General features: G+C 72.1%; 51 protein-coding genes. 30 read left to right on the forward strand and 21 right to left on the reverse strand.

Annotated elements, in window-relative coordinates; translation table 11 throughout:
• Positions 1–107: 107 nt before the first annotated feature.
• Complete coding sequence (locus FXF65_RS36015) at positions 108–1259, reverse strand: acyl-CoA dehydrogenase family protein (protein ID WP_148354553.1); 1152 nt, start codon at positions 1257–1259, stop codon at positions 108–110.
• Positions 1260–1335: 76 nt separating this feature from the next.
• Here FXF65_RS36015 and FXF65_RS36020 point away from each other — a divergent pair, with 76 nt between their 5' ends.
• On the forward strand, positions 1336–2484 hold the full coding sequence (locus FXF65_RS36020; protein WP_148354554.1) for a thiolase family protein: 1149 nt from the start codon (positions 1336–1338) through the stop codon (positions 2482–2484).
• Between the two features lie 49 nt (positions 2485–2533).
• On the forward strand, positions 2534–3286 hold the full coding sequence (locus FXF65_RS36025) for an SDR family oxidoreductase (protein WP_148354555.1): 753 nt from the start codon (positions 2534–2536) through the stop codon (positions 3284–3286).
• A gap of 64 nt (positions 3287–3350) precedes the next feature.
• Here the strand turns inward: FXF65_RS36025 and FXF65_RS36030 are convergent, their stop codons facing one another.
• The 7 genes from FXF65_RS36030 to FXF65_RS36060 all read right to left on the reverse strand — a co-directional run bounded on the left by FXF65_RS36030 (position 3351) and on the right by FXF65_RS36060 (position 11036).
• Positions 3351–4289 carry an acyl-CoA dehydrogenase family protein gene (locus tag FXF65_RS36030; protein WP_148354556.1) on the reverse strand — a complete coding sequence of 313 codons (939 nt, stop codon included), beginning with the start codon at positions 4287–4289 and terminating at the stop codon, positions 3351–3353.
• The gene (locus FXF65_RS36035) at positions 4279–5736 is read right to left on the reverse strand and encodes a class I adenylate-forming enzyme family protein (protein ID WP_148354557.1); all 1458 of its coding nucleotides are present in this window, start codon (positions 5734–5736) and stop codon (positions 4279–4281) included. The genes FXF65_RS36030 and FXF65_RS36035 overlap by 11 nt, the downstream gene beginning before the upstream one ends.
• Positions 5733–6848, reverse strand: coding sequence for an acyl-CoA dehydrogenase family protein (locus FXF65_RS36040; protein ID WP_148354558.1), 1116 nt, complete (start codon positions 6846–6848; stop codon positions 5733–5735). The genes FXF65_RS36035 and FXF65_RS36040 overlap by 4 nt, the downstream gene beginning before the upstream one ends.
• Entirely contained in the window at positions 6838–7668 is an 831-nt protein-coding gene (locus FXF65_RS36045) for an enoyl-CoA hydratase/isomerase family protein (RefSeq protein WP_148354559.1), read from the reverse strand. The genes FXF65_RS36040 and FXF65_RS36045 overlap by 11 nt, the downstream gene beginning before the upstream one ends.
• 64 nt (positions 7669–7732) lie before the next feature.
• Positions 7733–8911 (reverse strand): CaiB/BaiF CoA transferase family protein, encoded by a 1179-nt coding sequence (locus FXF65_RS36050; protein WP_281288986.1) that lies wholly within the window; start codon positions 8909–8911, stop codon positions 7733–7735.
• Between the two features lie 8 nt (positions 8912–8919).
• Positions 8920–9699 carry an IclR family transcriptional regulator gene (locus FXF65_RS36055; protein ID WP_148354560.1) on the reverse strand — a complete coding sequence of 260 codons (780 nt, stop codon included), beginning with the start codon at positions 9697–9699 and terminating at the stop codon, positions 8920–8922.
• Positions 9700–9803: 104 nt separating this feature from the next.
• A complete protein-coding gene (locus FXF65_RS36060) occupies positions 9804–11036 on the reverse strand; it encodes an acyl-CoA dehydrogenase family protein (RefSeq protein WP_148354561.1) in 1233 nt (410 codons plus the stop codon).
• A 75-nt stretch (positions 11037–11111) separates the two neighbouring features.
• Between FXF65_RS36060 and FXF65_RS36065 the strand changes: the two genes are divergently transcribed.
• Positions 11112–11888, forward strand: coding sequence for a crotonase/enoyl-CoA hydratase family protein (locus FXF65_RS36065; RefSeq protein ID WP_148354562.1), 777 nt, complete (start codon positions 11112–11114; stop codon positions 11886–11888).
• A gap of 139 nt (positions 11889–12027) precedes the next feature.
• Positions 12028–12864, forward strand: coding sequence for a DNA-directed RNA polymerase subunit alpha C-terminal domain-containing protein (locus FXF65_RS36070; RefSeq protein ID WP_148354563.1), 837 nt, complete (start codon positions 12028–12030; stop codon positions 12862–12864).
• 93 nt (positions 12865–12957) lie between these two features.
• Here the strand turns inward: FXF65_RS36070 and FXF65_RS36075 are convergent, their stop codons facing one another.
• The 4 genes from FXF65_RS36075 to FXF65_RS36090 all read right to left on the reverse strand — a co-directional run bounded on the left by FXF65_RS36075 (position 12958) and on the right by FXF65_RS36090 (position 18184).
• Positions 12958–15393, reverse strand: coding sequence for a M28 family peptidase (locus tag FXF65_RS36075; RefSeq protein WP_222868913.1), 2436 nt, complete (start codon positions 15391–15393; stop codon positions 12958–12960).
• A gap of 370 nt (positions 15394–15763) precedes the next feature.
• Positions 15764–16546 (reverse strand): oxidoreductase, encoded by a 783-nt coding sequence (locus FXF65_RS36080; protein ID WP_148354564.1) that lies wholly within the window; start codon positions 16544–16546, stop codon positions 15764–15766.
• 106 nt (positions 16547–16652) lie between these two features.
• Positions 16653–17231 (reverse strand): TetR/AcrR family transcriptional regulator, encoded by a 579-nt coding sequence (locus tag FXF65_RS36085; protein ID WP_148354565.1) that lies wholly within the window; start codon positions 17229–17231, stop codon positions 16653–16655.
• Positions 17232–17257: 26 nt separating this feature from the next.
• A complete protein-coding gene (locus tag FXF65_RS36090; protein ID WP_342787748.1) occupies positions 17258–18184 on the reverse strand; it encodes a phosphotriesterase family protein in 927 nt (308 codons plus the stop codon).
• 130 nt (positions 18185–18314) lie between these two features.
• Between FXF65_RS36090 and FXF65_RS36095 the strand changes: the two genes are divergently transcribed.
• Positions 18315–18896: a CGNR zinc finger domain-containing protein gene (locus FXF65_RS36095; RefSeq protein WP_148354566.1), complete on the forward strand. Its 582-nt coding sequence runs from the start codon at positions 18315–18317 to the stop codon at positions 18894–18896.
• 265 nt (positions 18897–19161) lie between these two features.
• Positions 19162–21849 (forward strand): type 1 periplasmic-binding domain-containing protein, encoded by a 2688-nt coding sequence (locus FXF65_RS36100; protein ID WP_148354567.1) that lies wholly within the window; start codon positions 19162–19164, stop codon positions 21847–21849.
• A 9-nt stretch (positions 21850–21858) separates the two neighbouring features.
• On the opposite strand, the gene FXF65_RS36105 is transcribed toward FXF65_RS36100, so the two are convergent.
• A complete protein-coding gene (locus FXF65_RS36105) occupies positions 21859–22707 on the reverse strand; it encodes an alpha/beta fold hydrolase (RefSeq protein WP_148354568.1) in 849 nt (282 codons plus the stop codon).
• Positions 22708–22892: 185 nt separating this feature from the next.
• Here FXF65_RS36105 and FXF65_RS44150 point away from each other — a divergent pair, with 185 nt between their 5' ends.
• Genes FXF65_RS44150 through FXF65_RS36115 form a run of 3 tightly spaced genes read left to right on the forward strand, consistent with a single transcriptional unit; the run spans position 22893 to position 25424 of the window.
• Positions 22893–23882 (forward strand): SRPBCC family protein, encoded by a 990-nt coding sequence (locus FXF65_RS44150; RefSeq protein ID WP_222868915.1) that lies wholly within the window; start codon positions 22893–22895, stop codon positions 23880–23882.
• 8 nt (positions 23883–23890) lie between these two features.
• Positions 23891–25159: a putative sodium/potassium/calcium exchanger gene (locus FXF65_RS44915; RefSeq protein ID WP_222868916.1), complete on the forward strand. Its 1269-nt coding sequence runs from the start codon at positions 23891–23893 to the stop codon at positions 25157–25159.
• Complete coding sequence (locus FXF65_RS36115; RefSeq protein WP_148354569.1) at positions 25149–25424, forward strand: hypothetical protein; 276 nt, start codon at positions 25149–25151, stop codon at positions 25422–25424. Before FXF65_RS44915 ends, FXF65_RS36115 begins: the two co-directional genes overlap by 11 nt.
• Before the next feature lie 12 nt (positions 25425–25436).
• On the opposite strand, the gene FXF65_RS36120 is transcribed toward FXF65_RS36115, so the two are convergent.
• Entirely contained in the window at positions 25437–27236 is a 1800-nt protein-coding gene (locus FXF65_RS36120; protein ID WP_148354570.1) for a thiamine pyrophosphate-requiring protein, read from the reverse strand.
• Positions 27237–27445: 209 nt separating this feature from the next.
• On the opposite strand from FXF65_RS36120, the gene FXF65_RS36125 reads away from it, so the two are divergent.
• Positions 27446–28834, forward strand: a complete 1389-nt coding sequence (locus tag FXF65_RS36125) for a pyridoxal phosphate-dependent decarboxylase family protein (RefSeq protein WP_187412694.1) — start codon at positions 27446–27448, stop codon at positions 28832–28834.
• Here FXF65_RS36125 and FXF65_RS36130 read toward each other — a convergent pair.
• On the reverse strand, positions 28819–29607 hold the full coding sequence (locus FXF65_RS36130) for an AraC family transcriptional regulator (protein ID WP_148354572.1): 789 nt from the start codon (positions 29605–29607) through the stop codon (positions 28819–28821). The genes FXF65_RS36125 and FXF65_RS36130 overlap by 16 nt on opposite strands.
• A 161-nt stretch (positions 29608–29768) precedes the next feature.
• Here FXF65_RS36130 and FXF65_RS36135 point away from each other — a divergent pair, with 161 nt between their 5' ends.
• Positions 29769–30290, forward strand: coding sequence for a DoxX family membrane protein (locus FXF65_RS36135; protein WP_148354573.1), 522 nt, complete (start codon positions 29769–29771; stop codon positions 30288–30290).
• Between the two features lie 82 nt (positions 30291–30372).
• Here the strand turns inward: FXF65_RS36135 and FXF65_RS36140 are convergent, their stop codons facing one another.
• Positions 30373–31209, reverse strand: a complete 837-nt coding sequence (locus FXF65_RS36140; RefSeq protein ID WP_148354574.1) for an oxidoreductase — start codon at positions 31207–31209, stop codon at positions 30373–30375.
• A gap of 114 nt (positions 31210–31323) precedes the next feature.
• Here FXF65_RS36140 and FXF65_RS36145 point away from each other — a divergent pair, with 114 nt between their 5' ends.
• A complete protein-coding gene (locus FXF65_RS36145; protein ID WP_246199349.1) occupies positions 31324–32220 on the forward strand; it encodes a LysR family transcriptional regulator in 897 nt (298 codons plus the stop codon).
• 74 nt (positions 32221–32294) lie between these two features.
• A complete protein-coding gene (locus FXF65_RS36150) occupies positions 32295–32504 on the forward strand; it encodes a hypothetical protein (RefSeq protein ID WP_148354576.1) in 210 nt (69 codons plus the stop codon).
• Between the two features lie 32 nt (positions 32505–32536).
• Here FXF65_RS36150 and map read toward each other — a convergent pair whose 3' ends face one another.
• Positions 32537–33307, reverse strand: a complete 771-nt coding sequence (gene map / locus FXF65_RS36155; RefSeq protein WP_148354577.1) for a type I methionyl aminopeptidase — start codon at positions 33305–33307, stop codon at positions 32537–32539.
• An 88-nt stretch (positions 33308–33395) separates the two neighbouring features.
• Here map and FXF65_RS36160 point away from each other — a divergent pair, with 88 nt between their 5' ends.
• The 3 genes from FXF65_RS36160 (at position 33396) to FXF65_RS36170 (ending at position 34983) form a co-directional block, all read left to right on the forward strand.
• Positions 33396–33665, forward strand: coding sequence for a helix-turn-helix transcriptional regulator (locus tag FXF65_RS36160; RefSeq protein ID WP_148354578.1), 270 nt, complete (start codon positions 33396–33398; stop codon positions 33663–33665).
• 38 nt (positions 33666–33703) lie between these two features.
• Positions 33704–34300, forward strand: a complete 597-nt coding sequence (locus tag FXF65_RS36165) for a hypothetical protein (protein WP_222868917.1) — start codon at positions 33704–33706, stop codon at positions 34298–34300.
• 122 nt (positions 34301–34422) lie between these two features.
• Entirely contained in the window at positions 34423–34983 is a 561-nt protein-coding gene (locus tag FXF65_RS36170; protein ID WP_187412695.1) for a class IV adenylate cyclase, read from the forward strand.
• A 37-nt stretch (positions 34984–35020) separates the two neighbouring features.
• Here the strand turns inward: FXF65_RS36170 and FXF65_RS36175 are convergent, their stop codons facing one another.
• Entirely contained in the window at positions 35021–36088 is a 1068-nt protein-coding gene (locus FXF65_RS36175) for a maleylacetate reductase (RefSeq protein WP_148354580.1), read from the reverse strand.
• A 68-nt stretch (positions 36089–36156) separates the two neighbouring features.
• On the opposite strand from FXF65_RS36175, the gene FXF65_RS36180 reads away from it, so the two are divergent.
• The 5 genes from FXF65_RS36180 to FXF65_RS36200 all read left to right on the forward strand — a co-directional run bounded on the left by FXF65_RS36180 (position 36157) and on the right by FXF65_RS36200 (position 40480).
• Positions 36157–36588 carry a hypothetical protein gene (locus FXF65_RS36180; RefSeq protein ID WP_222868918.1) on the forward strand — a complete coding sequence of 144 codons (432 nt, stop codon included), beginning with the start codon at positions 36157–36159 and terminating at the stop codon, positions 36586–36588.
• Between the two features lie 103 nt (positions 36589–36691).
• The gene (gene ppk2, locus FXF65_RS36185; protein WP_148354581.1) at positions 36692–37492 is read left to right on the forward strand and encodes a polyphosphate kinase 2; all 801 of its coding nucleotides are present in this window, start codon (positions 36692–36694) and stop codon (positions 37490–37492) included.
• Positions 37493–37539: 47 nt separating this feature from the next.
• Positions 37540–38676, forward strand: coding sequence for a sensor histidine kinase (locus FXF65_RS36190; protein WP_148354582.1), 1137 nt, complete (start codon positions 37540–37542; stop codon positions 38674–38676).
• Positions 38673–39344: a response regulator gene (locus FXF65_RS36195; protein WP_148354583.1), complete on the forward strand. Its 672-nt coding sequence runs from the start codon at positions 38673–38675 to the stop codon at positions 39342–39344. The genes FXF65_RS36190 and FXF65_RS36195 overlap by 4 nt, the downstream gene beginning before the upstream one ends.
• 65 nt (positions 39345–39409) lie before the next feature.
• Positions 39410–40480: an NAD(P)-dependent alcohol dehydrogenase gene (locus tag FXF65_RS36200; protein ID WP_246199342.1), complete on the forward strand. Its 1071-nt coding sequence runs from the start codon at positions 39410–39412 to the stop codon at positions 40478–40480.
• Positions 40481–40909: 429 nt separating this feature from the next.
• On the opposite strand, the gene FXF65_RS36205 is transcribed toward FXF65_RS36200, so the two are convergent.
• Positions 40910–41473 (reverse strand): hypothetical protein, encoded by a 564-nt coding sequence (locus FXF65_RS36205; RefSeq protein ID WP_148354584.1) that lies wholly within the window; start codon positions 41471–41473, stop codon positions 40910–40912.
• Positions 41474–41681: 208 nt separating this feature from the next.
• Between FXF65_RS36205 and FXF65_RS36210 the strand changes: the two genes are divergently transcribed.
• A complete protein-coding gene (locus tag FXF65_RS36210; RefSeq protein WP_148354585.1) occupies positions 41682–42725 on the forward strand; it encodes a glycoside hydrolase family 113 in 1044 nt (347 codons plus the stop codon).
• A 30-nt stretch (positions 42726–42755) separates the two neighbouring features.
• On the opposite strand, the gene FXF65_RS36215 is transcribed toward FXF65_RS36210, so the two are convergent.
• The gene (locus tag FXF65_RS36215; RefSeq protein WP_148354586.1) at positions 42756–44582 is read right to left on the reverse strand and encodes a DUF2334 domain-containing protein; all 1827 of its coding nucleotides are present in this window, start codon (positions 44580–44582) and stop codon (positions 42756–42758) included.
• A gap of 505 nt (positions 44583–45087) precedes the next feature.
• Between FXF65_RS36215 and FXF65_RS36220 the strand changes: the two genes are divergently transcribed.
• The 7 genes from FXF65_RS36220 to FXF65_RS36250 all read left to right on the forward strand — a co-directional run bounded on the left by FXF65_RS36220 (position 45088) and on the right by FXF65_RS36250 (position 51932).
• A complete protein-coding gene (locus FXF65_RS36220) occupies positions 45088–46335 on the forward strand; it encodes a glycosyltransferase family 2 protein (RefSeq protein ID WP_148354587.1) in 1248 nt (415 codons plus the stop codon).
• 132 nt (positions 46336–46467) lie between these two features.
• Positions 46468–47655: a non-hydrolyzing UDP-N-acetylglucosamine 2-epimerase gene (wecB, locus tag FXF65_RS36225; RefSeq protein ID WP_222868919.1), complete on the forward strand. Its 1188-nt coding sequence runs from the start codon at positions 46468–46470 to the stop codon at positions 47653–47655.
• Between the two features lie 22 nt (positions 47656–47677).
• The gene (locus tag FXF65_RS36230; RefSeq protein WP_187412696.1) at positions 47678–48352 is read left to right on the forward strand and encodes a 3-keto-alpha-glucoside-1,2-lyase-like domain-containing protein; all 675 of its coding nucleotides are present in this window, start codon (positions 47678–47680) and stop codon (positions 48350–48352) included.
• A 408-nt stretch (positions 48353–48760) separates the two neighbouring features.
• Positions 48761–49258: a bacterioferritin gene (bfr, locus tag FXF65_RS36235; RefSeq protein ID WP_148354589.1), complete on the forward strand. Its 498-nt coding sequence runs from the start codon at positions 48761–48763 to the stop codon at positions 49256–49258.
• 227 nt (positions 49259–49485) lie between these two features.
• Entirely contained in the window at positions 49486–50118 is a 633-nt protein-coding gene (locus tag FXF65_RS36240) for a 2OG-Fe(II) oxygenase family protein (protein ID WP_148354590.1), read from the forward strand.
• A complete protein-coding gene (locus FXF65_RS36245) occupies positions 50115–50726 on the forward strand; it encodes a hypothetical protein (protein ID WP_148354591.1) in 612 nt (203 codons plus the stop codon). Before FXF65_RS36240 ends, FXF65_RS36245 begins: the two co-directional genes overlap by 4 nt.
• Before the next feature lie 33 nt (positions 50727–50759).
• Positions 50760–51932 (forward strand): epoxide hydrolase family protein, encoded by a 1173-nt coding sequence (locus FXF65_RS36250; RefSeq protein ID WP_148354592.1) that lies wholly within the window; start codon positions 50760–50762, stop codon positions 51930–51932.
• 30 nt (positions 51933–51962) lie between these two features.
• Here FXF65_RS36250 and FXF65_RS36255 read toward each other — a convergent pair whose 3' ends face one another.
• Complete coding sequence (locus FXF65_RS36255) at positions 51963–54008, reverse strand: glycoside hydrolase family 31 protein (protein WP_222868920.1); 2046 nt, start codon at positions 54006–54008, stop codon at positions 51963–51965.
• 169 nt (positions 54009–54177) lie between these two features.
• Here FXF65_RS36255 and FXF65_RS36260 point away from each other — a divergent pair, with 169 nt between their 5' ends.
• Positions 54178–56481, forward strand: coding sequence for a hypothetical protein (locus tag FXF65_RS36260; protein ID WP_148354594.1), 2304 nt, complete (start codon positions 54178–54180; stop codon positions 56479–56481).
• The last annotated feature ends 72 nt before the right edge of the window (positions 56482–56553 follow it).

The following is a 56553-nucleotide window of genomic DNA, read 5'->3' on the forward strand; positions in this document are numbered from 1 at the left end:
GGGGGCGTCGGCGCGCGCCGCCGAGCGCCCCGAAACGGGCGATGAGCTGGGAAAAGTAGCCCACGCGCCCGGGTCCGGCGATCTCGGCGGTCCGCTCAGCGCAACGCTCAGCGCAACGCGGACCGGCCGAGCAGGTGCTTGCCCATCTGCAGGACCTGGATCTGCGAGGTGCCCTCGGGGATCGTCGCCTCGCGGGCGTCCCGGAAGTACCGCTCGACCGGGAACTCCTCCATCAGCCCCGCACCGCCGTGGACCTGCAGCGCCAGCGTCGCGCTGCGTCCGGCGGTCTCGCCGCAGTAGTACTTCGCCATCGAGCACTCGTAGCGGCCGTCCCCGCCCGCGTCGAGCACGCGGGCGGCGTCGTACCCGAGGAGCCTGGCGGTCTGCGTACCGACCGCGATGTCGACCACCATCTGCTGGACGAGCTGGAACTCCGCCAGGCTCTTGCCGAACTGCCTGCGCTCCCGGCTGAACCTGACCGCCGCCTCCAGGCACGCCTGCGACAGGCCGACCGCGCCCATCGCCATGTTCAGCCGCCCCTGGTTGACCGCGGCCATCGCGAGCCCGAACCCCGAGCCGGGTTCGCCGAGCAGGTTCTCGGCGGGGATCCGGACGTCGTCGAAGACCAGCTCGCAACTGGTCGTGCTGCGCACCGGCATGTGCGCGATGTCGTGGACGCCGTACGGCGACTCGGCGGCGTCCACCAGGAACGCCGAGACCCCTCGGTCGGCGCCGTCCTCGTCGAGCTGGCGCGCGAGCAGGATCCCGAAGTCGCAGTGCAGCGCGTTCGTGATGTAGATCTTGCGGCCGTTGAGCACGAACGAGTCGCCGTCGCGGCGGCCCGTGCAGCGCAGCGCGCCCGCGTCCGACCCGGCCTCCGCCTCGGTGAGCGCGAACCAGCCGAACCGCGACGCGGCCAGCATCGGGTCCAGGAACCGGGCCCGCTGGGCGTCGGTCCCGGCCCGGCTGAGCAGCATCGCGACCATGCCCTGGACGTTCACCGTGGTCCGCAGCGAGCCCCAGCAGCGCCCGGCCTCCTCCATGAGGACGGCCTGCACCATCGCGCCGACCTCGTCGCCGCCGTGCGCGCGGGCGACCGCGCCCCGCACGTATCCGAACTCGTAGAGCCCGCCGAGCAGGTCCCAGGGGAACTCCCGGCGCCGCTCGTACTCCGCGACCAGCGGCGCCACCTCGGCGTCGAGGTAGCGGCGCAGCGCCTGCTGGAGGTCCCGTTCCTCGGTGTTCAACGCGATTGACATCCGCCGTCCTTGCCTTAATCTGTTCACCAGTAAGAACAGTGAACAACATACAGAACAACCTGTCGAGAGGTCCGGGATGAGCGCCACACCTGTCATCGTCGACGCGGTCCGCACCCCGATCGGACGCCGCAACGGCGCCCTCTCGGGCGTCCATCCGGTGGACCTGACCGCGCACGTGCTGACCGCGATCCTCGAACGCAACGGGCTCGACCCGGCGCGGATCGACGACGTCGTCTGGGGCTGCGTCACGCAGATCGGCGCGCAGTCGAGCAACGTCGGCCGCCTCGGCGCGCTCGCCGCGGGCTGGCCGGAGTCGGTGCCGGGGACGACCGTCGACCGCGCCTGCGGCTCCAGCCAGCAGGCGCTGCACTTCGCCGCCGCCGCCGTGGCCTCCGGCCAGCAGGACATCGTGATCGCGGGCGGCGTCGAGTCGATGTCGATGGTCCCGATCGGATCGGCGCGGGCGGTCGGCGTCCCGTACGGGCCGCGGGTCAAGGCCCGCTACGGCACCGACACGTTCAGCCAGGGCCTCGGCGCGGAGACCATCGCCCAGCGCTGGAATCTGAGCCGGACGGAGCTGGACGAGCTGTCCCTCCGCTCGCACGAGCGGGCCGCCGCAGCCACCGACGCGGGCGCCTTCAAGAACCAGCTCGCGGTGGTCGACCTGCCCGAGGGCTCCCTCGCCGTGGACGAGGGCATCCGCCGGGACACCTCGGCGGAGAAGCTCGCCGCCCTCAAGCCGGCCTTCCGCGACGACGGCGTCGTCACGGCGGGCAACGCCTCGCAGATCTCCGACGGCGCCGGAGCGCTGCTGATCATGACCGAGGGCAGGGCCGCCGAACTCGGGCTGCGTCCGCTGGCCGCGTTCCGGCACGGCGTCGTCGTCGGCGACGACCCGGTCACCATGCTCACCGCGCCGATCCCCGCCACCCGCAAGCTCCTCGACCGCGCCGGAATCGGCATCGGCGACATCGACGCGTTCGAGGTGAACGAGGCGTTCGCCTCGGTGGTCGCGGCCTGGCAGCGGGAGACCGGCGCCGACCCGGCCCGGGTCAACCCGCTCGGCGGCGCCATCGCGGTCGGGCACCCGCTCGGCGGGTCCGGGGCCATCCTGATGACCCGGCTCGTCCACCACCTGCGCGACAACGACCTCCGCTTCGGCCTCCAGGCCATGTGCGAGGCGGGCGGGATGGCGAACGCCACGCTCGTCGAGCGCTGGTCGTGAGCGGCCCGAGCACCCGCACCCCCTCCCTAGAACCGATGAGGAACTCAGCGTGAAGATCGAGTCGTCCACCTTCGTCGTCACCGGGGCCGCGTCCGGGCTCGGCCGGGCCACCGCCGAACTGCTGCTCGCCCGCGGCGCCAGAGTGGTCGGGACCGACCTGCGGCCGCGGGCGGCGGACGCGGCCGCGATCCCCTTCGTCGAGGCCGACATCACCGACGAGGCCGCGATGACCGCCGTGTTCGACGCGGCACGGGAGCGGCACGGGGGCGTGCACGGGGTCGTCCACTGCGCGGGACGAGGCGGCGACCGGGTGCGGATCCTCGACCGCGACGGACGGCCCGGCTCGCTGGAGTCGTTCGGCGACGTCGTCCGCACCAACCTCGTCGGCACCTACAACGTGCTCCGGCTGGGCGCGCAGGCCCTCAGCGGCAACGACCTCGTGGGCGGCGAGCGGGGGGCGATCGTCCTGACCGCCTCGGTGGCCGCGTTCGACGGCCAGATCGGGCAGACGTCGTACTCGGCGTCCAAGGCGGGCGTGCACGGGATGGTGCTGGTCGCCGCCCGCGACCTCGCCTCCCGGGGGATCCGGGTCAACGCGATCGCGCCCGGCATCTTCGACACGCCCATGCTCGCCCGGCTGCCCGAGACGACGCGCGCGTCCCTGTCCGCGACGGTGCCCTACCCGAAGCGGCTCGGCGACCCGGGCGAGTACGCCGAGCTCGCCGTCCAGCTCCTCTCCAACGGCTACCTCAACGGCGAGACGATCCGGCTCGACGGCGCGATCCGGATGGCCCCGCGCTGACCCGGCCGAAATACAGAAGGAGGCGCGACCCGTGGCGGGTCGCGCCTCTTTCGTTGGGCGTCGTTCAGGCGGCCGGTATCAGGCTGACCTCACGGGCGAGCCGCTCGGCCTCGGTGGCCGACTGCGCGACCCGCTGCCCGAGCCAGGACAGCGGCCCTTCGAGCGAGAACCCGATCGCGCCGTAGGTCTGGTGCGCCTGGTAGACGGCCTGCCGGGACGCCCGCGCCGCGGCGCGCAGCGCGACGTGCACGTCGAACCCGGCCGCGCGCGGGTCGTCCGCGCCGTCGAGCGTGTGGGCGGCCCGGCGTGCCAGCAGCGCCGCCGCCCGGACCTGCGCGTCGACCTCGGCGAGCGGATGGGCGACCGCCGTGAAGTCGCCGATCCGCCTCCGGAACTGGGTGCGCTGCCCGGCGTAGACGACGACGTCGGACAGCACCCGCTGGCCCGCGCCCGCCAGGTAGGCGGCCAGGCCGAGCCGGGCGAGCAGCGCGGCGCCCGTCCCGACAAGCACCTCGGGGCCCGCGGGCACGAGGTCGGCGGCGACGACCGGCTCATGGCCGAGCGAGACCCACTCCTCGCGCACCCGCCCCAGCGCCACCGGCCGGACGCGCCAGCCCGCCTCGTCGTAGCGGCCCAGCTCGAACAGCCGGTCGGCGCCCGCGCCCCACGGCATCGCGGCGGCGGTGCCCGCGGTCGGCACCAGCTCCCCCGCCATCACCGCCTCGGCGTCGTCGGCGGGCAGCGCGTCCAGGACGAGGAGGGTCTGCCACCACGGGCCCGGGCAGCCGCCCCGGCCGAGCGCGTCGCCCGCCGCGACCACGTCCAGGGCCCCGGCGCCGAGATCGGGCGCGGTGAGCGCCAGCGCGCCCGCCTCCGCGACCGCGGCCCACCTGGCGCGCGGAAAGACCGGCTCGGACTCCGGTTCTGGCAGGTCCGCCAGGACGCGCGCCAACGTCTCCTGGAAATCGCGCTGCTCCTGCGAGTAGGGCCAGTCAGTGCTCATCGAGCCACCCCTTCAGCGCACGCTTGTCGATCTTCATGGCGGTGGTCAGCGGCATCGCGTCGCGGACGACGATCCGCTTCGGCACCTTGTACCCGGCGAGCCGCTCGCGGCAGTGGCGGCCCAAGACGCCGACGAGATCACCGGCAGGGGGGGACACGGGGACCACCACCGCCTCCACCCGCTCGCCCCAGTCGGGGTCGGGGACGCCGATGACGGCGGCCTGCGCCACGTCCGGGTGCTCGCACAGCACCCGTTCCACCTCGCTCGGGAAGACGTTCTCGCCGCCGGTGATGATCAGCTCCTTGAGCCGTCCGCGCAGCTCGATGACGCCGTCCGGGCCGCGGGCGCCGAGGTCGCCGGAGCGGACGCCCTCCGCCGGGACGGGCCGCAGCTCCCCGCCGACGAGGTAGCCCGCCATCTGCCAGGGCGCGCGGATCACCAGCTCGCCGACCTCGCCCGGCGCGACGGGCGCGCCGTCCGGGGAGACGATCCGCAGCTCGGCGCCGGGTACCGGGCGGCCGATCCCGCTCATCCGCCCGCCGTCCTCCCAGGACCGCAGCCGCGACACCGCGCCGACCTCGGTGGCGCCGTAGCCGGTGATCAGGGTGGCGCCGCCGAAGCCGCGGCGGAGCCGCTCGGGCAGGTCGGGCTCGGCGGCGGTCGAGCCGAACAGCACGGCGCGGACGTGCCCCGTCCGGGACGGGTCGAACGCCGGATGCCCGAGGATCCGGTTGAGCGCCGTCGGCGGCCCGAACAGCCGGTTCGCGCGGCCGGTGAGCAGCAGGTCCACCGCCCGGCCCGCGTCGAAGCGCGGCTCGACCACCAGCCGGCCCCCGGCGTACAGCGTCGCGAACGCGCAGGTGGCGAGCGCGACGTGGAAGAACGGAGCGAAGTACAGCTCGGCGTCGGTGCGGCGCGTTTCGAGGACGTGCGCGCTGCACGGGAGGTAGGCGGCGAGTCCGGCGGTCGTCCAGACGGCGCCGCGCGGGGTCCCGGTCGTCCCGCCGGTCCCGAAGACGATCGCGGGCGCGTCGCCGGGGACCGCGCGGGGCTGCCAGGACTCGGTCTCCCCGATCAGTTCGACGCTCGGGTACGACGGCACCTCCGCCGCCGGACGGTGCCCGTCGCCGACGACGATCGCGGACGGCCGCACCGCGTCCAGGTACAGCGCCAACTCGGCTGGAGCGAGCTTGACGTTCAGCGGCGCGGCGGCCGCGCCCGTCGCCATGATCCCGATCAGGGCCGCGAGGTGCTCGGCGCTCGGGTCGAGCGCCGTCCCGACGCGGTCGCCGGGGCCGATGCCGCGGTCGGCCAGCGCCGCGCCGACCTCCCGGGCGCGCCGCCACAGGTCGCCCCAGCTCCACTCGGTCGCCGGGTCGGCGACGGCGGGGTCCGCCGGGGTCTGCTGCGCGCGGGCGCGCACCACTTCCACGAACGAGCCGGTCATCGGCCACCGAGCCCGAACTCGGCGCGCGCCAGGACGCCGCGCATGATCTCCGACGAGCCGCCCGCCAGGGTCTCCATCATCGACTCGCGCCACAGGAAGGCGAGGTCGTCGTCGCGGCGGGTGGCCTCCAGGTAGCCGAGTTCCAGCGCGGCCCGCGCGATCTCCTGGGTCGCGCGCGAACCGACGAGCTTCACGCGGGCGGCCTCGGCGGTGCAGTCGGCGCCGTCCAGGGAGCGGGCCAGCGCCTCGGCCGCGAGCACCTCCACGGCCTGGACGTCGACCGTGAGCTGCTCGATGCGGTCTCGCAGCAGCGGGTCGTCCAGAAAGTCATGCTCCCTCGCCCAGTCCACCAGGCTCTCCAGGTCGCGGCGGACGCGGCCGGGCAGCACCATCAGATGCCGCTCGACCGCCAGCGCCTCCCGGATCAGCCTCCACGCCTGGCCCTCCGCGCCGACCCGGTCGGTCACCGGCACGACCACGTCGTCGAGGAAGACCTCGTTGAGGCGGTGCCCGTCGATGGTCTCGATCGGCCTGATGTCGACGCCGGGCGCGCGCAGGTCGAGGATGAGCAGCGTGTGCGGGTCGCCGTCGGCCACGCCCTCGGCCCGGCACAGCAGCCAGAGGTAGTCGGAGTGGTGGGCGTCGGACGTCCAGCGCTTCTCCCCCGTGACCCGGTACACGTCCCCGTCGCGGACGGCCCGGGTGCGCACCGCGCGCAGGTCCGAGCCCGCCTCCGGCTCGGAGTATCCGAGCGCGAAGGAGACGTCGCCGAGCGCGATGCCGGGCAGGAAGCGCGCCTTCTGGTACTCGGTCCCGTGCACGACGAGGGTCTTCGCGACGATCCCGGCGGCGAGGTCGGGACGCGCGGCGCGGGCGTAGGCGAGTTCGTCCCACAGGGCGAACTCGTGGGCGAGCGTCGCGGGGACGGCGCCGTCCTCGCCGGGCCAGCCCAGCGAGAGCCAGCCGCGCCGGCCCAGCTCGCGGTAGAGGTCGCGGGTCGCGCCGCCGCGGCCGTGGAAGAACTGGCGCGGGTCGAGGACGTCGGCCATCTCCTCCAGCAGCGCGCGGACCTCGGCGCGGAACGTCTCGACGTCCCCGGGTTCAGCGGTCATGGCTCACCTTCCACCTCGGCGGACGCTTTTCGGCGAAGGCACGCGCGCCCTCCAGGAAGTCGGGGTGCGACCAGTGCCGCTGCGCCGTGCGCCACGCCTCCTCGGCGGCGTCGTGCGGAGGGCGGCCCAGCGACTCCCAGAGCAGCGCGCGGGACAGTTCGACCGCGCGCGGCGAGTTCGCCGCGATGGAGGACGCGATGTGCAGGGCGGTCGGCTGCAACTCGGCGGCGGGGACGACCTCGTCGACCAGCCCCAGCGCGTACGCCCGAGCGGCGTCGAGCCGGAAGGACGAGCCCTGGAGGGTCATCCGCATCGCGGTGCCGAACGGCAGCCGGTGGGTCAGGCCGATGTTCTCGACCGCGCCGACCTGGCCGACGCTGACGTGGGTGTCCATGAACGCGGCGTGCTCGGCGGCGATCACCACGTCCGAGTCCACGACGAAGTGCAGCCCGCCTCCGGCGGCGATGCCGTTGACCGCGCAGACCACCGGCTTGCGGACGCCGCCGCCGAGCGGCGACCAGACGATCGGCTCCCGCCGCGCGGACGCGGACGGCACCTCGCCGGTCTCGGCGATCTCCTTGACGTCGGCGCCGGTGCAGAAGTGCCGGTCGCCCGTCCCGGTCAGCAGCACGACGCGGATGTCGTCGTCGGCGTTGGCGCGCGCCCAGATGCGCGCCATCGGCTCGCGCATCCGGCGGCTCAGGGCGTTGCCGACCTCGGGCCGGTCGAGCCGGACGACCAGAACGCCGGCGGTGACCGAGACGGCGAATCCGGGGTACTCTTCGGCACCGCCGCGGTCGGGGCGCACAGCTGAAGGCATCGACACACTCATTCACTATGAAGAACTTCGTTCTTTATAGAATACGAGCGGCGGGTCGCCAGGGTCAAGGACGCACGGGCGCGGCGAAGACCGCGCGGGCGGCGCGCAGCTCGTCCGCCTCGTCCTCGCCGAGGCCAAGCTCCGCGAGGATCTCGGCGGTGTCGGCCGCCTGCCCGCACCGGGGACGGGCGACCGCCGGGCTCGCGGAGAGCCGCGGCGCGGGCGCGGGCTGGCGCAGGCCGTCCCAGTCGACGAAGACGCCGCGGGCGGCCAGCTCGGGGTCGGCGGCCGCCTCGTCCGGCGTGGACACCGCGGTCACGCAGGCGTCGGTCCCGTGGAACCGCTTCACCCATTCCGCCCTGGTCCGGGACGCGAAGATCTCCGCCAGCGCGGTCCGCTGAGCCGCCCACCGGGACCGGTCGTGCTGCGGCCAGTCGTCCGGGTCGAGTTCGAGGCCGTCCAGGAGCGCGCGGTAGAAGGCGGGCTCGATCGCGCCCACCGCGACGTACCGGTCGTCGGCCGTGCGGTAGGCGCGGTAGAAGGGGGCGGCACCGTCCAGCAGGTTCGCGCCGCGCTCCGGACGCCAGGCGCCCGAGCCGAGCATGCCGTGGATCATCGTGGTCAGCGACGCGGCGCCGTCCACCATGGCGGAGTCGACCACCTGCCCGCGTCCGGTCCGGCCGCGCTGGACGAGCGCCGCGAGCACGCCGAGCGCCAGGTAGGCCCCGCCGCCGCCGAAGTCGGCCACGAGGTTCAGCGGGACGGCGGGCGGCCGGTCCGGGTCGCCGATCGGGTGCAGCGCGCCGGCGCGCGCGATGTAGTTGATGTCGTGCCCGACGGTCTGCGCGAGGGGCCCGTCCTGTCCCCAGCCGGTCGCCCTGCCGTAGACGAGCCGAGGGTTGACCGCGTGCAGATCCGCAGGTCCAAGGCCCAGCCGCTCCATCGCTCCCGGCCGCATGCCCTCCAGGAGGACGTCCGCGGACGCCGCCAGTCGGACCGCGACCGCGCGGCCGCGCGGCTGCTTCAGGTCGATCCCGATCGAGCGCTGGCCGCGGGTGCGCGGGTCGTCGGCGAGCGCCGTGTCGATCACCCCGGCGGCCCCGGCGCGGTCGATCCGGACCACCTCGGCGCCGAGGTCGGCGAGGAGCATCGCGGCGAACGGCACCGGGCCGAGCGCCGCCGGGAACACCACGCGGACGCGGTCGAGCGCCCGCTCTCCGGCCGGGGGGATCGTCGCGGGCAAGCCGCCTCCTAGCTGCTCAGGCGCCGCGACTGCACGCTGACCTCGCCGATCCGGTCGCAGACCCGGCGCAGTTCGGCCCCGTACTCGGCGGCGGTGTCGTCGTCGATGAGGTTGGAGAAGCCCACGGCGGCCACCACCAGCGTGACCCGGCCCTCGGCGTCGAACACCGGGGCCGCGACCGTGGAGATGCCGAGGGCGTAGCCCTCGTGGTCGACCGTCCAGCCGCGCTCGCGGACGAGGCCGAGCTCCGTCCGGAACGCCTCCACGTCGGTGAGGCTCTTGGGGGTGAACGCCTGCAGCCCGTGCCGCAGGATGACCTCCAGGGACTCGGGGCTCTCGTAGGCGAGGAAGGCGCGGCCGAACGAGCCGCCCTGGATCGGGATCCGCTCCCCCGGCTGGAGGGTGATCCGGACCCGGTTCGGACGCTCCAGCTTGTCCAGCAGCGAGATCTCCTCGGCGCTCACCCGCCGGTAGATCACGATGGTGGCCTGGAGCTTCTCCAGCAGTTCGCTGAGGTAGCGGCGGGCGAGGGACAGCTCGCCGAACTGCCCGCTCGCCGCCGCGCCCAGTTCGAGCAGCGCCGGGCCGAGCCGGTAGCTTCGCGTCCGCTCGTCGTAGTCGACCACCTCAAGGTTGGTGAGGGTGCGCAGGATGTAGAAGACCGTGCTCTTGTTGATGCCGGTCGCCTCGATGATGTCGGCGAGCACCGACGGTCCGCGCTGCGCCAGGGCGTCGAGCACCGTGAAGGCGCGCGTCACCGCGGGCGCGCGGTCCTTGTCATCGGCCATGGGTCTCGTCCTTTCGCGGGCGGCACGGGTCAGTGTCGTTCCGGAGATCGGCTCCGTCTGACCGGGAAAGATGATTCCAGAACGCGCCGCCCTCCTCGTCCGGATCAGAGGTCGCGATCACCGGCGAGCAGGCGGCCCGCGACGAGCCTGCGCAGGATCTCCGCGGACCCGTCGGCGATCTGCACGGTGCGGATCATGTGCCATGCCTCGGCCATGCCGATCTCGGTGGTGATCCCCATGCCGCCCAGGGTCTGCATCGCCCGGTCGATCGTCCGGGTCGCCATCTCGGTGGAGAGGATCTTGCACATCGCCGACTCCTTGAGGGCGCGCTCGCCCGCGTCGATCCGGGCGGCGGTGTCGAGCCCGAGGACGTGCGCGGCGTGCACGTACGTGGCGCACTCGGCCAGCGGGAACATCACCCCCTGGTGCTCGGCGAGGAGCTTGCCGAACGAGCGCCGCTCGGCCGCGTAGTCGAGGGCCTGGTCGAGCGCCCAGCGCGCCAGGCCGACGGACTTGGCGCAGTTGTACATCCGGCCCAGGCTGATCCCGCCGAGCCCGATGCCCGCGGCCTGCCCCTCCTCCCCGACGAGCAGCTCGGGCGTCACGTGGACATCGTCGAGCGAGATGATCGCGTGGTTGCCGCCGCTCTCGCCGTACAGGCTGATGACGCTGTCCACCTGGAACCCGGGCGCGTCGGTGTCGACGAGGAATGCCGAGACGCCGCCGCTGCGCTCGGCCAGCGCGTCGGGGTCGGTCACCGCGAAGACCAGGCCGTAGTCGGCGTAGGGTCCGTTGGTCGTCCACTGCTTGGTGCCGGTCAGGCGCCATCCGCCGGACCCGTCCGGGACGGCCCTGGTCCGCATCGACCAGGCGTCGGAGCCCGCCTCGGGCTCCGACATCATGAAGCACATCGACTTCTCGCCGGACATCAGGCTCGGCAGGACCCGCTCGCGGACGTCCTCGCCGACCAGCCCGAACACGAAGCTGGGGCCGGTCGCCCAGTGCGCCAGCACGTCGTGGGCGAGCCAGCGGTGCGGCCCGCTCAGCCGGTAGACCAGCTCCCAGGCGGCGTACGTGGTGACCGCGCCCTGCCCGCCGCCGCCGAGGTCCTCGGGGACGGTCATGGTGAAGAAGCCCGCCTCCGCCGACGCCGTGCGGACCCGCCGCCGCAGCTCCTCGACGCGGTCGACGTGCCGCCCGGTCTCGTCGTACCGGCCGCGCTGGTCGTTGAGCACGGCGGCGTACTCCTCGTGGAGCGGGAAGACCTCCGCGCGGAGGAAGCCCTCCAGGCCGCTCAGGATGGCGGACGTCTCCTCGGACACCCCGGTCGTCGACATCACGGCTCCCTCTTTGAACGCTGTTCTTAATATAGAATAACATGGCGGCCAGTTCGGGACGTCCGAGGAGGACACATGGACAAGCAAGCCGGTGACGTCGTCCTGCTGGACGCGTGCGACGGGGTCCTCACGATCACGCTGAACCGTCCCGCCAAGCGCAACGCGGTCGACCGCGCGGTCGCCGAGGCGGTCTCGGCCGCGCTGGACCGGCTGGAGGACGACGACGCCCTGCGCGTGGGCGTGCTCACCGGCGCGGGCGGCACGTTCTGCGCCGGGCTCGACCTCGACGCGTTCGCCCGCGGCGAGGCCGCCCGCTCGGCGTCGCGGGGGTTCGCCGGGATCGTCGAGCGGCCGCCCGCCAAGCCCCTCATCGCGGCCGTCGAGGGCTGGGCCCTCGGCGGCGGCTTCGAGATCCTGCTCTGCTGCGACCTCCTGGTGGCGTCCTCGACCGCCGTCCTCGGCCTGCCCGAGGTCAAGCGGGGACTGGTCGCCCGGGGCGGCGGGGCGCTCCGCCTCACCCAGCACCTGCCGCGCGGCCGCGCCCTGGAGCTGCTGCTCACCGGCGAACCGATCACCGCCGCGGACGCGCACGCCTACGGGCTCGTGAACCGGCTGACCGAGGCGGGCCAGGCGCTGCGGGTGGCGCGAGATCTCGCGCGCGGGATCTCGGCCAACGCGCCGCTGGCCGTGTCGGCGGCGAAGCGGATCGTCACCGAGGCGCCCGGCTGGGGGCTCGACGAGGCGTTCCGGCGCCAGGGCGAGATCCTCGCCCCGGTCTTCGACTCCGCCGACGCCCGCGAGGGCGCGCTCGCGTTCAAGGAGAAGCGCCCCCCGGTCTGGCAGGGACGATAGGCGGCCAGCCTCGGCGGGCGGCGTCGGCGGGCGGCGTCGGCGGGCGCCTAGGAGCGAAATACGTCGAACGCGACTGCGAAGGGCGACCTCGTCGCTACGCTGTGCGGCATCCCGCCAGCGGCCGAACCCGGAGGTTCCCATGGACGAGGAGTCGCAGCCAGCCGAAAAGGCGATCGAATACGAGATCGCGCTACCAGCGGACGCCTACTGGACGCGAGACGGGCGAATCCCTCTAGGCCCGGATCTGACCGAGGCGTTGAACCGGGCCGTGAAGTACCTGGAGCAGGGGGAATTCGGTTCCCTTTCCTTCGTCGCGGCCTTCGATGGCCACTGGCCCCGGGACGAGCGCACCATCGTGTACCGCGTCGATGACGGCGTGGTGCTGACACTCGACGGTCGTGACCTCCAAGACCAGGTGCGCACGGCCCTGGACGCCGGAGAAGTCGACGGATGGAGCCATCTGCCGACCCCAGAGACCCCCATCCCGTTGACGGAGGTCCAGGCCCGCCTCGGAGTCCGCGTCTACAACCTCCTCGCCCGCCAGGGGTTCAGGACCCTGGACGAGGTGCTCGCCGTGCCGGAGGAGACGCTGCGCCAGGAACGGGGCGTCGGCCGCCACTGCCTGGAGAAGATCCGGCAGCTCCGCGACCCGGAGGGCCCGCTCATCCGCGTGGCCCACACCCGGCCGGTCCGGCAGCAGGACGAGCACGCCGACCTGGTCCGCCGACGCATGTCCCCGGCCTCGCTCCAGCGGTACGGCGTCCTCGTCGAGCCGCTCGGCCAGTGCGACCTCGCGGTGTCGGCGTTGAGCGTCATCGCCGACTCCCTGAACTCCGAGCCGCTGCCCCCGGCGGACCCCGCCGTCGTCCGGCTCCTCCGCGACGCGGCCGAGCCTGGCCTCCTGGACGCCTACCTCCGCACGCACGAGGCCGTCCCGGAGACCGGTTCACCGGTCTCCGGGGAGCGCGCCCGCTGACCGTTCGCGCCGGACGGAACCGTGCCCGGTCCGGACACCCGCCCCCGGTGGGAAGGGCCGGACCGGGCACGTCCCAGCCGCGACTAGCCGCGACTAGCCGCGCCGGTTGCCCGGCTGGGCGCCCACGGCCACTTTCCAGAGGGCGTAGGCGATCGCGTCGGAGCAGCGGTCGAGCGCGGTCGTGTTGATGTTGTTCGGATAGCTGTCGCAGGACTGGTGGTAGCACCGGTCGAACGCCTGGTTCGCGGTGCCGCCCCATTTCTGCGCCTGGGCGGCGGACTTGGTCGCCGGGGCTCCGGTGAACAGGAACGTCGTGGCGATTCCGGCGTTGCGGAACGACCCGTCGTCACTGCAGCACTCGGAGACCTCCTCCGTCGACACGTTGATGGAGTCGAAGTACTCCTTGAGGTTCTTCGCCAGCGGCGAGTTGATGTCGTCGATGAAGTAGCCCGGGTTCGGCGAGCCGACCATGTCGAAGTTGAAATAGCCCTTGATCTTCGCCCGGTCGGCGGCCGACAGGCGGCCGACGTAGAACTTCGAGCCGCGCAGGCCCTGCTCCTCGTCCGTCCACCAGGCGAACCGGACGTGGTTCAGCATGGTGGGCTTGGTCCGGGCCAGTTGCAGCGCGACCTCAAGTTGGGCGGCGGAGCCGGTGCCGTTGTCGTTGATTCCGGGTCCCGCCCCGACGCTGTCGAGATGGGCGCCGAACATGTAGACATTGGCGTCATTGCCGCCGGGCCAGTCGGCGATGAGGTTGGGACCCGCACCGCTGGTGCATCCGGACGAGCACGCCTGCCGGGCCACGGTGAACCCGGCCTCCTTCAGTTTCGCCTCGATGTAGGACACCGAACCGAGGTAGCCCGCGCCCGTCGACCGGCGGGTACCGCCATTGCTGCTGGCGATGGTCTGGAACTGCTGCAGGTGCGCCTTGACATTCTCGACGTTGACGTCAGGCGACGCCATTACTTTTGGGGAGCCACCCCCCACCGTGTACGCGGTGGCCTCGCTGACGCCCGGGGTGCAGGTCGGCTCACCGGACTGCGCGCCGAGGCTGACCGCGTCCCACGCCGCCTTGACCTTGTTGAACTGGTCGCAGGTCTTGTCGAGGTTCTTCGCCGCGGTCAGCGTCAGCGTCCGGTACCGGGGGTAGCTGGTGCCGGACGTCTTGAGCTGCATCGCGTTGTAGAAGATCTTCGCGGCGTTCATCACTCCGACGCCGGTGACCTGGCTGTTGTTGCAGGTCGGGCTGGTCGGCTTGCCGCCGCCGGGGTTGGAGCCCTCGGCGAGCAGGTAGAACCAGTGGTTGCCGGGCCCGGCCGCCTTGTGGACCTCCATGTTCGGGACGGACGTCGACCAGCAGTTGGGGTCGTTGTTGACCTGCGACGGGTTGTACATGTTGCGGATCGGGCCGCTGCCGGTGAGGTTGACCAGCTCGCCGACGGTGTAGTCGGGAGTGTCGGCCGGGTTGTTCAGGAACGCCTCGACGGCTGCGCCCCAGACGTCCCCGACGAACTCCTGCGTGCCGCCGCCGGACATGCCGCCGGGGGTGAAGTTGTCCAGGCCGTGGCCGAACTCGTGGTCGACGACGTCGGTCGAGGTGATCCACTGGTTGCGGTTGTTGTGGCCGAACTGGGCGTCGGTGCCGTTCCAGTACGCGTTGACCGCGTTGAGGCCGACGCGCGCCGGGGCCCACTGGTTGTTCCGCAGGCCGGTGCGGCCGAAGGTCTTCAGCAGGTCCCAGAATCCGCCGGCGGCGTACATGACGTCGACGCAGCCGGACTCCTTGTCGGTCTTGGACGTGCTGCCCCAGACGTCGTCCGGTCCGGTGAAGACCCGGTTGCCGCTGTAGTCGGCGCAGGACATCCCGGCCCGGTTCGGGTCGCGCATCGTGTACTGGCCGCCGGACTGGGTGGTTCCGATGGTCAGGTTCGACCCTTCCCAGATGCCGGTGCCGGTGCCCGCGTGGATGGTCTCCTGCTCGCCGAACCGCTTGCCGGTCCGGGCGTCGACGTAGACCTTCTTGCGGCTGGGCTGCTCGCCGTCGCGTCCGGACACGACCGTCTCCCACGCGAGGCGCGGGGCGCCCAGCGCGTAGACGACCAGACGCGGCTTGGGCGCGGCGGCGTCCGGGCTGGTCAGCGCGGCGCGGGCACGCCCGGCGGCCGCGGTCTCACTGACCTTCGGGGTGGTGGCGACGGTGATCTGACGCCGCTGCGCCACGGACAGGGTCCGCACGCGGCCCTGCCCGTCGGTGGCGACCACGAAGTCGCCGCCCACCACGGGAAGCCCGCGGTAGGTGCGCTCGTAAGCGACGTAGTACTGGTCCCAGGGCGTGCCGATCACCTGGGTCCGGATGTACTTCTCGTCCTTTCCGGTGTGCAGGTCGGCGGCGTTCGCGGCGATCAGCCGGTCCGCCGACGTGATCGCGGCCGCCTTCGGATCCGCGCCGGGCTTCTGACCGCTCGTGGTGGACGTCATGGCGGGGGCCGCCATGCCCGTGACCGCGAGCGCGGTGACCGTGACGGTCACCAGGAGATGGTTTCTGCGTTTCACAGCCGCATGCCTCCATAGGGGCGGGGGGTGAGGCCGCCCCGCGGGGTCGGGGCGGCGGCCGACGCGGCGGCGGAGCCGGGCGTGGCCGCGCGCACGGGCTCGGGAGCCGTGCGGCGCGTGAACGGCCACCGCGTCTTATGGAGGAGATTGGCATCTCTGGAACGGTCGCGGACCATCACATCTGGTCATAAATTCGCGCTATGCAGCCGTGAACTGCACATCCATGTGATCATCTGCAACGGCGGGAATTGTTTTCACGAGTCTGCGCGTCCGCTGTTCCGCGACGGGTGGGGACGCCATTGCGGCGTCCCCACCCGTGTGCGGTGTCTCCGGTGCGTCTGTTGACTCAGAGGGATTTGACGGTGCCGCCGTCGATCACGTAATCGACACCGGTGATGTTGCCCGCGACGTCCGAGAGGAGGAACGCGATCAGGGACGCGACCTCCTCCGCCTCGGTGACGCGTCCGGTGGTGATGTTGAAGGCGGCGGGAATCTGCTTGAGGAACGCGCCGTGCTCGGCCCCGTTGGCGGCCGCGACCTTGGCGCCGAACCCTTCGGGGTCCTCCCAGATGGAGGTGCGGACCACTCCGGGCGAGACCGTGTTGACGCGCACCCCCTGCGGCCCGAACTCCTCGGCCAACGACTTCCCGAGCGCCGCGAGGGCCGCCTTGGCGGCGCTGTAGGCGACCGGCGCGGCGGCGGGCAACCGGGAGTTGATGGACGAGACGTTGACGATCGACCCGCGACGCTCGATCAGGCTGGGCAGGGCCGCCCGGCTTGCCCGGACCGCGCTGAGCAGGTTGAGGTCGAAGACGCGCGCCCACTGGGTGTCGTCCGTGTCGAGGAAACCGCCGAGCCGGACGTCGTCCCCGGCGCCGACGTTGTTCACCAGGAAGTCGATGCCGCCCAGTTCGGCGCGGGCGGTGTCGACGAAGGCGGCGACGCCCTCGGCGGTGCTCAGGTCCGCCGAGATCGCCAGGGCCCCGGTCTCCTTCAGTTCGGGGGTGATGGTGCGGGCGGCACCGGCGACGGCGACGCCTTCGGCGACGAGCGTCCGGACGGCGGCGAGCCCGATGCCGCGGCTCGCTCCGGTGACGACGGCGGTCTTGGACGCGAGGTCAAGGTTCATGACTATCCTTTTCTTGAACTACAGGTACAAAATCAGGGCACGCGAAAGCCCGGACCTGCCGGGATTCGAGGTCAGTTCGAGGTCGGTTCGGGAATCGGTTCGGAGGTCAGAGGGTGTCGATCGTCGCGTCGATCACCCGTAGGAGCCGCTCGGGCCCCTCGGCGACGCGACCGAGGACGCGCATCCCCACGGCGATGTTCATGAGCAGGCTGCCCAGCGCGGCGGCGTCGCGGCCGGGATCGATCTCCCCGGCCCGCTGCCCCTCCTCGATCAGCGCCTGGAAGGCCCCCTCGGTGCGGTCGATCATGCGGCGGACGAGTTCGGTCGCCTCCTCGTCCACCCCGGCGAGTTCCGTCGCGGTGTTCGCCGCCATACAGCCGCGGCGATCCGGGTCGCCCAGGTCCATTTCGACGAGGGCGAGCAACGTGCTCCGGAGACGTTCCTTGACCGGCCCCGGGCGCTCAAGGCTTTCCACCAGTGCGACGGTCTGGCTGTCGCGGTACCGGCGGAGCGCCCGCTCGAAAAGCTCTCGCTTGCTCCCGAACGCGTTGTAGAGACTCCCCTTTCCGATGCCGAGCGCGTCCACCAAGTCCTGCGGGGTCGTGGCGGCGTATCCCTTCCGCCAGAACACCTCCATCGCCCGGTCGACGGCGACCTCCGCATCGAACTGCCTTGGCCGTGCCATGGGCAGAACGCTACACCGTTCTGTACCTAGAGTTCAAATACAGGCCGGCCCGCCCGCCGCCACCGGGAGGCGAAGGCGCGGGCCGGGTTCGCGACGAGGATCGCGGCGGCGAGGTCCGGGCCGAGTTCCCGCTCGATCCGCGGGCGCAGGCCGGTGAGCAGGAACGGCATGCCGGGGCCGTCGGCGCCGGACCGAGCGGCGGCGGTGACGGTGTCCGCGCCGAGCAGGATCTGGTCCGCGTGGCCCGCGTCGGCGAGGGCGCCGAGCCCCGGCAGGAGGTGGGGGTCGGCGGCGTGATGCGCCCGCGACGGGCCGTCGAAGGCGAGGAAGGCGCCGGTCTCGGCGGCCTGCCGGTGGACGGCGGCGTCGGGGAAGCGGTGCGGGTGCCCGAGGATCACGCGGTCCGGCGGGACGCCGTGCTCGGCGCACAGCAGGTCGAGGACGTCCAGCGCGGCGGTCCCGCCCTCCAGGTGGACGCCGATCGGCGCGCCCGTGGCGCGGTGGGCCTCGGCGGCGGCCGCCATCACGTGCCGGGCGTGGCCGTCGAGGCGGTGGAAGGCCCCGGCGACCTTGATCAGCCCCGCCTTCACGGGCGCCTCGGTCAGCTCGTGGACGAAAAGGTCGGCCAGTCCGTCGCGGACGCGCTCCAGCTCGTCCGGCGCGTAGTGTTTCGCCTGGTGCATTCCTGTGGCGGCGACGATGTGAACGCCGGATTGCCGGGAAAGGCCCGGCAGTTCTTCGGTTCGAGGGCCCATTCCCCAGGGCGTCCACTGCACCACCGCCCGTCCCCCGGCGGCGGCGAATGCGTCGAGTTCGCAGAGCGCGGCTTCGGGGTCATTCAATTCCTGACCGGGAAGCGTCGGCGAGCGTATGAACAAATGGTCATGAGAGTCGCAGACGCCTAGTTCTTCGGGACGAATATCACCGAGGACGGTCCGTATCATCGGCCTCATTCTTCCGACTCCGTTTCGGCCAGGGCGGACGTTGCGACGTCCGGGAGGGCCGCCTCATCTGGTCCTCGTAACGCTTCACCCGTTACGGTGACGCTAGCACGTGTAACGGTTGAGGCGTTACGCTGGCTTTATGGCCAAAGAGGATCCGCTCGCCTTCCGCTTCGACTGCGGGGCCGTCTGGCTGAACCTCCTCGCCACCAGGGGCCGGACGTTCAGCGCGTCCCCGGTGGAGCGGCTCGCCACGCCCGGCCGCCTCGCCGAATGGCTGGAGCGGTGCGAGCTGACCCCCGCCCGGCCGCCCGGACCGGACGACCTGCGCAAGGCCCGGGAACTCCGCGAGACGCTGCGCGCCCTCGCGCTGGCCACGGTCGGGGAGCGTCCGCCGCCCGCGGACGCCGTGACGGCCCTGGCCGCGCTCCTGGACGGGCACGACGACCGCGTCCGGCTCGCCGCCGGCGACCGGCTGCGCCGCGAGCCGCCGGCGGCCACGGCGCACGCCCTGGCCCGGATCGCCCGCCAGGCCGTGGACCACCTGACCGGGTCCGACCGCCGCGCCCTCAAGGTCTGCCCGGAGGACGACTGCCGGGGCGTGTTCGTCGACCCGCCCGGGCGGCGGCGGTGGTGCCCGTCCCCGGCGTGCGCGAGCCGGGGTCGCGTCCGCGCCCTGCGCGCCCGCCGCGAGGCAGCCGCAACCGGCCCCGCCGACGAGTGATCCCGCCGAGCGCTTTCCGCGTCCGGACACGGCGAATCGGCGATCCGGCCGACCGCCGAAGGGATAATTCGTCTATCCGAAACCGGTCAAAGAAATGATCATTAGAATCGAGGTCGACGGCTCCCGCCGCTGATCCGCGCCGGGAACTCGGCTGTGGCATTATCTGCCGCAGCCCGGAGCGTCCATTGGGGACATGGACGCGCGGATGATCGTCACGGAGGCGGACGGTTCTCCCTCCGGTCGAGTTTCCGCAGAGGGGTCTTCGATGGGTTCTCCCGACAACCGGGCTCAGGAGTCTTTGACGGGTTTTCCCGACGACCGGGCGGGTGACTTCGTCCTCGACTTCCCGACGGCGGTGGCCCCGGATTACCGGAACCGGTCGAGCCTCGCGACCAGCCCGCCGCTGTTCGTGCTGCGAGTGCCCGAGTCCGCGCATCCGGACGGCGTCGACCGCGTCGTCAGGGAATTGCGGTCGGCGCTCACCGACAACGGCAACCTCGTGCCGCTGGCCCACCTGTCGACCGAGGACGACTCCGAACTGCTGTCCGAGACCGCCGGGTTCCGGCTGATGATGGGCACGCCCCGGCACATGACGCCCGAGCGGTTCCCGAACTTCCTGGTCATGCGGGACCTCATCGCCTTCATCCGGGGGAACCGGGACGCCTGGCGCGGCGGCCCGCAGGCCCGGGAGCTGCGGCGGCACGCCAGCGAGCAGCGGGCCCAGCGCGGCGGCCCGCTGGCCTTCACCAGGATGGAGGGCCCGAATCCCGACGGGCTCGTGGGCTTCCTGATGCGGATCAGTTGGCTCTCGTTCGTTCAGCGGCTGCCGAAATGGCTGTGGGCGCGCTGGACGTCCCGCAGAGTGATCCGCCGCTGGCTGGGCGCGGAACGGATCGCCGCGGGCGGCAAGAACCTGTACCGCGTGATGGACACCGTGGGCGCCGTGTGGAGTTCGCAGTTACGCAACGACCCCGAGCACCAGGAGGCGCTCCAGCAGCTCGACCAGCTCCTCTTCCGCGCCCTGCTGGAGGATCTGCGCAACCCGCCGGTCGGCGGGGTCTTGCCCCGGCGGCGGCGCCGGACCTCCCGCCCGGTCATCCTGGTGGAACTGCCGCCGCCCGCCCGGGACGGCTCCCGGGCGGCCGAGCGCTTCCTGCGCTCGGTACACGACGCGAGCGCCACGGCCCGTCCGCCCGGCCCGCTCGTCGTGGCCGTGGGGCTGCCGTCCCAGACCCTTCTCAACGACCTCGGCGACCCGGCCGAGGTCGGCTTCGCCCAAGCCGCCGCCCGTCTCTCCGAGAAGGACGGCCCGCCGGTCCTGGTGTCCTTCTCCACCGAGGCGCTGGGGAAGCGAGGGCTCGACCTCCGCAAGGTCGCGCCGCGCAGGTTCAGGTTCGGCTGGACGGTCCCGGCGGCGATCATGGCCTGCGTTTCCCTCCTGGTCGCGGGCACCGCCGGGGGGCTGATCGCACGGCAGGTCCTCGGCGACCGGAGCTGCGTCGGCGGCACCGCCTCCCTCGCCTCCCGGACCGCTGCCACGCCGACCGACCCCAAGGGCTGGTACGACGCGGCGGTGCGGGAGATCGGCGTGCAGAACAGGCGCGCGGAGAAGGCCGCCGCCGACGGCAAGACCATCCGGACCGTGGTGGCGTTCGAGTCCAGCGTCCCGAAGGACGAGAACGAGACGCGCTTCGACGGCACGATCCCGGAGCTGCGCGGCATCGCGATGTGGCAGAAGAAGCTGCTCGACATCACGGTGTCCAACGACAGGGTCGTCGGGCTGCGAGTGGACGTCAGGCCCACGGGCGCGTCGTTCGCGAACGCCGTCCCGGAGGCGAAGCGGCTCGTCGCGCAGGTGCGGCAGCAGGCGGTCGACAAGAACATCCCGGCGTATTCGCGGATTGTCGGCGTCCTCGGATACGCGCAGAGCCGCCAAGAGACCCGGGGCGCGCTTGAAGTTCTCGGCGCGGCGGGCATCCCCGCGGTCGGCACCACCGCGACCGCCGACGAGATGTCGGCGGGCAGCGCGAACCTCAGCTACTGGCCGTTCACCCCGTCCAACTCGACCGAGGCGCGGATCGAGGCGGACTTCGCGAGCGGGCGCAACATCGTCGCCGCGCCCGGCTCCGGCGACGGCTGCTCCCCCGCCCGCCGGGCCCTCATCATCGAGAGCTCGGCGGACCTCTACAGCCGCAGCCTCGCCGACAAGTTCCGCGCCGCGTTCCCCGGCGGCACCCAGGTGTTCGACTTCAACCAGGACGGCCGCTTCGAACCGGGGCCGACGACCAACGCGACGAGCATGTCCAGCGCGGACGACCTGGCACACGCGCTGTGCGGGGCGCTCAGGGCCGAGCCCGCGACCGTCGTGTACTGGTCGGCGCGGGCCCGCGACTTCACGGCCTTCATCGACGCCATGGACACCCAGGGCACCTGCACCGCCGACGACGTCACCGTCCTCGGCGGGAACGAGCTCACGAACGTCGCCCTCACCGGCGCCTTCAACGACAAGGGCTGGCTGCGGCTGTACTACTCCGCGCACCGGCTGCCCGCGACGGACCCGCGGGCCAGCGAGAAGACCCGCGAGTTCGTCGACGCCTACACCGCGTTCGTGAAGCGCACCACGAAGGGCGCCGACCCCTGGGTCCAGGACGGTCATTCCGCCGTCTCCTACGACGCCTTCCACGCCCTGTCGCAGGCCGTCAACCAGGCCAGGCAGCCGAACGGAGAGGTTCTCCCCCAGGCCCCGGTCGTCGCGCTCCGCGGCGGCGTCACGTTCGACGGCGCAACCGGCTGGGTGTCGTACGGGCAGGGCACGAACGCGCCGCCCACGGACAAGACGCTCGTCCTGCTCCGCCAGCTCTCGGACCGTACGGAGGCCGTCGTGGTGTGCGGTGCGTACCAGCAGGGCGCGTCCAGCCGCGAGGAGGGCCCGCCCTGCTCCCGCTCCCGCTGAGGCCGCGCGTCAGGCCGGTTTCGTGACGATCTCGACCACCCGGTCGGGCATCGACAGGAACGGCGAGTGGGACGAGTCGAGCGTCACGACGGTCGTCGGGTTGTCCGGGAAGGCCGCGTCGGCCTCGGCGATGAACCGCTCCTGCAACGCCGGACGGATCGCCCAGTCCTGCTCGCATCTCACATACGTCCGGGGGACGGAGCCCCAGCCGTCGGGGGTCAGCCGCGTCGTCCCGAGCAGCATCGCGACCGGGCCGTCGGGCGTCAGCAGGCCGAGCGCGGCTTCGGCGGCGTCCACGGGGATGTCGTCGAAGAACGCCTTCCGGAGTAGGCGGCGGTAGTCGTCCTCGGCGGAGACGAGGTCGAGCCGCATGGCGCCGACCCGCGCGGGATCGGTCGCCAGCGAGGCCGTGACCAGGCTCTCGGCGTTCTCGGGGCTTCGCGCGTAGGTGTCGGACGAGACGCCGGAGCCCGGCATGAACCCGGTCAGGTACACCGCGTGCGCCACCAGCTCCGGGACTTCCTGAACGGCGCGCGTGAGCACCGCCCCGCCCATGCTGTGGGCCACCACCGTGACCGGACGGCCCCGTCCGAGCCTTCTTATCTGCGATACCAGCAGCTCTCCGGCCTGGTCGAGGCCGACGTCCGCGACCGGTGAGAGCTCGGTGGCCATCTCCTCCGGGTCGAACGGGCGTGTGGCGAGGCTCCGCGGGCGGCGGGCGCGCAGCCCGTGGCCCGCCATGTCCACGGCGTGCGCGACGTGACCGGCGCCGGTCACGCGCGCGAGCACCTCGCTCCAGCACCAGGAACCGAACCAGAAGCCGTGCACGAACAGCAGCGGCGGTGGACGTAACGGCATGGAGTACTCCCGGGGGGCTCAGCGCGGCGAATTCCCCCGGATCGTACAAGCGATCAAGAACCCGGGTGCGTCTCACGGGTCGGTAGATCTTTTGTTCATCCTGCTCAGCGGCGTTTTTGTCGTTTCGTCCTTGCCTCGTCGGCTATGCCGTCCAAGAGGGACGTCAATGAAGCGAAGTGGTGACCATGGCAGAGACAGGCACCAAGGACCGCGCGAGCGACCAGGCCGCGCAGACCGCCCAGAACGCCCTGGACGTTCCGGTCCAGCAGCTGAAGGAGGCGGGCCGGGAGGTCGTCAAGGCGCTGATGGTGCAGACGCTGGAGAAGGCCACAGGCAGGATCGAGGGCCTGGCCCACCGGCTGAACGACGCCGCGGACGGCGCGGGCGCCGGCACGAAGGCGGCGGCCGCCGGAGCGGAGGCGATCGCCCAGGGCAAGTCCCCGCTCAAGGCGGGCGTCGGAGCGGGCATGGCCGGTGTGAAGGAGAAGGCGAAGCAGGTCATCGGAGCCGGGGGCGGCGACGGCGACGGCAACGGTGGAGGCGGCGACAAGACGAAGGTCACCACCATCATCGAGCAGTTCGACGTCGGGTTGCCGAAGCGCGTCGCCTATGACCAGTGGACGCGGTTCACCGACTACCCGAGCTTCACGAAGAAGGTGGAGAGCGTCGAGCAGGAGTCGGACGAGAAGCTCAACTGGCGAGCGCAGATCTTCCTTTCGCACCGCACCTGGGAATCGACGATCACCGAGCAGATCCCGGACGAGCGGATCGTCTGGCGGTCGAAGGCCCCGCACGGTTACGTCGACGGCACGGTGACCTTCCACGAACTGGCGCCGACCCTGACGCGGATCCTGCTGGTCGCCGAATACCACCCGGACGGCTTCTTCGAGAAGACCGCGAACCTCTGGCGCGCCCAGGGACGCCGACTCCGCGCGGACTTCAAGCACATCAAACGCCACATGATGACGCAGACCCTCCTGCAGCAGGACGAGGTCGAGGGCTGGCGCGGCGAGATCCGCGACGGCGAGGTCGTCAAGTCGCACGAGGACGCGCTCAAGGAAGAAAAGGGCGAGAAGGAAGACGACAAGGAAGAGGGCGACCAGGAGGCGACGGACGAGAAGGACGAGAAGGACGAGACGCAAGAGCAGGACAAGCAGGAAGCCAAGTCCGAGTAGGGGAGACGATGGCCGACGAGCGCCGAGAGCGAGCCGAGCGGGACGAACGCGATCAGGGAGCCGAGCGGGACGAACGCCCTGAGCGCGATGGGTCCGACGAGTCGGAGGGCCTCACCGGCAGGACCCTGACCCCGGAGAAGCGCCCGCCTCCTAGCGAAGGCCCGGACGTCTTCCTCGACGTCCCGGAGCTGAAGGTGGAGGAGATCTCCTTCGAGCTGGAGGATCTGGAGGCGCACGTCTCCCTCGTCGCCGAGGTCCTCGACCTGCTCAAGCTGAACGTCGGCGCGGACGTCCGCCTCGGCAGGGTCAAGCTGGAGATCAAAGGGGTCGGGGCGCAGGCGCGGCTGGAGGTCCGGCTCGACAACGTGGCCGTCATCGTCGACCGCGTCCTGACCACGCTCGACCGCAACCCGGAGATCCTCCAGCACATCGGCCGGGGCGTGGAGGCGATGACGCGCGACATCGGCTCCGGCGCGGGCACGGCGGTGGGCGAGGTCGGCAAGGGCGCGAAGGGCGCCGTCGAGGACGTCGGCCGCGGCGCGGGCGGTGCCGTGGAGAACGTGGGCGAAGGCGCGGGCGGCGCGGTCCGGGATGTCGGCAAGGGCGCGGGCGGCGCGGTCGAGAACGTCGGTGAAGGCGCAGGCGGAGCCGTCCGAGACGTCGGCAAGGGCGCGGGCGGCGCCGTGGAGAACGTCGGAGAGGGCGCGGGCGGCGCCGTCCGCGACGTCGGCAAAGGCACCGGTGGCGCCGTCGAGAACGTCGGCGAAGGAGCGGGCGAGGGCGTCCGCGACGTCGGCAAGGGCGCGGGCAGTGCGGCCGAGAATGTCGGCGAAGGAGCGGGCGAAGGGGTCCGCGACGTCGGCAAAGGCACAGGCGAAGCCGTCGAGAACGCGGGCGAGGGCGTCCGCGATGTCGGCAAGGGCGCGGGCGACGCGGCCAAGGGCGCGGGAGAAGGCGCCGGAGAGGCGGCCGGGAAAGCCGGGGAGGCGGCCGGAAAGACCGCCGAAAGCGCGACCGGGGCAACCGACGAAGGCAAGGAAGAAGGCGGCAGCGAAGACAGCGACGAAGAGAACGAAGAGAAGAACTCGGACAACGGATCGAGCAACGGCGAAAAATCAAAAGAGGGCGATGGCGGGCAGGAGGCCACGGACCTCCATACCGCGCTTCACGAGACCGGGGAGTCGGTACGCGACCTCGGCCGTTCCCTCCTCCGGATGCTCTCCCAGTACACCCCTTCCCAGCACGAGGAGAAGGAGAAGAGCGACAGTGGCTCGTGACGGTTACCCCGATCCCGAACAACGCCGTCAGGCGGACATCCTCTTCACGGCCCGGGTGAAAGCCGACGAAATCCGTTTCGACACGGCACCCGAAAACTCGGTGACGTTCACCGCCGACGCCGCCGACGCTTCCACGTCCGGAAGCGACCGCACCAATCTCCCCGACGAGGTCGAGGAGAACACCACCTACCGCGACATCGAGATCGATTACGCCATCGCGGCGAAACTGTCCTCGCCCGATCGCGGGCCGACTACGTCCACGTAGCGTTCCCGCTGATCACTTCTTTCCGGCGCGGTGCGGGAGGAGTTCCTGCATCTTGACCTTGATGCCCTTCTTGACGACGCCGGGCCGGTCCTCGTCGCCCTTCAGCAGGGCCTCGGCGCTGTCCTTCATCTGCTCGAAGGAGGCGTGCGGCGGGATCGGCGGGACGTTCGGGTCGACGCGGACGTCCAGCAGGGTCGGCCGGTCGGCGGCGAGGGCCTCGTCCCAGGCGGCGGCGATCTGGCCGGGCTCGTCCACCCTGATGGCGTTGAGGCCGTTGCTCGCCGCGAACGCGGCGTAGTCGCACTCGGGGAGGGTCTGCGACTCGGTGAACTTCGGCGCGCCCTGCATCGCCCGCATCTCCCAGGTGACCTGGTTGAGGTCGTTGTTGTGGAGGACGGCGACGATCAGCCGGGGGTCCTCCCACTGCTGCCAGTAGTGCCTGATGGTGAGCATCTCGGCGAGGCCGTTCATCTGCATCGCGCCGTCGCCTTCGAACACGATCACGGGACGGTCCGGGTGCCCGAACTTCGCCCCGATCCCGTACGGGACGCCGGGGCCCATCGTGGCGAGCGTCCCGGACAAGGAGCCGCGCACGCCCTCGGGGAAGCTCAGGTTGCGGGCGTACCAGTTGGCGGCCGAGCCCGAGTCCGCGACGACGATCGCGTCCTCCGGCAGCCGCCGCGACAGCTCGTGGAACAGTCGCATCGGGTTGATCGGGTCGGCGTCGACCATGGCCTCGTCGGCCACCGTGTCCCGCCAGCTCCGCACGTTCGACTCGACCGTCTCCCGCCACGCGCGGTCGCTCTTGCGCTCCAGCAGCGGCGCCAGGGCGCGCAGCGTGGAGGCGGCGTCGCCGACGAGGTTGACCTCGTACGGGTACCGCATGCCGATCAGCTTGGGATCGATGTCGATCTGCACCGCCCGCGCCTGGTCCAGGTCAGGCATGAACTGGGTGTAGGGGAAGCTGGACCCGACCGTGAGCAGGGTGTCGCAGTCGTTCATCAGGTCGTAGCTCGGACCGGTGCCGAGCAGCCCGATCGAGCCCGTGACGTAGGGCAGCTCGTCCGGCAGGACGTCCTTGCCGAGCAGCGCCTTCGCGACGCCCGCGCCGAGCAGGTCCGCAACCTCCCGCAGTTCGGCGGCCGCGCCCCGGGCGCCCGCCCCCGCGAGGATGGCGACCCTCCGTCCGGCGTTCAGGACGTCGGCGGCGCGCCGGATCGCCTCCTCGTCGGCCCTGACGGACGGCAGCGCGACCCCGAGGCTGGACGGGACCATCTTGAAGGCGTGCTTGGGCGGGCTGTACTCCAGCTCCTGCACGTCGGCGGGGATGATCACGGCCGTCGGCGCCCGCTCGGCCGTCGCGACGCGGATCGCCCGGTCCAGCACGTTCGGCAGTTGCTCCGGGACGGTGACCATCTGGAGATACTCGCTGGCCACGTCCTTGTAGAGCGACATGAGGTCGATCTCCTGCTGGTAGGAGCCGCCCATCGCGCTGCGGTTCGTCTGCCCGACGATCGCGACCACGGGCACGTGGTCGAGCTTGGCGTCGTACAGCCCGTTCAGCAGGTGGACGGCCCCGGGGCCCGACGTCGCCGCGCATACTCCGACCCGTCCGGTGAACTTGGCGTAGCCCACCGCTTCGAACGCGCTCATCTCCTCGTGCCGCGCCTGGACGAACTGCGGCTTGTTCTCAGCGCGGCCCCAGGCGGCGAGAAGTCCGTTGATCCCGTCGCCCGGGTATCCGAACACCTTCTCGACCCCCCATTCGCGCAGGCGCGCCAGCAGATGGTCGCCGACGGTCGTCGATGCCATGGAACAGCTCTCCTCCCGATGGGTCGCACGTCGCGTTCCGCTTACCCAGCGCGCCGCCGCCCTATCATTCGGGCCCGGCTGGCGCGGTTGACCCACCGGCCTGAGCAGATCGTTCAAGACATTTCATGCTCCGCATTGCCATCGTGACGGTCAGCGTCCCCCTGAAGGAGGAATCGTTGGACGTCCCTCTGCGGCTCTCTTCCGCGAATATGCGAGACCTGGGTTACCGGGCGGTGGACGAGGTGGTCGAACACCTCTCGACGCTTCGCGACCGGCCGGTCGGCGCGCCGCCCGACCGCGAGGAGATCGAGGCCTTCATGGACGCGGCGCTCCCCGAGGAACCGAGAGACGCGATCGAGGTGATGAGGGAGGCGGTCGAGCATGTGCGCGAGTTCACCGTCCAGACCGACCACCCGCGATTCCTCGCCTACATTCCCGGCCCGAGCACCTATGTGGGCGCCGTCGCGGACTTCCTCGCGTCCGGGTTCAACGTGTTCGCCGGGCAATGGCTCGTCGGTTCGGGCCCGGCCATCATGGAACGGATAACGATCGACTGGCTGCGCGCCATATGCGGATTCCCGTCGACCGCCGGGGGGCTTTTCGTCAGCGGCGGCACGATGGCGAACCTGATCGCGATCCATGCCGCGCGGGCGAGGTCCGGCGACCGGTCCGGGCTGATCTACCTCACGTCCCAGACGCACGGCTCGATCCGCCAGAGCCTCGGCTTCATCGGCATCGGGGAGGAGCAGATCAGGTCCGTCGGCACCGACGACCGCCTGCGGATGGACCCGGCCTCGCTGCGCGAGCAGATCGCGCGGGACCTGGCCGCGGGGCTTCGGCCCCTGTGCGTGGTCGCGACCGCCGGAAGCACCAACACCGGCGCGGTCGACCCGCTCGACGACCTCGCCGACCTGTGCGCCGAGCACGACCTGTGGCTGCACGTGGACGGCGCCTACGGCGCCGCCGCGGCCCTGTCGAAGAGCGCCGCGGACCTGCTGCACGGCCTCTCCCGCGCCGACTCCCTCGCCCTCGATCCGCACAAGTGGTGGTACCAGCCGTACGAGGCGGGCTGCGTCCTCGTCCGGGACGAGACCACGCTCATCGACGCCTACAGCATGAACGCCGAGTACCTGCGGGAGACGCGGCACGGCACCGCGCCGCTGAACTACTACGACCTCGGCCCCCAACTCACCCGCGGCTTCCGGGCGCTCAAGATGTGGATGACCTTCAAGACCTTCGGCCTGGACGCCTTCCGGCAGGCCGTCGAGCACGGGATCGCGCTCGCCGAGCACGCCGAGGGACTGCTCGTCGACAGCGACCGCTGGGAGGTCGTCAGCCCGGCCCAGCTCGCGATCATCACGTTCCGGCCCGTGCTGGCCGGCGCGACGCCGGAGCAGGTCGACGCCGTCACCCGCGCGGTCGCCGCGAGCACGCTGCAGGACGGTTTCGCCCTGGTCCTGACCACGGAGATCGAAGAACGCCCGGTGCTGCGGCTGTGCATCACCCACCCCGAGACGACGGCCCACGACATCGAGGAGACGGTCGCCCTTCTGGAGCGCCTCCTGGACGACGCGACCCCGCCTCAGTTCCGGCGGTAGCGGCCCGGCGTCACCCCGACGATCCGGGTGAAGTGCCGGTGCAGGTGGCTCTGGTCGGCGAACCCCGTGAGCTGCGCGATCTCGGGCAGCGGCAGGCCCGACCTGACCATCGCCCGCGCCGCGTCGATCCGCCGGGACACCAGGTACTCGTGCGGCGCCAGCCCGAGGTCCGCGTGGAAACGCCGGACCAGGGTCGCCTGGCTCACCCGCGCCAGCGCGGCCATGTCGCTCAGCGACACGGGGACGGCGTAATGGTCGTCCAAATATTCGCGCAGGACGCGGACCACCGGCGAGGGGGACAAGGACGTGTCCTCGTCCCGCGCGTGTGTGCCGAACAGTAGGGCGAGCGCGCCCGCGACGGGCGTTGCCGCGTCGCCGAAGCGCGACTCGCAGGCGGTCAGGAGCGCCCCGGCGCAGCCCGGATCTTCGATGACGTGCTCGGTGAAGGTCGGCGCGGCCCGTCCGCCGTGCAGCGTCGCCGCCTCGGCCTTGGTGACGGTGATGACGACGTAGTCGAGGCCCGAGGTCGGATGCGTCCAACTGCGATGGGACTCCCCGGGATGGAGGACGGTGATCGCCCCGGAGTGCGCCTCGTGGACGGTCCCGCCGACGTCGACGAAGCCGACGCCGCCGCAGACGACCCCGAACGACCAGTCCCGGTGCGCGTGCCGCGGGAAACGGTGATCGGCCCGGACACTGTTCCATTCCCAGGTGAGCGTCGTCGGCCGGCCGGCGCGCCGAGGACGGGGCGACGAGGCCGAACTCCTCCGCATCCAATGATCTTAGCGGCAACCGCGCGGTGGGAACGTGCCGCTCATCCTCGATCCGGTCGCGCTCACCGCGAAAACAGTTCCACTGGTCTGGTTGCGGCGGCGCGGAACTAATAGGAAACTTACCTATTGAATGGCTCCCACCCCCGCCCCAAGGAACCCCCATGTCCCTTGACACACGCCTTCGTCCCCCGCCGTCGCTCTCCTCCGCGCACCCGGCCCGCTACGCGCTCGCGGTCGGACGGCTCCTCCTCGGCTGGCTCTTCACCTGGGCCTTCCTCGACAAGCTGTTCGGGCTCGGCAAGCCCACGCAGGACGGCTGGCTGTCCGGCACCTCCCCCTCCAAGGGCTTCCTGAGCCACGCGGATGGACCGTTCAAGGAGATGTTCCACTCCATGGCCGGGCAGGTCTGGGTCGACGCCCTCTTCATGTTCGGGCTCGCGGGCCTCGGCGTCGCGCTCTTCCTCGGCGTCTGCCTGCGCCTCGCCGCCGCCGGTGGAACGATCCTGCTGTTCATGCTCTGGGCCGCGTCCCTGTGGCCGGAGAACAACCCCTTCATGGACGAGCACTGGATTTACGCCGCGCTGCTCATCTCCGTCGCGTTCGCCGACGCCGGCACGACGCTCGGTTTCGGACGGACCTGGGCACGGCTTCCGATCGTCCGCCGCTTCTCCATCCTGCGCTGACGAAAAGGGCGTAGGAACGTCCCAAAACCGGCTCGCCCCGCGTTTCGGCCGGGCGAGCCGGTCATTTTCGGAATGGTTGAGATCAGTCGAGATCCGTGGAGCGGCTGAGTTTCTCCCAGCGCGCCAGATCGGCGCGGAGCAGTTCGTGATGGGCGGCGATGTGGTCGACCGCGTCGTTCCCCAGCGCCAGCCGCAGCGGAGGGTCGGGGCTGTCCAGGACCTTGATGACGGCCTGGGCCGCCTTGCGCGGGTCGCCGGGCTGGGCGCCGTCCATGCCGTCGACCGCCGCGCGGGTCGGGCCGGTCGAGGCGGCGTACTCCTCGATGACCCGCGACCGGTGCATCCGCCCGCCGCCGAACTCGGTGCGGAAGGCCCCGGGCTCCACGATCAGCACCCGGACGCCGAACGGCGCGACCTCGTCCGCGAGCGCCTCCGACAGCCCTTCGAGCGCGAACTTCGCCGCGCAGTACGCGCCGAAGCCCGGCATGCTCAGCTGCCCGCCCATCGAGCTCATCTGCACGATCGCCCCGCCGCGTCGGGCGCGCATGTGCGGCAGGACGGCCTTGGTCACCGCGACGGCGCCGAAGAACATGACGTCCATCAGCGCCCGCAGGTCGGCCATGTCCAGCTCCTCGACGGCGCCGACGCTGCCGTGGCCCGCGTTGTTGACCACGACGTCCACCCGTCCGAACTCGGCGATCGTCCGCTCGACGGCGGCGGTCACCTGGTCTTCCCGCGTGACGTCCAGCGGCGCGGTCCGCACGCGCGCGCCGCCCGCCGCGACGAGGTCGGCGAGGCCGTCCGGCCGCCGGGCGGTCGCCATCACCCGGTCCCCCGCCGCGAGCGCCGCCAGCGCCAGCTCCCGCCCGAACCCCGCCGAGCAACCGGTGATCAACCACACCCGGCCTGTCTCCGTCATCGTCGTTCGCACCCCTGATCCCGGTTCGTTCCGTGTCGTCCCCACCCTGGCGCGGGCGGCCCCGGGACGGCCAACACACGCTCCCTCCGGCGGTTACAGTCGGGTCCTGTGAGCATGGAGCTGCGTCAACTGCGGTACTTCGTCGCCGTCGCGGAGCACCTCGGCTTCGGCCGGGCCGCGAAGCACCTCCACCTCGCCCAGCAGTCGCTGTCCCAGCAGATCGGCGCGCTCGAACGCGACCTCGGCGTGCGGCTGTTCGACCGCGACACGCGCGGCACCCGCCTCACGGACGCGGGCCGCGTGTTCCTGCCGGAGGCCCGCGCCGTCCTCGCCCGCGCCGACGCCGCGGCCTCCGTCGCGCGGCGCGCCGGGCGCGGCGAGATCGGGCGCCTCGACCTGGCGTTCCTCACGTCCACCGCGAACTACATGCTGCCGCCCGTCGTCAAGGCGCTGCGGGAGCGATTCCCCGACCTCGAACTCACCACGCACAACGTGCCGATCGACGAGCTGGTCGCCGGGCTGCGGGACGGCCGGTTCGACGCGGGGTTCACCCGTCCGCCGCTCGTCCCCGACCTCGCCACGCGCGTGCTCACCACGGAACCGGTCTGCGCCGTCCTGCCCGCCGGGCACCCCCTCGCCGGACGCGCCGAACTCCGCCTCGCCGACCTGGCCGACGAGGACTGGGTCCTCTCGCGGCGCGGGTCGTGGCCGCCCTGGCACGACAAGTACGACCGGGACTTCGCCGCCGCCGGGTTCACGCCCCGCGTCGTCCAGCGGGCGGACGGGGCGGCGAACCTGCTCGGGCTCGTCGCCGCGGGCGTGGGCGTGACGCGGCTCGCCCGCTCCGCGAACAGCATCCGGCGCGGCGGCGTGGTGTTCGTCCCGCTGGCCGGGGACCGGGCGGACACCGTCGTCGCCTGGTTGCCCGACCGCGACGGACCGGTGCGCCGCAACCTGCTCGACGTCGCCGCCGACCTCGCCGCGACCGCCGACCTCACCCGCTGGGGCTGACGCCGCCGGGCCTCTGTAACCCTCGTGCCTATCTACCGGTGGACGGCCAGAACGCCGAACACGGGAGTATCGCGATGCGCGTGATCGAAGGCACGACGGCGCCCCTGGAACACCTGCCGCGAGGCAGCCGGACGCGGTTGACGGCGGCGGCCCTGCTGGCAGCGCTGCTGGCCGCGTTCCTCGGGTTCGGCGCGGCGACCGCCTTCTCGGGCGGCCACGCCACCGGGCACCACATCGTCATTCTCGCCGGGGACGGCACCGCCATGGGCGTCGGCAAGACCTGACACCGGCGGCGCCGTCGGAAGTCCCCGGTCGATCAGCGGGTGCGGCGGGTGAGCACCAGGGGGCCGTCCTCGGTGACGGCCACCGTGTGCTCGGAGTGCGCTGTGCGCGACCCGTCGGCCGACCGGATCGTCCAGCCATCGGGGTCGTAGACGATCCGGTCGGTCGTACGGGCGAACCAGGGTTCGAGCGCCAGGGTCAGGCCGGGGCGGAGCTTCAGGCCGCGCCCCGCCTTGCCCTTGTTCGACACGTGCGGCGCCTCGTGCATGGTGCGGCCGAGCCCGTGCCCGCCGAACTCGTCGTTGACCGGATAGCCGTAGTCGCTGGCGACCGCCCAGATCGCCGCCGAGATGTCGCCCACCCGGTTGCCGGGCCGCGCCGTCTCGATCGCCGCCTCCAGCGCCTCCTCGGTGGCGCGGATGAGCCGCAGATCCTCCTCGGCGGCTGTCCCGACGACGACCGTGCACGCCGAGTCGGCCACCCAGCCGTCGATGCCGACCGCGATGTCCGCGCTGAGGACGTCCCCGTCCCGAAGGACGTAGTCGTGGGGCAGCCCGTGCAGGACGGCGTCGTTCACCGACAGGCAGATGACGTTGCGGAACGGGCCGTTGCCGAAGGACGGCGCGTAGTCCCAGTAGCACGACTCGGCGCCGCGCCGCTTGAGCATGGCGCGGGCGTGGTGCTCCAGGTCGAGGAGGTTGACGCCGACCGCGGCGAGCCCGGAGACCTCGGTGAGCACCTCCGCCACGAAACGCCCGGCCACGTGCATGCGCTCGATCTCCGCGGGCGTCTTCAGTTCGATCACGAGTACCTACCGTACATGTGGTGCCGGTATTTCTATACCGGCACTCTAGTGCTTGACGGTATAGAAATACCAGTCCTACCCTGGGCGCATGGTCCGGCAACCGCTCACGCCCGAACAGATCGAGGCCGGCAGGCGACTCGGCGCCCTGCTACGCGACGCGCGGGCCGGACGCGACCTCGCGGAGGTCGCGCGGGCGGCCGGGATCTCGCCGGAGACGCTGCGCAAGATCGAGACCGGTCGGCTGCCGTCCCCGGGGTTCGGCACGATCGTCCGCCTCGGCGAGGCGCTCGGCCTGCCGGTGCAGGAGCTCGCGGCCGCCTGGCGCGGCAGCGGCCTGCCCCTGGAAGCGGCCTCCTGACCGCCGACGCCGCGGCGCTGCGGGCACGGCTGCGGCACGTGCGCTGGATCGGCGGCGGCAGCGGCGCGGGCAAATCGACCGTCGCGCGGCGCATCGCGTCCCGGCACTCGTTGCGCGTGTATTCGACCGACGACGCGATGCCGGACCACGCCGCCCGCAGCACGCCGGACGACGCTCCTCACCTGAACGCCTTCAAGGCCATGAGCATGGACGAACGGTGGGTGAACCGTTCTCCCGAAACGATGCTCGACACCTTTCATTGGTTCCGGGGCGAGGGCTTCGGCCTGATCATCGAAGACCTGCTGCGCCTTCCGGCGGACACCGGTGTGGTCGTTGAGGGATTCCGGCTGCTGCCCCGTCTCGTCGAACCGCTGCTCGCCGATCCCGGTCACGCGGTCTGGCTCCTCCCGACGCCGGAATTCCGCCTGGCCGCGTTCGACGGACGCGGCTGGGACATGCCGAGCAAGACCGGCGATCCCGGACGGGCCCGGCGCAACCTCCTCGAACGCGACCGGATGTTCACCGATCTCCTGTCCGCGGAGGCGAAGCGGCTCGGACTTGCCGTCATCGAGATCGACACCGCGATGGACGAAGACGAGTCGGCCGAGCGGGTGACGCGGGCGCTCGGGCTCTGAGCCCGGGGTGACATCGTCCTCACCATCCGCCGACGCGGCACCTCGCGGCGGCCCGCTGGGCAAGGCTGGGAACGGCCGGCGCGTCCCCCTCGCGTCGGCCGTCCGGCAGCGGGAGGTCCCTCGTGGAATACGTCGAGATCGAGCACAAATACCTGGTCGACGACCCCGCGCCGCTGCGGGCCGTCCTCGCCCGACGCGGCGGCGAACCGGGGCCCGCCGTCCGGCAGGTCGACACCTATTACAACGCCCCGCACCGCGACCTCCTCGAACGGCCCGTCGTCACCGAATGGCTGCGCATCCGCCGGACGGACGGCGGCGCGTCCCTCAACTTCAAGAAATGGCACCTGGACGACGACGGCCTGGCCACCCACTGCGACGAGTACGAGAGCGACGTCACCGACGCCGAAGCGGTCCGCCGCACGCTGCGGGCCTTGGACTTCACCCAGATGGTCAACGTCGACAAAGTACGCGAGGAATGGACGCTCCCCGGCGGCCGAATCGTGGTCGCCTTCGACACCCTCGCCGACCTCGGCAGTTTCGTCGAGTTTGAGTTCAAGGGCGACGCCGAGACCGTCCCCGCCGCCATCGCGGAGCTGACCGAGTTCGTCGGCGAACTCGGCGTCCCGCTCGGCGAGCGGATTCACCGGGGCTACCCGCACATGCTGCTCGGCCGCGACCACTGAAACCGCCTCACCGCTGCGATGCCGGGGCGGCTGAGCTTCAGCCTCGCGGGGGCTCTCCGCTCCAGGCGGCGCGGAGCAGGCGCGTCACTCCGTCGCGAGTCACGGGCGCGGGATTCACGAAGTCGGCACTGACGACCTGTTCGCAGATGGCGTCGATGTCGCCTTCATTCATGCCGAGCGACCGGAGCGATCGCGGCGTGTCCAGAGAACCCGCAAGATCCCAAAGGCGGCGGGCGGGGTCGTCCGCGTCCAGCGCTCGCGCCAGAGCCTCAACCGCCCCAGCCGCGGACGCCGCGTTGTAGGCGAGCGCGTGGGGCAGCACCACGGTGTGGGTCTCGGCGTGCGGGAGGTCGAGCGTCCCGCCGAGGGCGTGGCACAGCTTGTGGTGCAGGCCCATGGTCGTCACGCCGAGGACCGCGCCGCACATCCACGCCGCGTACAGCGCCGCCGCGCGGGCGTCGCGGTCGCCGCCGTCGGCGCGCACGGCGGGGAGCGCCCCGGTCATCGCGCGCACGCCCTCCCCCGCCATCAGCGACACGATCGGCGACCGGTCGGGCGCGTACAGCGCCTCGACCGCGTGCGCGACCGCGTTGAACCCGCTGGTCACGGACACGGCGGCGGGCAGGGCGAGGGTGAGGTCCGGGTCGTAGAGGACGGCGGCGGGCAGCACCCGCATGTCCTTCCCGGTCCGCTTGCGCCCGTTCTCGGTGAGGCCCCAGGTGGGAGTCATCTCCGAGCCCGAGTACGTCGTCGGGACGGCGACCACCGGCAGCCCGTGTTCGAGCGCGATGGCCTTCCCGAGCCCGACGGCCGACCCGCCGCCGACCGCCACGCAGCCGTCCGCGCCCAACTCGGCGGCGCGGTCGCGGGCGCGCCGGGCCACCTCCACCGGCACGTGCATGCGCGCCTCGGCCAGCACTCCCGCCGACCGCTCGCCCAGCGCGTCCGAAACCGACTCCCCCAGCTCCCGCCGCCGGGGCGAGCACAGCACGAGCACGCGCCGCAGCCCCAACCGGGCGACCTCCTCGGGCAGGGCCCCGACGACACCGGACCCGAACCGCACCCGCATCGGCAGCGCGTCGTAGGAGAAGGAGGTCTGGAGCATGGTCACCCTTCCTGATCGGGCCCGAAGCCCTTCACCCGGCCCACAGTACGGGCCTCATAATTCATCCTGTGGAGTCGGACGAGGAGAAGGAATGGCACGCCGAGGCCGACCGCGCCTTCGACGCCCTTCTGGCACAGGCCGGGACCCGACCGCCGGGCTCAAAGCCGCACGTCGCGGACGAGGTGAAAAGCGAGGCGGCCGACTGGCTCGTGGGACTCGCGCTGAGGTGCGACGACCGGGAGTACGTCGAGCGATGGTGCCTGCGAATCGGCAATGGCCTCCCGCCCGGACATCCTCTGCTCGGGCTCTCGGCGTTGTGCGTCGGGCACCTGTCGCGGCGCTTCGGCGTCGTCAGCGACGAAGCGCGCACCCTCGTCGAAGAACTGGCGGCGCGCTGCCAGCGCGACCCTTCGGACGTCGACGGGAACGCGATCAGCGGGGTTGAGGACGTCCGATGCTATGCACCAGTAGCTGGTCGACGAGTTGGTGAAGCACCGTGACCGCATCGGCGCGGCGATCGAGGAACTGGCGGCGACCCAGGCCAATCTGGACACCATCATCGCCGGCCGGAGGCACTGACGCCGTGAACCGTGAGGACGTCCCATGAGCAAGGTGAAGCGGCTGCCGCGGAACGTGTACGAGCCGGAGCTGGCGCGGCTCCAGGCGGAGCTGGTGAAGTTGCAGGAGTGGGTGCGCAAGGAGGGCGCGCGCGTCGTCGTGGTCTTCGAGGGACGCGACGCCGCCGGAAAAGGCAGCACGATCAAGCGGGTCACCGAGTACCTCAATCCGCGCGTCGCCCGGATCGCGGCGCTGCCCGTGCCCTCTGACCGCGAGCGCACGCAGTGGTATTTCCAGCGGTATGTGGAGCACCTTCCGGCGGCCGGGGAGATCGTCCTTTTCGACCGTTCCTGGTACAACCGGGCGGGCGTCGAGCGCGTCATGGGTTTCTGCACCCAGCAGGAGTACACGCGCTTCCTCCACCAGTGCCCGATCTTCGAGCGGCTGCTGGTCGAGGACGGCATCCTGCTGCGCAAGTACTGGTTCTCGGTGAGCGACGAGGAGCAGGAGCGCCGTTTCCGCAGCCGTCTCGACGACCCCATGCGGCGGTGGAAGCTGTCGCCGATGGATCTGGAGTCCATCACCCGCTGGGAGGACTATTCGCGCGCCAAGGACGAGATGTTCGTCCACACCGACATTCCCGAGGCGCCCTGGTACGTCGTTGAGAGCGAGGACAAAAGGCGGGCTCGGATCAACATGATCGCCCATCTGCTGTCGACCATTCCCTACCACGCGGTGAAGCCCCAGCCGTTGGAGCTGCCCGACCGTCCGCCCGCGAAGGGCTACGAGCGGCCGCCGCGCGACATGCAGACCTACGTCCCCGACCATTCCGCGGCCCTGGAATGACCCGCCGGGGGCGGGACGGGAGCCGCCGCCGCTCGTACGATTAGCCCGTGTCGTCCCTTCTGCGTTCCGTGCGCGAGGAGCCCCGTCCCCCCGGCCCGCCGCCGCGCGGGTGGCGGGACTGGGCGCTGGTCGCGGTGCTCGCCCCGGCCGCCGTCCTGGAGGGCGCGCTGCGCCCGGACCTCCCCTGGCGGACGGCGTCGGTCGTCCTTACCGTCGCGCTGCTGCCCACCCTCCTCTGGCGGCGGACGAACCCGCTGCTCATGGTCGCGATCGCGTTCGGCGCGTGCGGCCTCGCGGGACTGCTGACGACAGGCGAGGCGCCGGCCCTGAACGCGATGGCGTTCGTGCTGTTCCTCGCCTACGCGCTGGTCCGCTGGGGGTCCGGACGCGAGGCCGTCGCGGGCGCGGCGATCGCCTACGCCAAGGTCGTCCTGTCGGTCGCGTTCGACGGCATGGGCGGCGCGGACGCCTTCGGCGCGTTCGCGATCCTGTCCGCGGCGATGGCGGCGGGCGGGGCGCTGCGCTACCGGGCGCGGGCGCGGCAGCGCGAACTGGAGCAGGCGAAACTGCTCGAACGCGAACGCCTGGCCCGCGACCTGCACGACACCGTCGCCCACCACGTGTCGGCGATCGCGATCCGCGCGCAGGCGGGCCTCGCGACCGCCGCCGCCGACCCGGACGCCGCGACCGACGCGCTCCGCGTGATCGAGACCGAGGCGTCGCGGACGCTCACCGAGATGCGGGCGATCGTCCGCGTCCTGCGCGCGGACGGCCCGCCGGAGGCGGCCGGGCAGCGCGTCGGGGACGTCGCGGCGCTGGCGAGCGCGGCCGAGTCGGGCCCGGCCGTGGAGGTGCGGATGTCCGGCGACCTCGGCGAGGTGCCGCCGCCGGTCGCGGCCGTGGTGTACCGGCTCGCGCAGGAGTCGGTGACGAACGCGCGGCGGCACGCCCGCCGCGCCACCCGGATCGAGGTCAGCGTCGCGGCCGACGACACGGCGGTCCGGCTGCGGGTCCGCGACGACGGCGAGCCCGCCGGGCCCCGTCCGGCGGACGCGGCGGGCTACGGGCTCGCCGGGATGCGCGAGCGCGCGGGCCTGCTCGGCGGCACCTGCGAGGCGGGCCCGGACCCCGACCGCGGGTGGACGGTCACGGCCGTCCTGCCGCGCGCCGGGTGGGCGCGGTGACCATCCGGGTCGTCCTCGCCGACGACCAGGAGATCGTCCGCACCGGGCTGCGGATGCTGCTCAACGCGCAGCCGGACATCGAGGTCGCCGCCGAGGCGGCCGACGGGCGGCGGGCCGTCGAACTGGCGCGGCGGCTGCGGCCCGACGTGTGCCTGTTCGACATCCGCATGCCCGTCCTGGACGGCATCGAGGCGACCCGCGCGCTCGCCGGGCCGTCCGTTCCGGACCCGCTCGCCGTCGTCGTCATCACGACCTTCGACCTGGACGACTACGTGTACGCCGCCCTCAAGGCGGGCGCGCGGGGCTTCCTGCTGAAGGACGCGGGGTCGGCGCTGCTGTCCCAGGCCGTGCACGCGGCGGCGGGCGGCGACGCGCTGATCGCGCCGAGCGTCACCGCGCGGCTGCTGGACGCCTTCGCCGCGACCGGCCCGCCCGCCGGTCCGCCCGCCCAGCCCGTCGACGCGCTGACGGACCGCGAGGAGGAGATCCTCCTCGCCGTCGCCCGGGGGCACACGAACAACGAGATCGCCCGCGAGCTGCACATCACCCTGAGCACCGTGAAGACCCACATCACCAGCCTGATGGGGAAGCTCGGCGCCCGGAACCGCGTCGAGATCGCGATCTGGGCGTACGAGACGAGCCGGGTGCGGAACCGCCCGGGCTCCTGAGCGCCCGCCGAAAGTACGGCGCTCCGCTCAGACCAATGGACGGCCCGCCCGTGGACGTTCTCCCGATGAGCCGCGCCGCCTCCCCCGCCAGGATCGAGGCAAGGGCAGACCGGAGCGCCGCCGGGTCGCGGCGCGGGCGGGAGGGCAGGCGCGTGATGAAGGCGATCGTCCAGGACGGGTTCGGCGCACCGGAGACGCTGCGGGCCATGGAGATCGAGACACCCGAAGTGGGGCCGGACGACGTGCTCGTCCGGGTGCACGCCGCCGGGGTGAACCCCTACGACTGGCACATCCTGCGCGGCAGCCCCTACGTCGCGCGGCTGATGCCGGGCGGTCTCGGCCTGACCAGGCCGAAGGAGCGGATCGCCGGACTGGACGCGGCCGGACGGGTCGAGCGGGTCGGCGCGAACGTGCGCGGGTTGCGGCCGGGCGACGAGGTGTTCGGCTTCTGCCCCGGCGCGTTCGCCGAGTACGCGCGCACCAAGGCCGACCAGCTCGCGCCCAAGCCGGCGGGCCTGTCGTTCGAGGAGGCGGCGGCGCTGCCCCTCGCGGCGACGACCGCGCTGCGGGCCGTCCAGGACGTGGCGGAGGCGCGCGCCGGGCAGCGGCTGCTCGTCAACGGCGCCGCCGGGGGGATCGGCACCTGCGCCGTGCAGATCGCCGCGGCCGCGGACGTCGAGGTGACCGGCGTGTGCAGCACCGGAAACGTCGAGTTGGTGCGTTCGATCGGCGCGGCGGACGTCGTCGACTACACCGAGGACGACTTCACGCGCGGGCGCCCGCCCTACGACGCCATCCTCGACAACGTGGGCAACCGGTCGCGCCGCCACCTGCGCCGCGCCCTCACGCCGGACGGCACGCTCGCCATCAACGCGGGCGGCGCGCCCGACGAGGTGATCGGGGCGATCGGGCCCATGGTCGGCGCCGCGCTACTGGACCGGTTCGTCCGGCAGCGGCTGCGCGTCGTCCCGACCCTGCTGCGCCGCGACGACCTGCTGGCCGTCGCCGCGCTCGTCGAGTCCGGACGGCTCGTCCCGGTGCTCGACCGCGGCCATCCGCTGTCCGACGCCGCCGAGGCCGTGGGCTACGTCGAGCGGGGGCACGCGCGCGGCAAGGTCGTCCTCACCGTGCCGTGAGCGGCGGCCGACCGTCCGGACGGCGGCGAACGCGAGGAGCGCCGCGCTCGTCAGGATCATGAGCGCGATCACGACCCATTCGTTGGAGCCGCCCGGGCCGTAGACGCGGCTGGCCCGCCCGACGTCCACGGCCTCGGTCCGCGCGCCCTCGCTCAGCGAGTCGGGGCCGCCCTGGAGGGAGACGTCCGCCCGGTGAATTCTGCCGTCGTCGGACGTGAATTCCCCGTTCCATGTGCAGCTCTGGTGCCCCGGATGCCGGACGCATTCCAAATGACGCGCCGTGAACACGCCGGGAGCTCCGTCGGCGCGGGCCGCACGAGCAGCCGGAGCGATATTCGGTATGGCCAGATAGAGCAGATAGAGCGCCACCAGAATCAGGACGGCGGTCAATCCGTGAGAACGGCGCTTGCGGGCCATCTCCGGACCTTGTCAGCGGGAATCGGCGGCGCAGGTGCAGCGCATCCGGTCGCGCTCGGCGTCGTTCGGCCGCCGGTGCAGGACCATCGCCACCACCATCGGCGCGAAGACGATCGCGTTGTAGAACAGGTGGAGCTCGACGCGCGGGGCGATGAGCTGGATGATGCTCGTCGGCACGGGACGGCCCGCGATGTTGTGCCCGGTGCTCGCCTGCAGGAGGAGCAGCAGGTGCTCGAAGTGGTGCCAGATCTGGATCACCAGTGCCACGTTCCACCAGGTCCGAGACCTGCCGACGAACCCGGGCCGCAGCAGGACGAGCCCGATCAGCATCACGAGCGCGTACCCGTAGTGCATCCACTCGGACTTGACGAGCCACGGGAACGGGAGCCCTAAGACGCCGCGCGACTCCTTCACCGACCAGCCCAGCCCCCAGATCTGGATGGCCTGCGCGATGTGCTCGGCCCAGTGCGCCACGACGACGAAGAGGAACAGGCCGAGCCCGGCCCGGTGGTAACGCTGGTTGAGGGGTCGCAGCCCGATGTCGAATCGCCTGGGGAGTGCAGCGTCCGTCGCCATTACGAAGATCTCCGTCCCGCTTCGGCTCTGCCCGCGTTTTCCTTCCCATCCAACGTGTGCGGCGGGCTGCGCACCACTCACAGATTGCTCTGCACCGTCCCCGATAGCCAGATCGGCGGGAGCAATTGATGTTGGCGGAATCCGGCCACAAAAGAGAACGGCCATTCGCGCGTGCCGCGCGGCCGGTTCGGCTGGAATGGCGTGAGTGATGAACGCGTACGGCCGCGGCCTCCGCCTGACGGCCCTGCTCGCCGCCCTGCCCGCCGCCGTGTCCGCCGCCGCGTCCTGCTCGGCGTCCGGCGACCGGCCCCCGCAGAGCCCGGACCAGCACCAGCGCGGGATCGCGCTGCCGGCCTGGAGCACCGACGACTACGGCGGGCCGCGGGCGGGCGCGTACGTCGCGGCCGTCGCCGCCACCGGCGCGACCTGGATCCAGCTCACCCCGACCTGGTACCAGCGGTCGCCGCGCGACTCCGCGATGCGCCCGACCGACCAGACGGCGAGCGACGCGAGCCTGCGGCACGTCATCGGCCTGTCCCGCCGGGCCGGGCTGCGCGTCCTGCTGAAACCGCACGTGGACCTGCCCGGCGACCAGGACCGCGCCGAGATCAGGCCGCGCGACGCCCGCTCCTGGTTCGCCGCCTACACGCGGCTGATCGTCCACTACGCCGACCTGGCCCGCGAGACCGGCGTCGAGGAGCTGTCCGTCGGGACGGAGCTCGCCGGGCTGTCGAACGACCGCGCGCCGTGGCTCGACGTCGTCCGGCAGGTCAGGTCGAGGTTCCACGGGACGCTCGTCTACGCCGCCAACTACGACGAGTTCGAGCACGTGGCGTTCTGGGACGTCCTCGACCTGATCGGGATCGACGCCTACTGGCCGCTCGCGAGCCGCCCGACCGCCGACCCGGCCGCGCTGCGCCGCGCGTGGCGGCCGATCCTGCGGCGGGTCGGCCGGTTCGCGGCGCTGCACCGGCGGAAGGTGCTGTTCACCGAGGCCGGGTACGTGAGCCAGCGCGGCAGCACCACCGCGCCGTTCGCCTGGGACATCGCCGACGTGGACGGCTCGGCCGAGCAGGCCGCCGCCTACGAGGCCCTCCTCGCGAGCTGCGCCGGGCTGCCGTGGTGGGCGGGCGTCCACTGGTGGATGTGGGACGACTGGCCGGGTGCGGCCGAGACCCCGCGGCGGCTGTCGTACTCCCCGCACGGCAAGCCCGCCGAGCGGGTCCTCCGACGCTGGTGGCGTCCACGCTGACGTTCCCGCGCGCCGGAGGACCCGCGACCGCTACGGGATCAGCGTCGCCGGGTCGACGAACGTGTAGCCGAGGCCCCGGATGCCGTCAACGATCTCGGTGAGCGGGCCGGTCCCGTTGTAGGGGTGGTAGAAGGTGCTCGCGAAGCCGTCCCGCACGGCGAGGTTGTACTGCGCCGCCCGGACGATGTCGGCGGGCAGGCGCGGCGGGAGGTTGTTGTAGGGATCGGGCTCGTAGTTCCCGAGGTTCTCCGGCAGGACGGTCGCGCCGCCGATGTCGCGGACGGGGTAGGGGAAGAACTGGCCGATGTAGCGGTGCCCGTCGACGGGCCCGCCGGAGAGCTGGCCCGAGAAGTACAGGCTGCGCTCCAGCCGCGCGGCGTAGCTCTGCTTGATCGCGCCGTAGTCGGTGGCGGACGCGGCGTAGTGCGGGGTGGTCCAGATGTTCGGGGTGGGCAGTCCGACGGGCGCGTAGGACAGCTTCCCGGTGATGATCCGCCCGGACGCCCAGGGCCCCGAGTCCTCGGCCACGGGGCCGTCGAGGACGACGTTGTTGCTCCCGTCGATGTGGGCGCGGAAGAACTCGAAGTCGTCACCGGTCGCGCCCGTGTAGGGGTTCTGGGCGCTGCGGTACTGGTGGGTGTACCCGTGCGCCACGATCCGTCCGCCGTGCGAGGCCATGTACCTCAGCGCGTTCACGACCTGGGGACGCTGCGCCAGCGTGACCGTCTCCGGGACGCCGTTGTTGTAGGCGCCGTTCGGGTCGGTGTAGACGGGGATCACCTGGAACGCGTACCGGATGTTCTGCGAGTTCAGGTACTGCGCGACGGCCATCAGCTCGGCCGGGTCGCTGTCGGGGTTGATGTCCTCCAGCCGCAGGACGGCACGGTGCCGGGTGGCCGTGGCGGGGGCGAGGGCGTCGAACAGGAGGTCGTGCCAGGCGATGATCCGGTCGGTCTCCTTCGTGTAGGCGTAGGGGATCTCGCCGAGGTAGGTCAGGTTGGACGACCTGACCGCCCACGGGAAGGTGGTCTCCGGCGTGGTGCTCGTGTCGCGGGCGAGGGCGAGCGTGGTCACGGCCGACGGGTCGGTGATGTAGGGGCGCAGGATGCCGCCGTCCGCCGCCTGCGGGACGGTCCGGGTCAGCGGCTGGGTCTTGTAGTCGACCCGCGCCACGTTCCCCACCCCGAAGAACGACTGCGTCGGGTCCCAGCCGTACTTGGCGGTGAACGCGGGGACGCCGACCTTGCCCGCCAGCGTCCAGATGTTGTCGTTCATCCACACCACGGGCTTGGCCGTGGCGACGACGTCGGCGTAGAACGCGTCCGGGATCGCGTCGGGGATCGAGCCGCCGTAGTAGGTCGAGCCGATGTAGACCGTGGCCGTGTGCTGCTCGACCTCGCCGGCCGTGTACTGCGAGACGGGCTTCGCCGTCACCGTGCCGAAGTGCCCGGCGAGGTTCGCGGTGGCCATCCCGTACAGCTCGCCGAGGAACCCGTACGGCCCGGCCGAGTCGTACAGGACGAGCGCCGAGGTGCTCCCGGCGGCCGTCCGCGGCGCCACCGCGGTACCGGTCGCGACCTTGACCCCCTTGAGCGGACGGGTCGCCGGGTGCTCCTTCCTCCTGCGCTGGTCGGCCGTCGCCTGGGTCTTCGCCCAGTCCTTGAGCTTGAGCGCGGACGCCGGGCGTCCGAGCGCGAGGTCGTCGCCGTGCCGGTGCCCGTGGCCCGGCCCGGCCCGTCCGGGCGCCGCGGCGGCGGTCGCCGCCGGGGCGGCGAGCGCCGTCACCGCCGCCAGCATGATCGCCAGCACGGCCGCCGGCGGTCTCCCCGCTTTTCGGCTGCGCCAATTCATGGTCATCGAACCGCCTCCGCGTCCTTTAACGAAGCGTGAAAAGTGCGGTACCCCGCGTCGAATGTCGTATCACGTCTTGATTAATTGATCTAGCCGTGGCACGATCCGGCCGATCCACAGCATTTCCCGCTTCTCGACTTTGACAGGACTTTACTTCGCGGTACCGTTCTTGCGGAACAGTTGGCCCGTCCCGGTCTGGGACGGGAACGGGGGGGTCCCGCATCGGTCGTAGACGACTACGAAGAATGCGGTGCGACCAGTCCCGTCAGACTGCGAATACCGGGGGGTCGCCGACGTTGTACATGAAATCTTCTCTAGGTTCGCTGCTCGTCTTCGCAGGCATCGTCGCGCCTCCCGGCCGGACGCCCGTCATGCATGTGGCGCGCGCCCTGCTGCAGATAACCGGAATGGGATTCGGCATTTACTGTGTGGCCGCTTTCGGTCTTTTCCTGGCCGGCGCGCGGATGCGCGCCGGCGCCGGGACGCGGCGCGGACGACCGCAGGAGTCGCCATGATTGACCAGGTCACGGTCGCCGGCAGCCTGGCGATCATCGTGTTGGCGGTCGCCTACAACGGCGGGATGTTCGTCCTGTCCCGGCGCCGGACACCTCTCCTCGACGAGCCCGGCAAGGAACGTACCTATGTTTTCATGCTGGCATGCCTGAACGAGGAAAAGGTGATAGGTGAGAGTCTGTCACGTCTCCTCGACCTTCCGCTGGACGACTTTCTCGTACTCGTCGTCGACGACGCCTCAGATGATGAGACAGCCCGTATCGCGGCCGCGGCCGGCGCGTCCGATCCCGGCCGAATCCATATACTCAGCCGCACGTTCCCGGACGCCCGCAAGGGAAAAGGAGCGGCGCTCAACGCCGGGCTCGACTGGCTCGCCGAATCGGAGCTGCTGGCCGGAAAGGATCCGCGCGACGTCGTCATTTGCGTGGTCGACGCGGACGGCCGCCTCGACCGGCACGCGGCCGCCCAGGTCGATCCCTTCTTCAATGATCCGGAAGTCGGCGCCGTGCAGGTGGGCGTGCGGATGTACAACCGGCACGGCCGCCTTCTCGCCCGCTTGCAGGACATGGAATTCGTCGTCTACGGCGAGATCTTCCAGGGCGCCCGCCGGCACATCGGCAGCGTCGGAATGGGCGGCAACGGCCAGTTCATGCGGCTGGCCGCGCTGCGCTCGCTGACCGGACGGCCCTGGAGCGACTGCCTCACCGAGGACCTCGACCTCGGCGTCCGCCTGATCGCCTCCGGCTGGACGAACGCCTACTGCGGCACGGCGGCCGTCCACCAGCAGGCGGTCCTCAACCTCCGGCTGCTGCTGCGGCAGCGGTCCCGCTGGTTCCAGGGGCACATCCAGGCGTCGCGGCTGGCGCCGCTGATCCTGCGGGAGATCCCGCCGCGCCCGGCGGCCGACCTGCTCTACCACCTGTCGAGCCCGGCGCTGCTGCTGCTCACCTCGCTGCTGCCGGTCTCGTTCGCCCTCATGCTCGGCGACACCGCCGTCGCCTCGGTCCAGGCCGGCCACAGCCTCATGTCGGTGTGGTGGCTGCCCTGGTTCTACGTCATGACGTTCGGCCTCGCCGCCGCCTACGCGTTCGTGTACCGCAGGCGCGAGCCGGTGAGCCGGCTGCACTCGCTGTTCCTCGGCCACCTCTACGTGATCTACGGCTACATCTGGTTCGTCTCCGGGTGGTGGGCCGTCGGCCGCCTCCTCACGGGCCGGCACACCTGGCTCAAGACCGCTCGCACCTAGAACCGCACGTACCTAGAACCGCACGCACCCGGCCGTGACCCGGCCTCACCTTCCCCCGCGCGACGGGCGGCGCCACCGCGTCCGGCCCGCGCGCCCCACGAGTCTGCCCACCAGTTTGCGAGGAGCGGAAACATGGCTGTCCTCCCCCGGCACGACCCCGTCCGGAACCAGTCGTGGGACGGCGTGCCCGAGCCCCCGGTGCGCGCCATGGTCGTGCTCGGCACCCGGCCCGAGGCGATCAAGCTCGCGCCCGTCGTCCGCGCCATGGACGCCTCGCCGTCCTGCGAGCCGTACGTGGTGAGCAGCGGCCAGCACCGCGAGATGCTCGCGCCGATGCTGACGGCGCTCGGCCTCAAGGCGCACACCGACCTCGCCGTGATGCGGGACCGGCAGCGGCTGGCCGGGCTCACCGGGCGGCTCGTCACCGCCCTCGACGAGACGATCCGCGAGGAGCGCCCGGACGTGGTCGTCGTGCAGGGCGACACGACCACCGCGATGTGCGGCGCGCTCGCCGCGTCCTACGAGCGGATCCCCGTCGCCCACGTCGAGGCGGGGCTGCGCACCGGCGACCTCTACGACCCGTTCCCCGAGGAGTTGAACCGGCGGCTGATCGGCCGCCTCGCGCGCTGGAACTTCGCGCCGACCGAGCGCGCCGCCGCGCACCTGCGCGCCGAGGGCGTCCCGGAGGGGCAGGTCCTCACGACCGGCAACACGGTCATCGACAACCTGCAGTGGATGCTCGACCGGGGCGAGGGCGAGGCCGCGTTCCGCACCGGCGGGAAGCGGATCCTCGTGACGCTGCACCGCCGCGAGAACCAGGGCGGCGGGATGCGCGGGATCGCCGGGGCCGTCCGGCGGCTCGCCGACCGGGGCGACTGCGAGGTGCTGCTGCCGCTGCACAAGAGCCCGGCGGTGCGCGAGTCCCTCCTGCCCGGCCTGTCCGGGCATCCCGGCATCACGATCTGCGAGCCGCTCGGCTACCCCGACTTCACCGCGACGCTGGCGGCGTGCGACCTCGTCCTCACCGACTCGGGCGGCGTCCAGGAGGAGGCGCCCAGCCTCGGCAAGCCGGTGCTGGTGCTGCGCGCCACCACCGAGCGGCCGGAGGCGGTCGACGCGGGCGTCGCCCGGCTCGTCGGAACCGACCCCGGAGCGGTGTTCGCGGCGGCGTCCCGGCTGCTGGACGACGAATCCGAGCGCGACCGGATGGCCCGCGCCGTCAACCCGTTCGGGGACGGCCGGGCCGCCGACCGGATCGTCGAGGCGATGGTCCGTGACTGCCTCCGGCCACCCGCGGCGCGGGACGGGGCGTCGGGCTGAGCCGTGCCGCATCATGGCAGCCATGTCACCCTCGGCCGAGCGCTCCGTGCCCCGGTGGTCGCCGCTGGTCGCGCTGGCCGTCCTCGTCACCGCCGCGTCCCTGGCGACCGTCCCCGACTGCGGCGGCGGTGACCGGTTCGTGCGGTGGCGGGACGGCACCGACCACGGCCCGTGGCGGTCGGTGTTCGACGGCCACGGCGTGAACGGGGCGCGCGGCGACGTCGTCTCGCTGCGTCCGATGGGGGCGGCCGACCCGGCGGAGACGCACGCCGGGCTGGTCGTCTCGCGGGCCCGCTACGGAGAAATGGAGTTCAAGCTGCGCGCGCGCACGGTCGCCCAGTTACGGGAGCGGAAGCCCAATCCGTGGGAGGCCGCCTGGGTCGTGTGGGGCTATTCCGACGCGAGCCACTTCTACTACTTCATCCTGAAACCGACCGGCTGGGAGCTGGGCAAGCGCGATCCCGCCTATCCGGGCGGCCAGCGCTTCCTGTCGACCGGGCGGCGCGCCTTCACGCTCGACCGCTGGTACCGGGTCGCCGTCGCCCAACGCGGCGCGGGCATGACCGTGCGGGTGGACGACCGGGACGTGACCGCCTTCACCGACGCGGAGCGCCCGTACACCGGGGGCTCCGTCGGCCTTTACACCGAGGACGCGGAAGTCGAGTTCCGCGACATCTCCGTGCTCGCCCGCCACTGAAGCCGCCCAGGCGACGGCGGCGGCGTTCGACGCTTCACCGCCGTCGTTCACATTTCAACCTGGGGAATCTGCATATGATTCCGGACGGCCGACTTCGGTCAACAGGGAAACTATTCCTCATTTAGGCAAGGCTAGCCTTAATTAGTATTGCCTAAGTAGCCGAATGGCTACATGAATGCCGCCGAAGTCACGGCGGCAATCTGTTCACGGCCCTGACCACCGATCGCCTTGGACGGCGTTGGACGGCCGGACTTCCGGTCCTTCCCTAACGCCCGGCGCCGCGTCGCGGCTGGCACCGCCGGGCGAGCGGGATCGCCGCAGGATGGGCCTCGAATTCGCCGATCAGCGGAATTCAACTCGAAAATTCCGAGCTGGCAGCCGCCGGAGGGCACTGCCAGCATGTGCGTCATGGAAGGTGACAGGGAAATCATCGCGCTGCTCAACGAGCAGCTCACCGCTGAACTCACGGCCGTCCACCAGTTCTTCCTGCACGCCAAGATGCAGCAGGACTGGGGCTACGTCAGGCTCGCGAAGCACACCCGCTCGGAATCCCTCGACGAACTGAAGCACGCCGAGCGGCTCACCGAACGGATCCTGTTTCTGGAAGGAGCTCCCAACTACCAGACAATCCACACGCTGCGGATCGGGCCGGACGTCCCCGAACAACTCAGGGCCGACCTCGCCCTTGAACTGGAGACGGTGGCGCGCCTGCGCCCCGGCATCGAACTGATGCGCTCGCGCGGCGACGTGACCTCCGCCCGGATCTTCGAGGAGATCCTCGCGGAGGAGGAAGAGCACGTCGACTATCTGGAGACCGAACTCGGCCTTCTCGATTCCCTCGGCGCGCACAACTACCTGCAACGGCTCACCGACGCACCCGGAGAGGACTTCACCGAGCCCGTCTAATGGCATCGGAATAGTGGACCAAGCTCCATTTCGGCGGCGGAATGCGCGCCGGAGCTGACCTCCACCCGGCCCCGCGCGAGCCCGCTCCTCCCCGACCGGTGCGGGCCGCGCGGACCGACACCCCACCCCCGCGGCCGGGCGGCGGACGGGCGACCGCCCCGTCCGCCGTCCGGCCGCCCGTGATCGGCCGAGTCCGGCGGCGGATCCATCGAGAAAGGAGCGCGACCATGACCGACACCGACACCGCGGGCACCGCTTTCGCGGCGCCCGCCGACCGGCTGGTCCTGGAGATGTGGCGGACGCCCGTCTACCAGGCCGACTGCGCGGGCGCCGCCGAGCACCTCCCGGCCCTGCGCACACTCGTCCTCGACGCGGCGCGGGCGCCGGGCCGGGCCGGCCTGGCACCGGGCGTGATCGAGTCGACCCGGACGATGCTGACCTGGGACGACCCCGCGATCGACTGGCTGCGGCGGCAGATCGGCATCGCCGGGGAGGCGCTCGCCCGCGCCGTGCTCGGCGACGCCGCGGGCGAGGTCGGCGAGCACGACGCCGAGGCATGGGCGGTGGTCCACCGGTCCGGCGCCGCGCCGCGTCCGGACGCGCGCCGCGACTCGGCCTGGTCGGGCGTGCTGTCCGTGGACGGCGACGACGGCGACGCCGGGCTGCGGCTGCTCGACCCGCGTCCGGCGGCCGTCGAGCGGCCCGCCTCGCCGGGCGTCGTCCGCCACTCCCCCGTCCCCGGCCGGATGATCGCCTTCCCGAGCTGGCAGGCGCCCCGGATGGAGGCGGCCGCCACCGGTTCGCGGACGCGGATCGCCGTCGCCTGGAACATCTCCTATCTCCGGGGCCGGGCGTCATGACGCTCACCGTTCCCGCGCCCGTCCCGTCCTCCGGCCGCGGCCGGCGCAGTTGCGGCGACGCCGGGACCGCCGTCCGGCAGCACTGGGGGACGCCCGTCGCGTTCGCCACGCTCGACCCCGCCGGGCTGCTGTCACCGTCCGCGTCAGCGATCGCGGCCGACGGGCCACCGGTCGAGTCCGTCCCGCCCGGCGAGGTCGTCACCGACCCGGACGCGCTGGCCGCGCAGTTCCACGCCTCGTTCGACGCGCTCGCCGCCGCCCACGGGCCCGGTTTCGGACCGCCGGTCGGCGGCGTGCACGTCGCCGTGCGGGTCTGGCGGCACGGCCACGCGGCATCCGCCGCCGCGCATCCCGCCGACCTGGTCGGCTGGTGGGTGCTGGACGCGAGCCCCGCCCCCGCGCACGCCGAGTCCGGCGCGCTCGCCTTCGCCGACCCCCGGCGCGGCGCCGAGGCGGCCGCGCTGCCGGGCCGCCCGTGGGGCCGCCACCTGCTGGTCCGGCCGGTGCCCGGCGCGCACGTCGCCGTCCCCGGCTGGCTCGCCGCCTCGGTCGTGCCCGTGGCGCGCGGCCAGCACGTGCTGGTGGCCGTCGCCTCGACCGTCCGGTGATCACCGGGAGGTCGCCCGCGTAGGGTGGGCGCCATGCCGGACACGCCCTCGCGACCCGAGCCCTTCGTCCAGCGGACCGACCCCGCGGCGCTCGACGACCTGCGCGCCCGCCTGCGCGCGACGCGCTGGCCGGACGCGCCCGACAACGCCGGGTGGTCGCTCGGCACCGACGTCGGGTACCTCCGCGAACTCGTCGCCCACTGGGCGGACGGCTTCGACTGGACGGCGCAGGAGGAGGCGCTCGCCCGGCTCCCCCGGTACCGCGTCCGGGTCGGAGGGCTCGGGATCCACTTCGTGCACGCCCGGGCGGCGTCGCCGTCCGGGCCCGTGCTTCCGCTGATCCTCGGGCACGGCTGGCCGGACTCGTTCTGGCGGTACACGAAGGTCGTCTCGCTGCTCACCGATCCCGGGGCGCACGGCGCCGACCCCGCCGACGCTTTCGACGTGGTCGTCCCCGACATGCCCGGGTTCGGGTACTCCGACCGCCCGGCCGGGCCGCCGCTCGACTCCATCGCGGTGGCCGGGCTGTGGGCGGAGCTGATGGACGTCCTCGGGTACCGCCGGTTCGGCGCCTCGGGCGGGGACGTCGGCAGCCACGTGAGCCGCTACCTCGCGCTCGACCACCCCGACCGGGTGGTGGCCGTCCACCGCACGGACGGCGGGCTGCCGGTGTTCGGCGGCGACCCGGCGGAGCTCACGCCCGAGGAGCGCGACTGGTTCGCGGACGTGGCGGCCTGGGGCGCGGCGGAGGGCGCCTACGCCGCGATCCACCGCACCAAGCCGCAGACCGCCGCGTTCGGGCTCACCGACTCGCCCGCCGGGCTGGCCGCGTGGATCGTCGAGAAGCTCCGGTCGTGGGGCGACTGCGACGGGGACGTCGAGAACGGCTTCACCAAGGACGAGATCCTCACGAACGTGATGATCTACTGGCTCACCGGGACGATCGGCTCGTCCATGCGCATGTACCAGGCCAACTCCGCGATCCCGGTGGAGCAGCACGCCCGGCGCGTCGAGGTCCCGTCCGGATTCTCGCTGTTCGCGGGCGACGTCCTGCGCCCGCCGCGGGCCTGGCTGGAACGCACGACCAATCTGGTGCGCGTCACCGAACCGGCCCACGGCGGGCATTTCGCGCCGTTCGAGGAACCTGAGCTCTACGCCGCGGAACTCCGCGAATTCTTCCGCCCTTACCGGAAGGAACTGGCGTAGCGCGTATCCGGGTTCACTTCGGGCCGCGGGCTACCGGCCGCCGAGTACGGAGATGAGGCGGGACGTGTCCTCCGTTCCCATTCGCACGAACAGCGGAAGTGTGCCCAGGTCGGCCTTGTACGCCTTGATGTCGCCGCCGCCGACCTCCTTGTGGCGTGCCACGTCGTACCAGCGTCCGGGCGGTAGGTGGACGCTGCGCGACGTCCCCTTGGACAGCACCGGAGCGGCCAGCAGCGAATCGCCGAGCAGCCATTCGTCGGCGATCGAATAGGCGGCGCGGTCGCCGGGGAAGGCGAAGAACAGCGGCTTCATGATGGGCTCGCCGGACGCCACCGCCCGCTTCACCTGATCCTGGATGTACGGGTTGAGGGTCTTGTGCAGGCGCATCGCCGCCGTGTAGTGCCGCGCGACCTCCGGCGGATAGGCGATCCATTTCTTGTTGACCTGGTCGTAGACCCGGATGGGCGAGGTCGACGAGTAGACCAGCGGCATGATCGCGGCGGCCTGCGCCCAGCGGACCAGGACGTCCTTCGACGGCGGCGCCTGCCCCATCGAACCGCCGATCATGTCGGTCTCGACGAACGGGTATCCGACGGTCGAGACGGCGAGGTTCTGCTTGACCGCCGCCTGCAGCGAGGAGAAGTCGGTGCCCTTGTCGAGCATGCGGGTGACGAAGCCGTATTTCTGCGCGCCGGTCCAGTGCACGCGGACGCCGACGCTCTGCTGGTCGAATCCGTCGGCGAGCTCGGCGCCGAGTCTGCGGTAGTCGGCGGCGGTCAGGCCCTTGGCCGGGGCGCAGCCCTCGTCGAAGAACCGGGTGTCGAATTTGAAGCCGTCGATGCCATACCTGCGCTGGAGGTCGCGGAGGTTGTTCTCGTACCAGCGGTAGGCGGCCGCGTTCCCGAGGTCGACGAGGCCGGCCTCACCGTTCCACCAGGTGACGACGCACGGTTTCGACGGGTCCGTCTTCGACTTGAGGAGGTAGCCCTTCTGCTTGGCGATCGCGTAGTTGTCGGCGTCCATGTTGATCCATTGCGTGACCCACACGCCGAAGCGGTAGTTCATCGCGTGGATCTCGTCCGACATCGCCTTCGGATTGGGGAACTTGTCGTTGAAGACGAAGTCGCCGTAGTGCTTCATCCAGCCGGAGTCCAGTGACATCGTGTGGCCGGGCAGGCCCTCGGCGTGGAGGGTGCGGGCGTATTCCAGGAAGCTCTTCTGGTCGACGTCGTTGTAGAACTGCGCCCAGGAGTTCCAGAGCGGGCTCTCGAACTGGTCGGGCGGCGCGTCGCTCTTCTCGGGCTTGCCCGCGATGCCGATGTAGTCCTGGTAGACGGCGCGGGGCGTCTGCTCGACGAACACGGTCGTCTTGAGCGAGGACGTGTCGGCGACGGTCAGGTCGGCGACGCCCTTCCGCTCGCGTCCGAGGGAGACGTGCATCAGGTTGCCGGTGTCGACGTAGATCCCGGCCGCCGACTGCGTGAACCAGAACGGCTCGACCATCAGGTAGGACGCCGGGCCGAACGCGGGGTCGTTCACCTGCTCCTTGCCGCGGGCGGCGTCCAGCGGCCACGGCTGGAAGAGGTGCGGGTCGCCCTCGGCGTCGGATCTGGCCTCGCCCTGGCCGTACCAGTGCCCGGCGGACGCGAGGTCGAAGTGCACCCCGACGCGGGTCGCCTTCACGCCCTGAACAGAGGTTTCCAACCCGTACCGGTCGGCGTCCGGCTTGATCTTCACGCGAAGGGTGGCGCGCCGGTCGGTCGTCGCCACGGTCAGGTCGAGGACGCCGTTCGCCAACCCGAACTTGCGGACGGACGTCGGGCTCGTCCGGCCCTTCGGCCCGGTGAAGTCGAACGCTCCACCGCTCGCGGTGGCGAGGACGGTCCGCCCCGCGCGCTTCGTCGTGATGGAGAACGGCGACACCCCGATCACGACCGAGTAGTCGCCGTTCGTGAGGGTGAGATCGTCGCCGCTCCGCCGGAGTTCGGGCCCGGCCGCGGCGGCGGGGACGACGGCGAACAGCGGCGGGACCAGGGTCAGACAGGCAAGAACGCGTAAGAGACGCTTCCGCGACACGGACACCTCGCAGGTGACGGAGCCGGCCCTCCCCGAAACTGGCCTGCTCATTTGTGTGTGCTTAAGACAATTTGCAAGCATAAATGGATACAAACGAGCGATCAACAAGCATTGTCAGGGAGATCCGGGAGTGGCCGGATTCGGCATACTGTCCCGGTGGAGGCGCCCCATGGGGATCGGACGATGGCGTGCGGAGCGGCTGGTCAGGCTGGCCGCGGAGCACGGCGGCGCGGTGCGGCTGGACGCCCTGGCGCGGCGCGCCGCCGCGGGCGGACCGGAACTGGCCCTGCTCGTCGCGGTTGCGGTGAGGGATGAGCATCGCGCGCACCCGCTGCGCGCCTGGGCGCGGGACCTGATCCCGCGCGTCTGGGTGCGGCGGCGCGATCCGAGGCTGCGCGCCGTCGTCCGCGGGCACGGCCTCCTGCCGGACGGCGGCCCCGCGCGCCGCACGGTCGCCGCCCTGCACGACCGCCTGCTCGAACACTGGGACGACGGCGCGGCGCAGGCGATCGCCGCCCTGCTCACCGACCCCGACCATGAGGTGCGCGAGGGCGCGCGGCACGCCTGCGGCGCGGCCGGCGAGCCGGTGCTCGGCGCTCTGTGGCGGACCGCCGCCGAGGCGTCCGGCGACGGGCGTCGGGCCTTGCTCGACGCGCTGCCGCGCAACCCCCGTCCGGTCGTCGGCGCGACGCTCGCGCACGCCTGGCGGTGCTGGATCGACGGGCCCACGCCGGAGCTGTGGGCCCGCCTCCGGGAGATCGGTCGGGAAGCGCCCGGCGACGACGATGACGAGGTCCGGCGGCTCAGCGCGCTGGCGCTCGGCACGGCCGCGCCGGACGAGCTGTGCCGCGCCGTCCTCGCCGACCGCACGCCCGAGCACGTCCGGCGGCTCGTCGCGCGGACCTGCGCCGAGCGCGGGCTCGTGCCGGACGACGAACTGGAGCGCGCCGCGTTCCTGCTGCTCAGCGGCCGGACGGCGGAGTACCGGGCGGCCGACCCGGACGGCGGGCTGCTGGCGGTCGGCTACGCGGGCGGCTCGGCCGGGCTGCGCGCGCGGGTGCGCTCCGCCGTCGCGGGCGACCTCGACCTGGTGCGGGTCCTCGCCGCCACCGCGCCGCCGCGCACGATGAGCGTCCGCGAGCGCGGCTTCCTCGCCGGGCGGCTGGCCGCCGAGGAGGCGTGGCCCGACCTGTGGCGGCTCGCCCGCGACCTCCCGCTCGCCGAGGCGATCGAGGCGGTCCGGCCGGTCCGCGGGTGGTGCCCGCCCGGCATGCCGCGCGACGCGTTCGACCGGCTGCGCGCCATGCCGTCCGACCGCGTCCGGGCCGCGCTGTCCGCGTTCGACCTGCGCGGACCGCTGCGTCCGGTGCACGACGTCACGGTCGTCGAACGGTGCGCCCTCTCCCCGGACGGGACGCGCCTCGCCGTCACCGGCCGCAGCCGGACCACGGGCGCCCAAGTCCTCGTCGACTACGCCCTCCCCGGAGGGACGGTCGTCGCGTCCTACACCAGCGAGGGCCGCACCGAGCAGTGGCGGAGCCTGGTCCACACCGGCGAGGAGGTGCTCGCGATCGTGGGGCACCCGGCCGGACGGCTCGTCCGGTACCGGGACGGCGAGCGCCGCTGCCTGATCGACCCGCCGCACATCCCCGGGCACGTCCGCGACGACATCTGCGCCGCCGCGCTCGCGCCAGACGGGACCCTTGTCGCCGCGAGCCTCCGCGACCTGCACCTCTTCGCGCCGCCCTACGACGGGACGCGGCGCACCGTCCCGTTCGCCGACCTCGGGCTTGCGGAGGTGTGGGGCTTCGCGCTGGCCGTGGAGCCACGGACCGGGCTGATCGCCGTGGGCGGCCCGGCGCCCGCCGTGCTGGACGCGCGGGCCGAGACGCTCGTGGCGCGCGGGGACGGCGACCCCACCAGGATCGAGGGCGTGGTCTTCACCGGCCCTGACCGGTTGGTGACGACGGGCATGTCCGGCGACCTGACCCGCTGGCGGCTCGCGGACGGCGCCCTTCGCCCCGAGGCGTCCGGCGCCTACGGCGGCGGCGGCCCCGACCTGACCTCGCTCCCCGCGCACAACCGGATCTGGGCCAGGTCGGGGGACGTCTACGCCGACGCCGACACCCTGCGCGAGACCGGCCCGCCGGACGGGTCGCGCCCAGACCGGCTGTCCGTCTGGGCCACGCCGTCCGGCAGGCACTTCGCGGTCGCGGGCCTCAACGGGCTGGACGTGCACGGCCCTTACAGGGACGCGGCGGCACGGCTGCTCGACCGCCCGCTGGCCGACTGCCTCCCCGGCGACCTGGACCGCGCGGACGCCTTCCTCGCCTCCGGCCGCTACGTCGGCGACGCGGCCGAACTCCTGGCCCTGCTCCGCGTCTGCCTGGAAGAACGCTACGGAACCGAGGTCGCCCTGGGCCCCGCGACCTCCCTCGCCACCGAAACCGACATAGCCCTCGGCGTCGACTGAAAGACCTGGTCGCGGGCTTCCCCCAGCGCGAATTCGGCCGTCCGGTAATGGCTTTCTGGCTAGTACCGCTAA

It is taken from the genome of Actinomadura syzygii, from assembly GCF_008085905.1.
Classification (GTDB): Bacteria; Actinomycetota; Actinomycetes; order Streptosporangiales; family Streptosporangiaceae; genus Spirillospora; species Spirillospora syzygii.

Bases quoted from the DNA above. Each gene is read 5' to 3' on its own strand.
- FXF65_RS36020 (WP_148354554.1), top strand. From the start codon at position 1,336: ATGAGCGCCACACCTGTCATCGTCGACGCGGTCCGCACCCCGATCGGA.
- wecB (WP_222868919.1), top strand. From the start codon at position 46,468: ATGGCTGTCCTCCCCCGGCACGACCCCGTCCGGAACCAGTCGTGGGAC.
- FXF65_RS36065 (WP_148354562.1), top strand. From the start codon at position 11,112: ATGGACAAGCAAGCCGGTGACGTCGTCCTGCTGGACGCGTGCGACGGG.
- FXF65_RS36070 (WP_148354563.1), top strand. From the start codon at position 12,028: ATGGACGAGGAGTCGCAGCCAGCCGAAAAGGCGATCGAATACGAGATC.
- FXF65_RS36145 (WP_246199349.1), top strand. From the start codon at position 31,324: ATGGAGCTGCGTCAACTGCGGTACTTCGTCGCCGTCGCGGAGCACCTC.
- FXF65_RS36230 (WP_187412696.1), top strand. From the start codon at position 47,678: ATGTCACCCTCGGCCGAGCGCTCCGTGCCCCGGTGGTCGCCGCTGGTC.
- FXF65_RS36245 (WP_148354591.1), top strand. From the start codon at position 50,115: ATGACGCTCACCGTTCCCGCGCCCGTCCCGTCCTCCGGCCGCGGCCGG.
- FXF65_RS36080 (WP_148354564.1), bottom strand. From the start codon at position 16,546: ATGAACCTTGACCTCGCGTCCAAGACCGCCGTCGTCACCGGAGCGAGC.
- FXF65_RS36015 (WP_148354553.1), bottom strand. From the start codon at position 1,259: ATGTCAATCGCGTTGAACACCGAGGAACGGGACCTCCAGCAGGCGCTG.
- FXF65_RS36055 (WP_148354560.1), bottom strand. From the start codon at position 9,699: ATGGCCGATGACAAGGACCGCGCGCCCGCGGTGACGCGCGCCTTCACG.
- FXF65_RS36250 (WP_148354592.1), top strand. From the start codon at position 50,760: ATGCCGGACACGCCCTCGCGACCCGAGCCCTTCGTCCAGCGGACCGAC.
- FXF65_RS36035 (WP_148354557.1), bottom strand. From the start codon at position 5,736: ATGACCGGCTCGTTCGTGGAAGTGGTGCGCGCCCGCGCGCAGCAGACC.
- FXF65_RS36090 (WP_342787748.1), bottom strand. From the start codon at position 18,184: ATGAGGCCGATGATACGGACCGTCCTCGGTGATATTCGTCCCGAAGAA.
- FXF65_RS36200 (WP_246199342.1), top strand. From the start codon at position 39,410: ATGAGCCGCGCCGCCTCCCCCGCCAGGATCGAGGCAAGGGCAGACCGG.
- FXF65_RS36240 (WP_148354590.1), top strand. From the start codon at position 49,486: ATGACCGACACCGACACCGCGGGCACCGCTTTCGCGGCGCCCGCCGAC.
- FXF65_RS44915 (WP_222868916.1), top strand. From the start codon at position 23,891: ATGGCCGACGAGCGCCGAGAGCGAGCCGAGCGGGACGAACGCGATCAG.
- bfr (WP_148354589.1), top strand. From the start codon at position 48,761: ATGGAAGGTGACAGGGAAATCATCGCGCTGCTCAACGAGCAGCTCACC.
- FXF65_RS36175 (WP_148354580.1), bottom strand. From the start codon at position 36,088: ATGCTCCAGACCTCCTTCTCCTACGACGCGCTGCCGATGCGGGTGCGG.
- FXF65_RS36260 (WP_148354594.1), top strand. From the start codon at position 54,178: ATGGGGATCGGACGATGGCGTGCGGAGCGGCTGGTCAGGCTGGCCGCG.
- FXF65_RS36125 (WP_187412694.1), top strand. From the start codon at position 27,446: ATGCGAGACCTGGGTTACCGGGCGGTGGACGAGGTGGTCGAACACCTC.
- FXF65_RS36095 (WP_148354566.1), top strand. From the start codon at position 18,315: ATGGCCAAAGAGGATCCGCTCGCCTTCCGCTTCGACTGCGGGGCCGTC.
- FXF65_RS36220 (WP_148354587.1), top strand. From the start codon at position 45,088: ATGATTGACCAGGTCACGGTCGCCGGCAGCCTGGCGATCATCGTGTTG.
- FXF65_RS36105 (WP_148354568.1), bottom strand. From the start codon at position 22,707: ATGCCGTTACGTCCACCGCCGCTGCTGTTCGTGCACGGCTTCTGGTTC.
- FXF65_RS36120 (WP_148354570.1), bottom strand. From the start codon at position 27,236: ATGGCATCGACGACCGTCGGCGACCATCTGCTGGCGCGCCTGCGCGAA.
- ppk2 (WP_148354581.1), top strand. From the start codon at position 36,692: ATGAGCAAGGTGAAGCGGCTGCCGCGGAACGTGTACGAGCCGGAGCTG.
- FXF65_RS36140 (WP_148354574.1), bottom strand. From the start codon at position 31,209: ATGACGGAGACAGGCCGGGTGTGGTTGATCACCGGTTGCTCGGCGGGG.
- FXF65_RS44150 (WP_222868915.1), top strand. From the start codon at position 22,893: ATGGCAGAGACAGGCACCAAGGACCGCGCGAGCGACCAGGCCGCGCAG.
- FXF65_RS36130 (WP_148354572.1), bottom strand. From the start codon at position 29,607: ATGCGGAGGAGTTCGGCCTCGTCGCCCCGTCCTCGGCGCGCCGGCCGG.
- FXF65_RS36040 (WP_148354558.1), bottom strand. From the start codon at position 6,848: ATGACCGCTGAACCCGGGGACGTCGAGACGTTCCGCGCCGAGGTCCGC.
- FXF65_RS36030 (WP_148354556.1), bottom strand. From the start codon at position 4,289: ATGAGCACTGACTGGCCCTACTCGCAGGAGCAGCGCGATTTCCAGGAG.
- FXF65_RS36160 (WP_148354578.1), top strand. From the start codon at position 33,396: ATGGTCCGGCAACCGCTCACGCCCGAACAGATCGAGGCCGGCAGGCGA.
- FXF65_RS36135 (WP_148354573.1), top strand. From the start codon at position 29,769: ATGTCCCTTGACACACGCCTTCGTCCCCCGCCGTCGCTCTCCTCCGCG.
- FXF65_RS36085 (WP_148354565.1), bottom strand. From the start codon at position 17,231: ATGGCACGGCCAAGGCAGTTCGATGCGGAGGTCGCCGTCGACCGGGCG.
- FXF65_RS36150 (WP_148354576.1), top strand. From the start codon at position 32,295: ATGCGCGTGATCGAAGGCACGACGGCGCCCCTGGAACACCTGCCGCGA.
- FXF65_RS36210 (WP_148354585.1), top strand. From the start codon at position 41,682: ATGAACGCGTACGGCCGCGGCCTCCGCCTGACGGCCCTGCTCGCCGCC.
- FXF65_RS36205 (WP_148354584.1), bottom strand. From the start codon at position 41,473: ATGGCGACGGACGCTGCACTCCCCAGGCGATTCGACATCGGGCTGCGA.
- FXF65_RS36215 (WP_148354586.1), bottom strand. From the start codon at position 44,582: ATGACCATGAATTGGCGCAGCCGAAAAGCGGGGAGACCGCCGGCGGCC.
- FXF65_RS36100 (WP_148354567.1), top strand. From the start codon at position 19,162: ATGGGTTCTCCCGACAACCGGGCTCAGGAGTCTTTGACGGGTTTTCCC.
- FXF65_RS36045 (WP_148354559.1), bottom strand. From the start codon at position 7,668: ATGCCTTCAGCTGTGCGCCCCGACCGCGGCGGTGCCGAAGAGTACCCC.
- FXF65_RS36060 (WP_148354561.1), bottom strand. From the start codon at position 11,036: ATGTCGACGACCGGGGTGTCCGAGGAGACGTCCGCCATCCTGAGCGGC.